This is a genomic window from Kitasatospora sp. NPDC048540 (assembly GCF_040651175.1).
Taxonomy (GTDB): Bacteria; Actinomycetota; Actinomycetes; order Streptomycetales; family Streptomycetaceae; genus Kitasatospora.
Window position 1 is genome coordinate 1 of the sequence record NZ_JBEZIR010000043.1, and the last position, 57,671, is coordinate 57,671.

Sequence of the window (57,671 nt, forward strand, 5' to 3'; positions counted from 1 at the left end):
ACCCCCGGCCCCCACACCACCACCCACACCACCCACACCTACGACGCCTACGACCGCCTCACCCACACCACCCTCCACAACGGCACCAACGACCAGGCCCCCACGGTGAAGGACACCACCTACACCATCAACGCCTCCGGAGACGTCACCCACACCACCGTCACCGACAAGGACGGAAACACCACCCAGACCACCCACACCATCGACGACGCCGGACGCCGCACCGCCGTCACCACAGGCGACACGACGACCGACCAGGTATGGGACGCAGCCGGCAACATGACGAAAGACCGGCACAACACAACTATCGAGTACAACCCCGACAACAAGCCCACCACCCTCGCCATCAGCACCCCGGAACAGGCCCAGGTGAGCATCGCCTACTGGGCCGACGGCTCACGCCGCAGCGCCACCACCAAAACCCCCGGAAACGAACAGACCACCACCTTCCACTACACCCCCGCCGGCACCCTCGCCAACGACACCACCGACGGCCTCACCGCCTCCTACCTCACCACCCCCGGCGGCCGCGAACACCGCGCCCTCACCCACAACGGCGCCCCCGTCACCGACAACACCACCGGCACCGGCTACCTCACCACCGACCGCCGCGGCAACACCACCACCCTCGTCAACCACCAGGCCACCACCACCAACACCTACTACTACGACGACTACGGCACCCCCACCGACCACCACGGCACCCCCCAAACCCCCAACCCCCACACCGACCGCGCCCACACCAACCCCCACACCTTCGGCGGCGAATACACCAACACCTGGGACAACACCCAATACACCCCCGCCCGCACCTACACCACCGACGGCCACTGGACCACCAAAGACACCTACCAACTCCACAACCGCTACAACGCCTTCGACGCCGACCCCATCAACTACGTAGACCCCAGCGGCCACATCGCTCTCTCCTACCTGTTCGCCGAGGCACACCAACTCAAGGCCTTCACGGGCGGAGGAAGCGTCAAGGGCAGAGTCGACGCACTGGACAGGGCGGCCGCAAGCGCCAACGCTCCGGGCGACCTCAGTGACATGCCAGAATTCAAGATGGGCAAAAACGGCCGAGTCAAGTACGACATGACCACGGGTGACGCCACCCTGGAGCAGACCAAATATGCCACCCGATTCAATTTTGCACAGCGGAAAATTTTCCACGGAACGAGCGCGAGTAACGCACAAGAAATCAGCCGAACCGGGATGAAAAAGGCCACCCGGGTTGCCATGGGAGAGGGGGCATACTTCACCCCGATGTACGATGCAGCCCTTGGCTACGCCCAGACGTCACGCGGCACCGGGAAAGCAATTATCGAGGGAAGGTACATAGGCAAAAAGCCCGTCCTGAAAGTATGGGGACACTCCTATGCACATGCCAGCGGAAAGCCAGAAGCGACGCGAACCTATAACACCATGAAGATCAACGGTGGAATGGGGATGCCGACCCTGAATGACGAGGCACCCTCCTCCGTGAGGCGGACAGTAAATCCAGACTACAATAAGGATGAAACGCTCAGCCTGACCGGCGGCCAGAGACACACACCCCCATTCATTGAGCAGAATGTATTCGACCAGTCAGGCCTGAGCAAATACGCAGAGGCGAATGGATATGGCGCGGCCTATCATTCTATGAACTACCATGAAAGCGTGCACTCCTGGTCTAAGATTCAGTATCTCCTAATACTCGACCCGAAGGACTTCAAGATGACCGGAGTCAAATACTTGAATTCCGACAAGTGACGCTCCCGAACCCTTCGGCCTGACCTCCCTGGTCAGACCGGAAAAATCCCCGCCCTGCTACCTGACGATTCCTCAATTACGCTAGGTACGCCAGAGCGGGGCCGCCGTGCTCTTCTTGCGGGAACAGACCCCCTCCGGCATCTCGAACCGCCATCAGCCCACGTCAGGGCGGGCGGGAGCCCGCCTCCTGCGCGAACCAGCACTTGGTTCGCCGACATTGCTTGGGCAGCGCAGGAGCAGGCACCGCCGACGCTGGAGACGCTCCCCTCGCGGCGCTCCACATCATCCGCCCGGCCCCCGGCCACTGCTGTCACTGACTGTCGCCGGCGCACTCGGCGTACAGGCCCGCGAGGTAGGACCCAGCCTCGGCCAGAGGGGGGCACTTGCAGCGGCGATTCGATGTTCTCCGATGACGTGGTGCCTTCTACTCCCCGTGACTTGGTCTGCGACATGCCACCTTCGGCGCAATCAAGGGTGGCTGTGCGTTCGGCGGTCACCCTGTGCCTGTTGACCACGGTCGAGGCAGGGAGCCAGGGTGCACCAGTCGCGTGCGACGCTGTCCGGGATGGTGCGGCGGGCCCAGCCTGGGCTGGGACCGCCGTGGCGGGAGACTCTGTCCCGGCCCGAAGGACGACGGCTTGCGTCACGACAGGTCCTGAAGCGTCCGATCGCTGACGGTCCAATCCTCCCAACCCTCAGGTCCGGGACACTTGGACCGGCACCAGGTCCTGCTCACTGCGAACAGCCGGGAACGCGTGCGCGGTCAGGGCAGATCGATGGGTAGTCGCGCTGGAGACATCCTGCGCACCGAGGGACCGACCGCCGCACGGATCGTGGTGACCTCTGCCGTGGCTTGGCAGGTAGCCGAGTGGCTGGGAGCGGACCAGCCGCCGGTCTATGCGGCCGTCGTACCACTCGTCGCCCTGCGCGGCGACCCGGTCACCGCGTTGGCGACCGCCCTTCAACGTGTGCTGGGTGTTATCGCGGGTGTCGCGATCGGCATCATCGTCCTCAACGTCCTGCACCCCTCCACCATCGCACTCGCTCTCGTCGTAGCGTTGGGCCTGGGAACCGGGATGGTCCTCCGCGCCGGCGGCCCGCTGAACGTCCAGGTCGCAGTCTCCTCCCTGCTGGTCTTCGCCAGCACCTCCCCCGACGGCTACGCGGTCCACCGTCTCTGGGAGACCGGAGCGGGAGCAGCCGTCACCATCCTGGTCTCGCCCCTGCTGTGGCCCCCCGACCCGCGCCGTACTCTCACATCGCTGTCCCACGAATCACGTATGCACCTGGTCCAGGGTCTGACCGGGACCGTTGCCGTCCTCGGCACCGACCCCATCACAGCCCGCGCCAACGTCGCCGCCGTCACCGGCCACACCGATGCGATTCATAACTGCGCCGTACGTGCCAACGAGGCCGAACGCACCATACGGTTCAATCCCTTGCGGCGAAGGCACCGCGACGCGGTGGAACGACTGGCCCACGGGATCAAAGCTGCAGGAAGACTCGCACCTCACCTGACGACCCTTGCCGCTGAGGCGGCAGCCTTCACCGGCAGGAAAGACCTCGTTCCCGTCCTCGCCGACGCTCGACGGTACCTGCCTGCGCTGGCCGCCTCCACTACCCAGGTGATCACCGGCGCACTGGGTACGGGCGAGCCAGAGCCCGCCCTATCCAGCGCTCGCGACCTCATCGCCGCATACGTCCGCGTCGATTCCCGCCCTGCCGCGGTCGCCCTGCGTCGCCCTTTCCAACAGATCCTCGACCAGCTCGACCCGCACCATCCGGCCTGACCTACAAACATCCGATAACCGGTCGAACGCGGCGCGGCTACCGGCAAGCGCTGACGCCCCCTCAAGCCCCGCCTGGCACCTGGACCCGCGGCATGGACGCGCACACCCGGTCGAAGCGGCCCGCGCCCTGAGCTGGACGGATCCCGAGAATCCGGGTGACCGGACGGCGGCTATCCGCACCTTCCGTGACGGGCACACCAGGGCCTGGTGCGCCGCCGACAGCCCGCACGAGCACTCCGACTGACCGAAAACTCCTTCGCCTCCACGGCCCGCGGCGCCGGATCGGGCAGAGCTACAAGCAGATCAAGGACGAACTCGCCCGGGCTGATTTCCAGGTTCGCCCAGATATCGCGATCCGCCGCCACCAGACCCTCGTGAACTGCGCGTTCTCTTTCTGTCGGGACGCCTGGTCCGCGGACAAGTCCCCATCGCAGCAACGAGATCAGGCCCATCCGCGCGGTCTGCGCCTGGCTCAACCCCTGGCACACCCTGCAACGCTACTGGCACACCTGGTCCAACACGTCCTCTCCGCCCGAACTCCAGGCCCCCGCCCCCGTTGGCCAGCGGACCAGCCATCGATCTCTACTTGCGGGTCCAACAAACCACCGGTACGTACCGTCGACTGCTGTGGAAGCGTGGCATCAAGCTGGTCATCGCCCGCAACATGAGCCACGGAATCAGGGGCAAAAAAGCCCAGTCCGACCTCGACCCTACGCCGAATGCGAATACCTCCTACATGTGATCTGCCCCGCGAAGCCTCAGTCCCTGTGCCGCCAGTGCACCAGATACCGACGGACCGGCAAATCCACGACGGGACCTTCCGTGCATCGCACTGTCACTCATGCAGCTGACCCGGTGAGCAACGCGGCGCAGCCTAGCAAGAATCAGTGCTGCGGATTTCATGATCTTCATCCTCGCCTCTACGGTTTACGAGTACTGCCAGTACCCAGTACACATTCGTTACGCCGTTTCAGGCCTCCTCCGATCGGCCGGGAGGAGGGATGAAGCTTGTTTCCATGGAGCCCATGCCACCTAGGGCGTCCGGTCTCTTGTAGGGAACTCCGCTGTTGAACGAGTGTTTTCCACCCCTTCGACCACCGATCGGGGGATCCATGATCAGATCAAATTCTTACATCATGTGTCCATGGACGCTGTGATCGTGGGAATAATCCTCATAGTGGCCACCTGCTGCGCAGTGGGCACTGACTACTTCCTTGAACGTTTCGGACAAAGTGGGTCCACCCGGGCACCGGAGACAGATCTGTTTCTCAAGGACCAACGGAACACGGCTGGAGATTGACGACAACGAGTCTGATCTCAAAGACGTTGCCGTTCCGATCTTGAGGGCTGTCGGTCGAACGGGAGTCCCGATCGGGTAACTGCGGCAGCTTCCGTGCATCAAAGTCGCCGACCTGTTCCACCTGTGCGAAGTGCCGCCCGGTGCCCGGCTCCCAGACGAGCAGGAATCCGTCGGCCACCGGCAGGAACGCCGTCAGCAAGGCGCCCGGCGCGCGTGGCAGCGCGATCCGGCGCAGGACCTCGTCACCAGGGCCGGTCGCCTGCAGCACGCAGGTCGTCCACACGGTGCTGTGTCCGGCGCGCGGCCGTGGACGGCGCGCGGCAGTCCCGCGGCGCGCAGAGGGTCGCTTCCCTTCCTCGGCCGACGATGCGGCACGGGGAATCCTGGATCGCCGGTATCGCGGACACGGACGGTATATGACATCACGTCAGAACTTGGGTTGCGCCGCCCATCGTGACGAGCCCCAGGTGCGGCGACCGGAGCGTACCGGTCGCCGTCGAATCGGCTGCGCTCCGCGACTCCGGCCGCCGTCCGGGGTGCGCGTGCTCCACGTCGCCCGGGTGTTCGCCGATCGGCCGGGGCGGATCTGCACCGCCGGATGTGACTCCGCACCGCACCGTGCGGCTGTCACCTGGCGGCAGTTATCGGGCCGGAGGCGGCGGTTCGAGGAACAGGTTGATGAGTTCGGTGGGCACGGGTTGCTGGCCGGGGCCGGGATGCGGCCCGCGCCTGGCCGGACGAGGGTTGCGGCCTGGCGTTTCACCGTTGTAGTCCGTCCGGAGGCCCATCCGGTGGGGCGGCAGGCCGAGCGTTTCGCGCAGAGCCGCCAGGTACTTGTGGACGGTCCGGGCCTGCCGGACGGCCAGGACGAGTTGTTCGCCGTCCATCGCCGCCAGCCGTTCCCGCCCGGAATCGGCGAGCGGCAGGTCGATGCCGCGCAGCAGCTCCTGGGCCTGGTCCCGCAGGTGGGGGGCCTGTTCGGCGAGGCGGCGTCGGCGCAGGGCGGCCTGACGGCAGGCCTGTCCGCAGTACAGGCCCGGCCTGCCGGTACGGGCCCGGCTCGGCAGCCGCCGGTCGCAGCAGGGGCCGGCGCACACGGCGGGCCCCGCCGGTCCATGATGGTCCGTCATCGCCCCACAGTGACAAAATCCGATGTTCGCCACAAGCAGACCCGCTGCAGGGGCCGGTGTCCGGTGGCAGCGACGGCCGCTCATCGCCGTCCACACCGTCGCGGGCGGGGCTCGGCCCGGTGCCGACCGACCCGCCCGGGCGGCATGGTTCCGTCCACCGGCGGCAGCGGTCGCGCGATGGCGTCCGGGGCTGACGCGCATGTGGGAACGGTCACCGACGCAGCGGACCGACCGACGAATATGTAGGGCTCATGGATCCCGATGATGCGGCGATGTGCGTTCGCTCCTGAAATACGCTTCATTCAGTGGCTCGGAATGGAAAACCTGTCTCCTCCGGGCACCTCCGCTCGGAGGTGCGTCGGCAGGCGCTGCCCTCGCCGGAGACCGGAGATGACCGCGGGCGCCGTCTGGGACAGCATGGAGGGATACGGAAGGGGTCCGATGGCGTTCTCGACGCAGGAACCCGCGGAACGGACGCTGCTGCTCGTGGAAGCCGACAGCGACACCGAGCGCGCGCTCGTACACCGCTGGGCGGCCGAGCACGGGCTGGGCACCGCCCGGACCTTCCCCCTGCACGGGGACGACCTCGCACGCGCGCTCGACGACATCGTGCGCGCCGGCACCGCGGCCGACACGACCCTGACGGCGGTGAAGGTGGCATGGCTGCCACGCGAGCGCAACGGCGTGCGCCGGGCACGCTGGAGCGACGCGCTGGCACTCCGCGACCCCCGCCGCCCCCCGCCGATCGAACAGGCACGGATCGCACGCCGCGAACCGGACCGGGCCCAGGTCGTCGTATCGGAGCCCGCGACCGTGGCCGAGCTGCGCGACCGCCTGCCCGACGGCGACGACCTCGGCCGCTTCATCTCCTCCCAGGCCCACCTCGCGCTGCGCCGGGCCGTACGAGCCGTCGTCGGCGCCCGGTACAAGGTGCCGACCCGGATCGTCGAGTCCATCGAGGCCGATCCGGCGTTCAGACGCGAGGTGGCGGCGCTCGCGCAGCGGCTCGACCTCTCCGAACACGAGGTCGCCTCCCGCATCGGCCGCGATCTGCGCGGACTGGTGGCCTCGCTGAGCCCGATGGCCACCGACCTGCTCGCGGGCGTCCTGCGCCCGCTTCACGCACGGGCCTGGGACGTCCAGGTGGACGAGTCCGGCATCGAGCGGCTGCGGGAGCTGAACAAGTCCGGGGCGCTGGTGTTCCTGCCCAGCCACCGCTCCTACGCCGACCCGATGCTGCTCGCCGACGTCCTCACCGAGCGCGACTTCCCCCGCAACCACGTCCTCAGCGGGGAGAACCTGAGGTTCTGGCCGGTCGGCCCGGTGGCGCGGCGCGCAGGCATCGTCTTCATCCGGCGCGTGTTCGGCGACGACGAGGTCTACAAGCTCGCCGTCCGCGAGTACTTCGCGTTTCTGCTGGCCAGAAGGTTCAACCTCGAGTGGTACATGGAAGGCGGCCGGTCGCGCACCGGGAAGCTGCGCGCCCCGCACTACGGGCTGCTCGCCAACGTCGCCGACGCCCTCGAACGCGAACACGTCGCCGACGTCCATCTGGTCCCGGTGTCGATCACCTACGACCAGCTGCGCGAGGTCGCCGCGATGGCCGCCGAGCAGTCCGGCGCGGCGAAGAAGGGCGAGGGCATCGCCTGGCTGGCCCGGTACGCGGCCGCGCAGCTGCGCCAGATCGGCGTCGCGCACGTCCGGTTCGCCGAGCCGATCTCGCTGCGGGACGCGTTGGCCACCGGCCCGGACCGGCGTGCGGCACTACGGCGGGTGGCGGCCGAGGTCGCAGCCGGGATCAACCGGGTCACACCCGTCACGGCCACCGCACTCGTCGCGCTCGTACTGCTGGGCGTCCGCGACCGGGCGCTGACACTGGGACAGGTGCAACGCGTGCTCGCGCCCGTCCTCGACCACCTCGACGAACGCGCGCTGCCCCACTCGGACGAGTCCCTGCGCACCCCGGCCGGGATGCGGGGCGTGCTCGCGGCGCTCACCGCGGAGAACGTCGTCACCACCTACTCCGGTGGAACGGAACCCGTGTACGCCATCGAACCCGGCCATCACCTCGTCGCCGCCTTCTACCGCAACTCCGCCGTGCACCACTTCGTCGACCGAGCCCTCGCCGAGCTGCTCGTGCTCGTCCCGGACGAGGAACGCGAGACGGAGCTGGCCGAACTGCGGGAGCTGCTCGGCGGCGAGTTCTTCCTGCCCGACCTCGCGACCCACCGCGCAGGCCTGGACACCGAGCTCGCCCGGCTCGGACCGGGCACCGGGCCCGACGTGCTCCGCCGGGCGCCGTTCCTCATGGCCCACCGCGTGCTCCGGTCATTCGTCGACGCCCAGCTGGTCGTCGCGGAACGGCTCGCCGCCCGCAACCCGCGCACGCCCGTCGTCGAGAAGGAATTCCTCGACGAATGCGGCGGGGTCGGCCAGCAGATGCTGCTGCAGGCCCGGCTGCACGGGCCCGAGTCGCTGTCCCGGGAGCTGTTCGCGGGGGCACTGAGGCTCGCACGGCAGCTGGACCTCGTCGATGCGGGCCGTGAGGAGCTCGGCGTCCGCCGCGAGGAGTTCGCCGAACGGATCCGAGCGCTGGTGCGGCGGGTGATCGCCGTCGACGACGTGGACGCCGAGAACCGACGGGACATCGTCGACGACCCGCAGTGAACGGACCGCAACGGCCCCCTCGCCCGCGTCTCCCCGGCCCGTTCCGCTGGTGGCCGCCGATCATCGCGTTCCTCCTCCCGCGGTCGCCGACGGACCGACCGGTGGAACGCATCCTCCGGGAAGTCAACACCGGCCGGCCGAGGCGCCGACTCGCCGCTCGAGGTCGAGCACGTCCACCAGCACCCGATCAATTAATTCTGCGCCCTTCTCCGACCCAACAGGTAAGCGGATCTCAAGTGCTCATCCTTCAAGATATTCTTCCGTACGGCGGGATCCTGGGACTTGCAGTACTTGTAGAATGTCTTCGGCCCCTTGGACATGAGGACGCTTGTGGCGCAGCGCAACTCCCACCAATTCTCGATGGCCTTGCTGCTTCCGAGGATGAACGCCCGGGTCTGCTCGCCGATTCCCTGCCAGTACCGATACGCCTCGTCGGAATCCTCATTGATCAGTCTGCGCATCATTCGCTTCGCATCCGCTGCGGAGAGAAGGACTTGAGGATCGGTATCCGTCGGCACATCATAGGTTGTGCCGTGTACGCCTTCGCTCGGCGCTCGACAGGCGACTATGTGCAGAACGTCGTAGTGACTGAGCTGCACGCCGATGCTACTGTCCGGGTCGAGGATCCCGCCGCAGGAGTGGCGGGATCCATCCCGGCAGTTCTCGGGCGACTCGCAGAATCGCGTATCTGAAAAACCGCTGGTGCTCAGCCAGAGGATCGGGTATGCACTGCCGCCGTCCTGCGCCACGACGGACTCCACGGAAATTTCCAGGTCCGTCATGCCACTGAAAGTGTAGTTCGGGATGAAGACCGGCGCACCGCCAGGATCACGCGAGAACTCATCATATCCGGTCTCGGGTTGGATCTGCAGGACCCTCATGCCTGCGTCTTCGGCGAGGAAGGTCCCCGCTCGGGCGTGGAACACCACCCTTTTCCCTTCCGGAAGCAGCACCTCCTCCGCATCGGATGACTCCAGCCATGCCTGGGCACTCAGATAAATACTCGACATCGAACAGCCTCATAGTCGTCGCCGAACCTAGGGCCATCGAAGTTCGGTCGCAGCATTTCGACAAGGCCCGATAGTGCACAGTGAGAGGCAGTGAACCGTTCCGACTTCTCTCGGGTCGGCTCGTGCTTCGACAACGCCGCCGCGCAGGCCTCCATCTCACTGCTCAAGGTCGAGCACGTCCGCCGGCACCGGTTCGCCACGCGCACCGCGGCCCGCATCAAGATCGCCACCTGGATCGCCGACTTCGGCAACACCAGGCGCAGGCACACCCGAGCCGACGGACTCCCACCGACCGAGTTCGAACGCATCATCCGACAGTGCCGACAACCGCCGTCCACCAGGACGAGACCGCACAGAGAGGACTTCACGAAACGAGGGGATGGACACTTGCTGCCGACCAGGAGACCGCCTGACTCCAGGTCACGTGGGCTGACCTGCTGGGAACGGGCGGCGCTCCGCCCTGGTGCTGCGGCCCGCCCCGAGCGGGGCCGCCCGTGAACTCGCCCTCCTACGCTCACCACAGGTCGGCGGCGCGGCCTCCTCCGGCCGGGCGACGGCCGCTTCGGCGGCGGCGACGGAATTCGGCGGGAGCAGGCCGGTGGTGGGTACTCGCGGCCCCGCGTCGCCAAGCCGGTAACCTCAACTGCCAACAGCCATCGCATGATCTCTACTTCTATAGTTACTGTCATGCAATTGGATTTGAATCTGCTCACCGCCCTGGACGCGCTGTTGGAAGAGGGCAGCGTGGCCGGAGCCGCGGACCGGCTTCACGTCACCGCGCCGGCGATGAGCCGCTCGCTGGGCCGTATCCGCAGAGCCACCGGCGACCAGATCCTGGTCCGCACCGGACGCCATATGACGCCCACGCCCCGCGCACTGACCATGCGCACCGAGGTCCATGCCCTGGTGCAGCAGGCTCACCAGTTGCTGTCCGCCCGTACGGATCTCGACCTGGAGGGCCTGGAGCGGGTGTTCACCGTCCGCCTGCACGACGCCCTCACCACCGCCTGCGGAACCGCCCTCGTCGCCGCGGTGCACCGCCAGGCCCCGGGGGTGAAGATACGTCTGACGGTCGAGCCCGGCCACGACACCCCCGAGCTGCGTCGCGGTGAGGTCGATGTCGCCTCCAGCGCAGGACCGTCGCCTCAGCCCGACATCCATCACCGCCTCATCGGCCAGGACAGGATCATCCTCGCCGTCCGGGCGGGCCATCCGCTCACCGAAGGACCGGTGACCGTCGAGCGGTACACGGCGGCCGACCACGTGACCGTCTCCCGCCGTGGAAGCCTGCGCGACCGGGTCGACGATGTCGTCGCCGCCCTCGGCCACGAGCGCCGTGTCACCGTCTCCGCCCCCGCGACGGACACCGCCCTGCAACTCGCCCGTGACGCCGACGTCGTGGTCACCCTCCCCGACGCGGTCACCCGCTCCGCCCGAGAGCAGCTGGGCCTGACCACCCTGCCGCTGCCGTTCGACCTGCCGCCCGTACCCCTCTATCTGCTCTGGCACAAGCGTTACGACGACGACCCCGCCCACGCCTGGCTGCTCAACCTGGCGACCCAGACCCTGCAGGACCTGTTCACCACTGCGGAGGCCTCCGGCCGGTAGCGTTCCGTCGCAGCAGTGGACCCGACCGTGCCGGATGCCGACCGGTACGGCCCGGCGCGGTCGAGGCTCTGCTCACCGACGAACTCGACTCGACTTCTCCGCACCACCGGCGGACGCGACGAACGACCTGGTGCCCGCGCTGTCCCGCGAGCGCCAGGTCGTCCTGCCCTTCAAGAGCTTGGTCGTTCTCGAAGAATCAGCCGGTGGCCGTCTCGCCTTCGGATGACAGGACGGGCTCCGGGCACCCACTCCCCGGGTCAGCCGGTCCCGGCCGGGTCGATGGGGCCGTCGTGTGCGGAGATGCCGGGTTTATGTTCAGTGGTGGCCGGTGATGGGTGGGTACAGGTTGAAGCTCCGTCGGGTGAGCGATCTGGGAGGTCGTTCACTCTGACGGAGCTTGGGTTGGTGCGGTGGCAGCCGGTGGTCTGGCCGGAGTTTTTTTACGGGATCGTTTCGGTTCTTTCCGGGTTGTGGCTTTGTTGTTCTACCAGGTCATTTGTCCTGTGTAGGCGCCGGTTCCAGTGTAGTAGGTGACGTCTACGTAGAGCGTTACATTGGCTGATCCGTTGTTCGTGTAGGTGACACTGTCCGTCTGGCCGGTCGCCTTCTCGCTGGACGCCAGCAGGGTCCCGCTGCTGTTTTTCAGGTAGAGGTCGAAGTCGGCAGTCGAGTTGGGGGTCATGGTGGCGGTCAGGGTCTTTCCTGCGGGGAGGGACACCTTGTAGTAGTCGAGGGTGTCGCTGGAGTTCATGGTGCCGGCGATCTTCGAGGGGGATGCCACACTGTTTGCCGTAGCTATGCTGTTGTTCGATTCGGTTTCATTGACGGTGGGAAGCTGGCCCGGGGCGCTGGCGGCGAGTGCTTTGGTGGCGTCGGCGATGCCTGTGCCGCATTGGCTGCAGGTGGCGGGGAATGCCCGGGCACTGGCTTTGATGGCCGCTTCGATCTGGTCGGGGGTGAGGCTGGGGTTCGCCGATTTGAGCAGGGCGGCGACGCCGGCGACGTGCGCGGAGGCATTGCTGGTGCCCTGGTAGTAGCCGTAGTTCGAGGCGCCGGGTGCCGTGGTGCCGGCGTTCAGCGTGGAGAAGATCCCGTTGCTGTTGCTGCTGCGGATGTCGCCGCCGGGGGCGGCGACGTCGACCACGGCTCCGTAGTTGGAGTAGTAGGCTCTGGCTCCGCCGCGGTCGGTAGCGGCGACGTTGATAACGCCGGAGCAGTTGCCAGGTGAGGAGTTCGCCGCGTTCTGGTTTTCGTTGCCGGCTGCGGTGACGACCGTGGCGCCGCGGCTGCGGGCGGCATTGATGGCGTTCTGCGTGGTCGTGTCGCAGGCACCGCCGCTGGAGAGGCTCAGTTCGATGATATTGGCGGGGTTGGGGTTGGCGGGCGCGCCGGAGACGGTGCCGCCGGAGGCCCAGATGATGCCGTCGGCGATGTCGGACGTCATGCCGCCGCACTTGCCGAGCACCCGCACGGGGAGGATCTTGGCGCCGTAGGCGACGCCTGCGATACCCGTGCCGTTGTTGGCGGCTGCGGCGATGGTGCCGGCTATATGCGTGCCGTGCCAGGACGAGTTCTCAGCGGGCTTGCCCGTGCCGCACTGGCCGGCGGTGACCCAGTCGCCCGGGTCGTGGGCGTCGGCGTCGCGGCCGTTGCCGTCTCCCGCAACGGTGGTGTCGGAGATGAAGTCGTAACCGGGAAGGATGTTAGCGGCGAGGTCCGGGTGGGTGGCGGTGGTGGCGGTGTAGCCGGTGTCGATGACGGCGACGGTAACGCCGGCGCCGGCGCCGGTGTTCCAGGCGGTGGGCGCGTTGATGCCGCCGGTGCTCTCGAACAGGTCCCACTGCAGGTTGTAGGAGGGGTCGGTGGGGACGGCCTGCGGTGTGAAGCGGCGGTCAGGCTCCACGTAGGCGACCCGCGGGTCGGCCTTGTACTTGGCGACGACATCGGCGACATCGGCGCTGGTGAGGCCCTTGCCGAGGCCGACGAGGGCGGCCCCGTCTGCGAAACGGTGCTGGAAGTCCACGCTCTTGCCGGCCGCCCTGCCCTTTGCGGTGGCGTCGGTCTTGGCGGCTGCGTCGGACCCGGCCTCGGCGGTGTTGGACTTGTAACCGACGATCAGGCCCTCGGCGGGGACCCCCGGGGCGGCCTCGGTGCCCGCCGACGAGCCCGCGGAGGCGTCCTGGGCCATGGCGGCCGAAGGAAGCACGGAGAGGGCCCCACACGCGAGGGCAACGACACTGATAACGGCCACCGAGGTACGGGATCTGCGGCCGTGACGGGAATACCATCTTTGTGCCGACCCGCCAGGAGGACTGCCGTCCCGGACCGCTCCCTCGGAACTGTCCCGGCCGCCGGCCGGTTGCATCGATTTCCCACTGAAGTGCATCGGAGTTCTCCGTTCACATAACCCGCGGCCGGCAGGCCGCAGGATGTCGGGAGCAATAGGGAGTCTGAAATCTGGCCTTACCCGCAGGCCGGCCAGCTTTCAGCCGATCCGCCTCTGGACGACTCCGGAAAGCGATTGGACCATCACTGTAGGCCAGGCTCCGAGCAGGCCCTGTGGGGCGGCTCACACTCACCATGCACTACCGGCCCTACTCGCACCTCGAACCATCACTAAAAAATCCATGAGCAGGAAAACAAACCAACAGGGAAAACGAAAGGAGCAGTCACATGCCCGACAGTTCGCCCGATGGTGAAATAAATCCCACTGCATCTTCGAATCCGCAGTGATTGAAGCCCTTTCGGCCGCTGCCAGCCAGCGGAGACAGAGCCTGTCTGATAATTGATCTTGTGGCAGGTCGAGATGAGCTGACGGACGCGGCGTGGGAGCGGATAGCCCCTCTGTTGCCACAGGTGGACGGGCGTGGCTGTCCCTGACGTGACCATCGGCAGGTGGTCAACGGTATGCTGTGGCGGCTGCGGACGGTGCGTCGTGGCGTCACCTGCACGAGCATTACGGCCCCTGGCAGACCGTCTACGAGCGCTTCGCCCGCGGGGCATGGCATTGCATGACCGAGAAGTGAGCTCTTTCAGCTGCGGCTCGGGAGGGTGATGCCGTGTCTACCATTGACGGCCACCCGATCAGCAGGATTACGGTCCGGCGTGCCGGCCGCTGGATGGCGTCCCATGGAGTGGCGCAGCAGGGATCTTGGAGTAACCCCTGGCCATGGGGCAGCCATCGCGCAACTCTCTGAGCAGAAAGGCGAGTTCACTCGGGAGGTACGCGATGGCCTTATCCCAGTCTGACTTACTCCGCCTCATGGAGTCACTGCTTTCGGCGGACGGAATCGAGTTGATCGAGGAACTCCCCTCCACTTCATGACTGTTGGCGCAAGACCACTACACCACGTCAAGGGACACGACCCATCCGCCGAGCGTAGAGGACCCTTCGGAGCCTGATCCACAGAGATCTCAAAACGCGGTCTCAGAGCCGCGGACGGGGGTCTGTGCCCCACCAGGAGTTTGCCACACCGGTGCCCTGCGGTATTCACCCCCTGCGCCACAACACGTGCCGCGCGGTCACAGATGAGTCGGAGCGGCTTCGCCGAACCACCTACGAAGCGGGAGCAGTGCAGCGGCGGCCATGGACCCGGACCGGTGGGTGTGGCTGCCAGGGGTCGGTTGTGCGGCGGCTTGACATGAAGCCAGGCCCATGGCAGAAGATCGGCCGGCAAGTCCACAACGTCAGAACTGTAACATCTGCATGCATTCCTGCGTGGGGGATGAGACGAAGACGAATGTCGGACAAGGGCCTCGCCGACCGACGGTGATCTCACGTATCGCGTGATTACTTCTATTCCATCGCCGCGCCGGTCAATTGCCGTTTCAGCCGTTGCTTCCGGCTTGTTCTTCCATCCACTGCCGGCGGAGTTCCTCTCGAGTTTCGGCGAAGGAATCCCATGCCGCCTGCGTGTCACCCGAAAGGCTGCTTCTCAGAGCTTCCATGGCGGACACAAGCTGCTCGCTGGCATTGTTGAAACAATCCGCGAGGGTGGCATCGAGCGCTGCCCAGTCAAAATCTGGCCGCCCCAGCACATCGTCCAAAATAATCGGCCTGAGCGGTTCCCCGTCGGCTTCCATCCGGTCCCCGTCACCTGCGGCTGCGGCTGCGGCTGGATGGTTTCCCGCCCAGGCCTCGACCCAGCTGAAAATCCACTGCGCGTAGCCCTCCGGAAGGGACGTCAGTTGCCTGAGGAAATCGGCCGAATTCCTCGCGGCTGATTTGTCGATGGCCGTCCAGAGGTAGCCTACATTGCCACTGCATTGCATGGCGTGTTCCAAAAGAACCTGGTCGACGGTTGGCGTGTAGCCGCTGTGCCCGCTCGCGAAGGTGAAGATCTCCGAGTCGAGCACACCATCCGCTTCGTATTCCCTTCCGTCATCACCTCGCAGGTGGAATACATTGTCCGGCGAGAGCCACTTTCCGATGATGGTCCAGAGATGGAGATTTGCTTTCGCCACCCCGGAGTTCGGGATGTTCCGTCCGATACTTCCGTTTAGATAGTACCAGAATGCATCGCGCCAATCCTGGGATGGCAGTGAGTCAGCGAGCGTTGCGGGCATGGGAACGTCGGGATCCCAGATGACGCGGGGAATCATTTGCCAGGCTTTTTTGGGCGTGGTCCATTGAATGGGATTCTCGACCGCTTCGAAAAATTTGGAATGGACCGTTACGAGGTCGTGCCTCCTCCCGCCGAATCCGTCTAGCGGAGCCTTCGTTCCGCTGGGCAGATTCTCGAATTCATCTGCTCCTAGGGCGCTGAATGCACGCTTTCCCAATGTTTGATGAAAATTCCAGAGTGACGGCTCGTGGCGGGTGTCATTCTCCTTGAACGTATAATTTTTGCTGCTGCCGTCCCAGTCGAGTTCCTTATCCTGGTCACTGTCATGGGGAGACTCATTGCCGAGCGGCAGCGTCGAACCGCCCCTTCGCCCCAACCTGCAGTTGATCAAGTGCAGTGATTCAATTCCCTCTTCTTCTTCGACGATTCTCTGGACTAGCTTCGACAGCTTATAGTCCTCTTCGACGATGCCCTTCACTCCCACTATTGCCTTGGTGTGCTTATTGTAGGCTTTCTCGATAATGTCGGTGCCAAGTATGTACAGCTTTCCACGGAGCTGACTGCTGGTGGCTACCGCGAGGTGCTGAGCAAGTTCATCTCCATTGAATGAGGTGAGGCCGATTTCCGTAGCTTCTTGACCCTTTTTTACTTCTTGGGTGCAGCCGACTGCCAGCATTCCTCCGGTGGACAGAACGGCAAGCCCATTCCCCCGCTTGGTCACTCTCCCCGATTCTGCATAAAAATACAAGTCGCACGGGGCTATGAACTTCTCACCGCGGTAACTCTCCCGTCCGTGGCAGACAATGTAGCCCGAGGCCATGGCCCCTCCATTCATTAAGACGGATATGCAATCGATGATCAACGTTCGTGTGGGGTGCTGAAGACCTATGCTCGCGAGAGTCGGGCGGTCGACTCGCGCCCATCAGGCCAGACCTTTGGGGGCATCGGGTGTCCTTTTGGGCAACGGCGGCCCGGTTGCCCCGGCACTGACGGGGCGAGACGTGTCGCCGCAGGATACTGACCTGGCGCGACAGAGCCCCTCGGCGGTGTCGTGATGGTCGCACTTGCCGCGACACCGCCGAGTGCGTTCTATCGCGCCACGATCCTGCGCTGCCCCGCGGTGCGGGAGGCAGTCGAGCGCGCCTCGTAGTCGACCTGCACTTGAGGGTGTTCACCCGGATCGCGATGGAAGGGGGATCGGCGGACTACGCACGAGCGTGCACAGGTTCATGAGCGACTTTGCCTGGCTCGGAAATTCGCTCTTGCGGGGACTTGGTACAGCTCATTTCGCTGATTAGCCGCTTCGGCCTTTCCGCTGGAAATCTGACCTGGCAGCGGCGCGGACATAGTAGGAGGGGCTTGAGGGTTTCAGCTCCGAGCCGGATCTCTTCGAGGATGAGAGGTAGTTTGTCGAGGCGGTTGGGCGCTACGCGCCGGATGACGAGAAGCGCGGCGGCTTGGGACAAGTGGAGGGTTGCGCGTTCGCCGGGTCGGGGAGTTCGGGCGCCGATTTGCTCGTCCCAGGAACCCCAGCCGACCCACGCCACCGGCGGCTGCGCAGCACCGGTCTAGCTCACCGGCACAGCACCACCACCGACGCGGAAACCGGCGAGGTCCTGCGGCACTACACCACGGCGACCGCCGGCCCACCCCGACGCCCGTCAGCGGGATACCACTCCTCGAAGTCGCTGTCCGTGAACAGCCTTTCCAGATGATCCCGTACCCACATCGTCGCCGTGCCCCGAAGGGCGGGGTGGCACCGGGCCCGCAGGACCCGCCGGTGTCGGATGGCACGATGTCAACCCCGCCTGCGTCGCCCGTTCTCGGCCGGCCGTGGCCTCAGGCCGCGGCCGCGGCGGAGCCGGCAGTCCGGTGCCGGACCGCCGGCCCGAGGGCCAGGCCGCCCGGTCCGGTGATCGCGATCAGCAGGAAGGCCCAGCAGAACATCGCCGCGGGCTCGCCACCGTTCTGGATCGGCCACAGGCCGTGCTCCTGGTGGACACTGAAGTAGGCGTAGGCCATCGAGCCCGAGCAGAGCAGCGCGGCGGGACGGACCACCAGTCCGAGCAGGACCAGGGCTCCCGCGGCCAGCTGGATCACGGCGGCCCACCAGCCGGGCCACTGCCCGACCTCAGGCGTCCTGCCGTGCGCCCCTCCGAGGACGCCGAAGAGGGTCGCGGCACCGTGGCATGCGAAGAGGACGGAGACCACGATGCGGAACAATCCCTGAACGACGGGGCGGCCGCGTTCGAGGTACGGCGAGAGGTCTGCGGACACTGGAACTCCTTTGGTGAGGACGAGGAGATCGGGCAGGCGCCCGAAGCGGTCGCAGGATGACCGCCGAGCCGGCCACACGCTTCGCCACGAGGCCGGATTTGACACCCGTTCATCAAGAGTGACCCCGTGTCATGTTCCTGGCCAGATCCGTGAACCTCTCAATTTCTTCTGCTTGGGTGTGGTGGCCAGCGGGGGCCGGTGACGAGGTACCGGCTCGTGCTGTCGGTCATACCCGCCAGGGTCACCTTGCTGGCCGTCGAGTCGCTCGGGCCGGCCAGCGGGCTGACCGACGCCCACGTCCCGTTGGTGTCGATGGTGCGGGTGGTGCGGGTGGTGCGGTAGAGCTTGCCATGACCGGTCCCGACGGCGCTGGCGTGGCTGGTGTTGTTCGGCATGCCCGTCAGCGCGATGCTCGAGGCGTTGACGTCGAGGCTGCTCCAGCCGCCCGGTGCCACCCAGCAGCCACTTCCGTGATCACCGCACGTACCCGACAGACACCACCGGCACCAGGCCGCCACACCCGAACGGGCGGGCGGACACCCGGCCCCCGGCCCGAGCCCCGCCGGAAGCCCGGCAGGCCATGATGCAGAAACCCCCCAGGCCGGGACGCTGGTGTCCTTACCAGTTCTTTGACGCTGGGCGTCGTGCGGATGGTCGCCAGTGCCGTAAAGGGCTCCCGCCGGGGCGATGCCTCCAGCCTGTTCGGGAGGCCCCGATGGACCTGCAATCACGCACCCCCGCCCACCGGAGACAACAGCCCCGCCGCCGAAGAGTCGCAGGCTCCGCGCGGCAGGGCGGCGCTCCACGGCTGCACTCCTCGGCGGCGTGGTACTGCCGGCGGCAAGCTTCATCGCGCTCACTGCGCTGCCCGCACACGCCGACACCTCGGCCCCCTACCAGTCATCCCCGGCCACCGACGGATCCGGATCCATCTCGGTCCTGTGCACCTACAGCTACACCGGAGCCGAGGCGGCCTTCACCGTCCCTTCCGGCATCCGATCCGTCAACGTCACCGCCACTGGCACGGCCGGCGAGAGTGGCCATGCTGCCGGCAACGTCCTCGGGGGCGGTGGCGGAGCAGGTGACACGGTGGCCGCTACCCTGGCCGTACAGCCGCAGCAGGTGCTCTACATCGAGGTCGACCACAACGGCGGGGCTGGCGGGCCCGGCGTGTACAACGGGGCCGCGGGAAGCGGAGGCGGCTCCAGCACCGTGCAGAGCTGCAGCATCAACGATCCGGCATGCACCAACTCGATCACCGGAGGCACAGGCGACCCACGAATAGTGGTCGCTGCCGGTGGTGGCGGTGGTGGCGGCGGCAATCCGTCAGAGACCGGCGGCGTTGGCGGCGGCGCCAACCACGGTGCAGCCGGTCCAGGCGGCACAGGTGTCTACGCCTCCGGTGCTGCGGGCGGGACCAGCATCGCAATGGCCTCTGACGCGCCCACCGGCGTGCATTACAGTGGAATTCATTTCTACGGAGGGTTCGGCGGAGGACTGAGTGGCGGTGGGGGAAGCTCCACCACGCTGGGCGCCAGAGGCGCCAGTGGAGGCAGAACCTCACAGGGAGACGGCCTTGGCGGCCCCGGTGGCGCTGGCTCGCTTGCCGGAGACGGGGCTCCCTCGGGCCAAACCGGCGCAGCCGGCAGCGTCGTCACCGGTGGCAGAGGCGGTGACGGGTCCGTCGCCACCGTCGGCGGTTACGGCGGTGCTGGGGGAGGGGGCGGCGGAGGGTCAAGAAACGATTCGGGCGCCGCAGGCGGCGCAGCGGGTGCCAACTTGGTCCCCGCGGGTGGTTCTGCGAGCGCGGCAACGACGGGTCAAGAGGTCATCATCGGCTATACCTTGACGCCGGCCGCCATCTCCAGCGCCGACAACAACAGCAGCAGTTCGGCGTTCACCGTCGGCACTGCGGGAGCGTTTACCGTCACGGCCACCGGCGCGCCCAGCCCGGCTCTGAAGGCGTCCGGTCTGCCGCCGTGGGCGTCGTTCGCCGACAACGGCGACGGTACCGCGACGCTGTCCGGCACCCCCACCGGCGCGGGCACGAGCACACTCACCATCACCGCGACCAACGGTGTCGGTGACCCGGTCACCCAGGCCTTCACCCTCACCGTCGACAAGATCGCGACCACGACCTCGGTGACCGCCACCCCGAACCCGGCGACCACGGACCAGCAGATCACCCTGAACGCCACCGTCGCCAACAACCCCGCCGCAGGGCCGGTGCCGCAACCTTCACCGCCCGCGCCACCGACACCGGCGGCGCCTACGCCGAACGCACCTTCACCCTGACGGTGACCGACAACAAGACCGACCTGAAGGTCACCGCCACCGGCCCCACCGGCACCCTCACCCGCGGACAGACCGTCACCTACACCGTCACCGTCACCAACACCGGCCCCGCCAAAGCCACCGCAGTCCAGGTCGGCGCGGCGTTCACCGGCCTGAACACCACGGGCGTCACCTACAACCCCACCGCGGGCCGCACCGACGGCACCCGCACCATCCCCGTCCTCGGCTCGTCCCTGAACGGCACCTGGTGGACCCTGCCCACCGCGATGAACGCCGGCGAGACCCGTACCTTCACCATCACCGGCACCATCGCCACCACCATGAAGGGCAAAGCACCCACCGTCCTCGCCGGCGCCTCCACCACCACCCCCGAAACCAACCTCCTGGCCTACCTCAACAACACCGGCCGCTGGACCGGCACCAAAGTCCAATAACCCCCCGACCACCCACCTGCCTCGCCTCCTTCGGGACGGACCACCGCCCCGCAGGAGGCAAGTGCACGACCACCTCGCTTGACGCACCGTTCGGACGCGGGGTCGGCAACATGCCCTTCTGGCAGGAGGGAACGGGCAGGAGGGGTTGGGCAGCAGGCGGTGCGCGGCGACCGCGGGTGAGGGGTGAGGGTCGGCTGTCCTGGTGGGCGAGCCACGCGGGGTCGGTGCAGTTCGGGCAGATCCGGGCGAAGGCGGGGAAGCTGCCGGTGTCCAGCACGGGCCGGGGGTGGGCGCCGTTGAGACCCCACAGCGGGGCGGTGCAGAGTGCTTCCGTCCTGGTCCTGAGCCGGTGGTAGACGGTGCCGCTGTTGCGGTGGCCCATTCGGCGGGGCCGAGAGACCGGGTGTCGACGTCGGCGAGGCGGTGCGGCTCGGTGAGGTCGAAGCCGGCGGCGTCGAGGCGCTCCGTCGCCGGCGGGCCGCCGGCCGGTGCGAAGGGTGCAGTCAGAAGTAGAAGTATCCGTCGGCGGCTTCCAGGGTTCCCGGCATTGACTTTGAATCAGCCCTGATCCTCCAGGCAACCCTCCCGACCGCAGCTTGACACCGCTGCGGCATGGGATGTCTGACAAGCTCTTCCACCCGATCGGCGGACCTTTCGGGAATCACTCCCGCACACCGAACCTCGTAAACTAATGGCCACACGCCCGGAATTCCATGGCCGGGCCCCGACGATCACCACCGCGCACGGCGAGGAAAATCCACCTGATAGACGCGCGATATGTCCCTGCGTTCATCACCCGGCCGGGAACTAGGAGAATCCATGGAAAATTGGCCCCTGATACCGTCCACCGCAGGAGAATTCGAGAATTTCTTTCGACGTGCAATCGAGGCCGCCCAGGAACATGGTGACCCCGGCGGTGGCTATGGAAATTTCGCCGCCCAGCAGCGCTACAGAGGCCCCGGCGACAACGGCTTCGAATCTTTTTCCTCAGAGATCTATTCCGAATTGATGCAGTATCGAATGAACGGCGGCTACTACGCTTCCCAGCTTCTGCACCAGGCGGCAACGGGATCCGAGTTCATATCAGCAGATTCTGCATCCTCGTGGCTTCACACTGCCTGGGATGTCCTGTTCAATGGAGGCGACTGTCTGGATTTCCCTACACCAGAGGGGGCGACACGCCTGATCCATGAGAAAAACACAGGCCCGAGGGCGAGCGAGCAGGTACTGCGCATGACCATCGCCGAGGCGGCCCACGCCGGGATCGGGAGAGAACGAGCAGAAGACCACGGGAGCGCTTCTGGGGATTCCATCTACATCATCGGTCACGGAGGGCCCGAGTACGGCTTCGTCGCCATTCCAAATGGACTCAAGGTGCATATATGGGGCGAACAGGGAAAGGGACTCCAACTGGTCAACGCGTGCAATGCCGTCAATAGCCCCAACAGCTCCCCCACCCTTACGCTCGAAGCAGACGGATCCAATCTGGACATGCCGAATCAGATACTGGAGTCGTGCACCCCGGACGAGAAGAACGACGCATACGACGTCATTTACATGTCCCCGATGCTTGACAAGGTCGTCTTCATAGACGGCCATGAGAGTATCTCCACATCCCCGATCAACGGGCCGATCGCGCTGTGCAACTCCATAGACAGATGCACCTCGGAAAAGCACTCGTGCACCGGCCTTTTCTCCAAAATCAACCCAGAGAAAGGCTACACCGATCTCCATCTCCTTGCGTGCCTGCCCACAGCCGGGGAGAGCGGACCACTGGCCATCGCCGATACCGATTACTCGCGAGACCTCCGGGACGAGGCGATAATTCTCGAGTCCCTGATCGAGGTTGACCCGGACGCGGCCCTGATGGAATGGAACAGCCTATCCAGGGAGGACCGGGCAACCTATCGGATGTACAATAAGGTGAGGCATTGGGACAACAGAAACCGGGCCATGTCATTCATTTCAAAGAATGGCCGCACCGCCTTCTATCAGCTTTTCGCAGCGATGCCCTATCCAGATCAGGATGCCTACGGAAATGAAGACATCGTGGAGGAGTGCCGCCGAGAGATCGAGTCCACGCTGTCGAATATGCCTACGGATAGGGATCGCATCGCCTATTATCTGAAGCTCGACAAGCCAACGCGCAGACTCCTCAGGCATACTTCCGGAAAGGTCATCCAGCTCCTCGCCCGAGCTGCCGAGATCAAGGCGAGGGCGAAACCGAAGCCGTCCGACACATGACCGCTGCGCCAGAAGTATCCGCCTGGATGGATTCGCCGACCGGACCCCGCTGGTGTTCGAGCGCCGCTCGTGCGGCGCGGGGTCGAAGGGCGAGCGGTACTACGACTTGGCCCCGGCCGAGGTCACCTGGCCGTCGGATGCCGGGTCCGCCCACAGCGGCTGGCAGCACCTGCTGCTCGTGCGTCGTTCGATCGCCGACCCCACCGACCTGGCGCTCTTCGCCGTCCACGCCCACCAAGGCACCATCTTGGCCGTGATCGTGCGGGTGGCGGGGATGCGGTGGGGGGTCGAGGACTGCTTCGAGACCGCGAAGTCCGACTGCGGCCTGGATCAGTACGAGGTCCGGCAGTGGGAACCGTGGCACCGCCCCATGGCCCTCGCCCTGGCCGCGTTCGCGTTCCTGTCCGTCACCTCCACCCGCACCGCAGGCAGAGCGGCAGCACACGCCCCGGACAGCGAGGCCGGACGGCAGGAAGAGGACGGGGACACGGACCCGCCATAACGTGGCCGCCGCTGCACCTGCCGCTCCCGCTCCCGCTCGACAGCGTCCTGCACTGATCCCGTACACCGCCGAGGAGATCCGCCGCCTGCTCCACCAGACCCTCTGGCACGTCACGCACACACCGGCCGTGGTCGTGGCCCCGTCGCTGTGGCGACGCGCCCACCAAGCCCTCGCCCGCCGCATCCACTACGAACAGCGAAAACGCCGATCTCTCGAACATCACCTGTAGTACCGGGCGATCTCGGTGACGTTCCGCTTGCTCACGTTGCTCTCGCCAGGGAGTTCTGGCTGCCCGATAGGGCAATTCATGCAGATCAGAAGGGAGGCAACGGCGCTCGTAAGGGTCCGCTTTGCCTCCGTTATGCCTTAATAGGCTACATGCTGTGAATACAGGCGCAATGATGTGCAGTCGGCTCCGTCCGAGCCGGCCGATGGCATCGGCAGTGCCGCTGGAAGGTGACATGGCGGCCTGGTAGGCCGAACTCTGGCTGGGATTATCGCGACGGCTGAGGGGCCGTCGCGAGAGAGAGCACTGGATACCGCTGTCCCGAACGAGGACACATCCTACGCAGAAAACAGGTGGAGAATCGTGAAACCTATGACACTACGTCGCTTCAGCGGGATATCCGTCGCAGCGGCGCTGTTGATCGGACTTCCGGGAATCTCCGCATCGGCCGAGACAGGTGACCCTCCACTGGACGTGCCGGAAGCGACAATGGCGGCGGCCTTGCAGTGTCACGATGCCCCGACTCCGGTTGCGGGGCGGGAGCCGGTACTGCTGATCCACGGGACCGCACAGGACGGTCCTGGCGCATGGGACTGGAACTACGTTCCCGCACTGAACAACGAGGGCATCAACGCGTGCACGGTAACCCTTCCGGATCATGCTCTGACCGACATTCAGACCTCCACCGAGTACGCCGTCCACGCCGTCCGAACGATGACTGATCACTATGGATCGAAGGTCGACGTCCTCGGGTTCTCCCAGGGCGCGCTCGTGGGCAGGGCAGCGATCAAGTACTGGTCCGACGTACGTGACTCGGTCGATGACATGGTCGCCCTCGGTGCGCCCTACCACGGCACTGCCTTCGCCAACACGCTTTGCGTGGCAGGGTCGTGTGTGCCGGCCATGTGGCAGATGAAGCTCGAGCATCCTCTTCTCGGGGCAGGGTCGAACTTCATTTCGGCTCTCAACGCCGGTGATGAGACCCCGGGTGCCGTCAGCTATACAAGCATCTCCACACGAACTGACGAGGCATCCATCCCGCAGCTGCCCACATCGGTGTCGTGGCAAAATGGCGGAGCAACCAACATCGCGATTCAGAGTGTCTGCCCCCTACGGGTCGTGGACCACATGCAGCTCACCTATGACGCGGTTGCGTATGCATTGGTGCTCGACGCGTTCACCCATACCGGGACATCGAGTGTTTCGCGCAGTGGCGCGGGGTCTCAGTGCAGTGGCGCCTTGATCACGCCCATGCCTGGCATAGATCTCGTGACGGCCTCTGCCATCGAGGCCGCCACCTATGCTGCGGGTGCCCCTCTCGAGGCTGGCATCGGCTACCCCACGGTCAGCGCTGAACCTTCCTTGCGCTGGTAGGCAGAGATCGATCGGTTTCGCATCCGTGTCGAGCAGCCGGGCCCGGTACTACAGGTGAGATTTGAGAGCTCGGTGCCAGACGGTCAGGTGCAGCACCCAGTCGTAGTACCGCTCGCCCTTCGACCCCGGCCCCGCACGAGCGGCGTTCGAACGTCGGCGGCACTGCCCGGGCCACGATGTCCACCCGCACCGGCCCGGTCTCCGGCGTGACCCCGGTCTCGTCGCACGGCTCCGCCTTCGTCACGGATCGCCGAGGTGCTCGACCACGAAGGCACGTGCCTCGTCGCGGAGCCCTCCCCAGCTCCAAGTCATCCGCCCTAGCAGATCCTTGACCTTGTCAGGCGTCGCCTGGCCGGCTTATGCGGCGGTCCGCCACGAGTTTTTCCGCTTCACCGGACCCAGCAGGGCCTTCAGATACGCGCGGGCCGTCCGACGGGGTTCCACCCGGAAGACACGATGCTCACCTGTAGTGCCGGTCCGACCGGACCCTCTGCAAGACCACGCCGGCCTCAGGAAAGCCCCGACTTCATCCCGTCCCCAACCCGTTGAGCGCGGTGGGGAGGTCACCGGTATAGGCAGTAACCGGGCCGTTGCCGTCGTCGGTGGTCAGGGGCTTGCCCTGCAGGGTCAGTTCGGTGCCCTTGATTTCGGCGACCTGGGAGCCGGAGAATCCGGCGTGGGATTGGGCACTGTAAGCGTAGGGAACCAGACCGGGGCTGGTGAGGCCGCCGGACTGGACAGCGTCCACGATCGACTGGCGGGTCGGGTTCTTTCCGGCCTTCTGCAGTGCCTGGGTGAAGGAGAAGGCCACCCCCATGCCGTACTGGGCCAGCGCGGACTCCGGCAGCGACGGCGCGTAATGGTCGCGGACCTTCATGAACAGATCGCTCCAGCCGCTGGAGCCGGAGAGGGGCGGCAGGAACGTATCCGTAACCATTCCCTGGATGAGTGCGTCACCCGACCCGCTGCCGCTCTGTGCGGCATAGGAGTTCAGCAGCTGGGACAAGGTGAGCGGGTCCGCGCCCGGGTAGCTCACGACCAGCTGGGCCGTGTTGCCGAGCTTGATTTGGGCGAGCCGCAGCTGGGCGGTGTAGGTGGGGATCGTGTAGGCGATGATGACGTCAGCCTTCGCATTATCGATGGCGGTCATCTGCGGAGTGATGTCGAGGTTTCCGGGCTCGTAGGTCTGACGGGTTACGACCGATGAGGCGGGAACGGTCCGATCCAGTCCCTCGACTCCGCTCTTGCCGAAATCGTCGTTTTGGGTGAAGTACGCAACCTTCTTTCCCGGGAAGGCGGAGGCCACGTACGCGCCGAGGATCTTTCCTTCGCGGATGTAGTCGAGCGGCCAGCCGAAGGTGTACGGGTGGGTGGAGGGGGCGTCCCAGCAGGGGCAGCCGGACCCGACGAACAGATCGGGGACCTTCTGGCTGTTGAGATAGTCGGTGACCTTGGTGTGAGTAGGGGTGCCCTGGCCCCCCACGATGGCGAACACTTTGTCCTGCTCGACCAGTTCGTGAACTGCGTCCACGGTTGTGCTGGGGTTGTAAGCATCGTCCCGGTACTTGTAGACGATCTTGCGACCGTGGACACCGCCATTGTCGTTGACATAGTCGAAGTAGGCTTTTACAGCCGGGGCGAAGTCGCGAAAGCCGGGCGCGGCCGGGCCGGTTAGAGCCACATGGCCGCCGATGGTGACGGTGTCCTCGGTAACACCAGGCGTCGAGGGCTTTCCTTCTCCGCCGTCCGAGCTGCCGCATCCAGCCGCTGCAAGAGCAAACGCGGCCAGCAGGGCCATCGCGCGCGCACGCAGGTTCATAGCGTCCACTCCTATCCTGTGTTCCAGGGATTATCACAATTGAGACCTTTTCCTACGTGCCCATCCTCGCGTTTCGGGCGCTGGGCTGATGTGGATCTTCTCGCCGGAGTCGGCCACCCGTCCCTCCAAGACCCCGATCCCGATCCCGGCCCCGGCCCCGAGACTGCATGCCCTGTTGGACATGGCTCCGTTGGGCATGTCTCCGTCAGCGGCGGCGATGCCGAGTGCCTTGGCGACGAGGAGAGCCCACACCGTTCACACGGACCAAGAGCGCCGGCGACAGATCCTCGACTTCCTCGCCCGATTCTGCTGACGGATCTCCGGCGCAGGACACTGGAGGTACGACGGACAGCGGAAGCCGGTGACCTGGTATGGACTCTGAGCCACGTGACGCAGCTTTCTCCGCGATGGCAGGTCCCGGGCTGCCGTCCGGTGCGCAGGGCGTGGCGCAGGAGGCGGATTTCGTGGGCCGGTTGCAGGAACTGGAGGCGATCGGACGCTGCCGGGCCGAGGCGGCGCTGGGGATGCCGTGGATGGTGGTCGTCGAGGGCGAACCGGGGATCGGGAAGACCGCGCTTGCCCAGCGTGCGCTGGCGGCGGGGCCGGACATGCTGAAGATCTGCTGGAGTGCGTGCGATCGTTCTGAGCAGGACTACCCCTACGGGGTGGTGGACCAGATACTCAGTCGGCTGCCCGGGGCAGAGTTCGGGGCCCAGAGGCCGGCCACGGCGCCGACGTCCTCCCCCTTCGCAGTGGGTACGGATCTACTGACAGCTCTGGCCGGCGCTGCCGAGTCCGGCCCGCTGGCAGTAGTGATCGACGACATCCCCTGGGCGGACGAGGAATCCCTCAAAGCACTGTCCTTCGTGCTGCGCCGTCTGTACAGCGAGCCCATCCTGACCGTGATCACCGCCCGTACCCAGGACACCAGGGCATCCGCCACCGCGGAGCCGGGGGTACCCGCCCACGGGGGCTGGCACACCGTGACCCGGGGTGCGGCCCGAGTGCTGCCGCTACGACTGATCGGGCTGAGCCGAGAGGAGACCGCGCAGATGGCTGCCGCCGGCAGCGGCGCGGCACTGAGCCAGCAGGCCGTCGGCCGCCTGTGGGAGCACACCGCCGGCCATCCACTGTATCTGCGGTCGCTGCTTGCCGAGGCCGGCCCTCAGGCGCTGGCCAACCCGGCACGCCCGCTGCCGGTACCCTCCACTCTCAACGAGCTGGTCCGCCGCACCCTGAACCGGCTGCCCGCCGAGGCCTGCCGCCTGGTCCAGGCCCTCGCCGTCCTCGACACCGCCACCCCGCTGGCCACCGCCGCTCGGCTGGCCGGCCTGACCGACGCCACCGCCGCACTGGACGCGGCCCTGGCCGGCGGGCTGCTCCAGTGGCAGCCCGAACATCCCACCACCCCTTTGCGCATCCACCACCAGCTCCAGCGCGACGCCATCTACCAGGCCATCTCCCCCACCCACCGCCACGCCCTGCACGCAGCCGCAGCTACGATGGCGGACCCTGACCGGGCCTGGGACCATCTCGTGGCCGCAGCCGTCACCACCGACCCGGAGCTGGCGGACCGGCTCTCCGCCGAAGCCACCCGCCAGACCGCCCAGGGCCGCCACCACCGCGCCGCCACCCTCCAGCTCTGGGCCGCCGACCTCTCCTCCACCCGCGACACACGCGAACACCACCTCATCACCGCCGCCACCCACCTCCTCCTTGTTCAAGCGCTCGCCCGCGCCCAGACTCTTCGCGAGGCCGTCGAAAGCTGCGCGCCCACTCTCAAGCGCGACGCCGTTCTCGGGTACATGGCCGGGTTGGCCGGCGACCTCGCCACCGCGGACAGGCTCCTGGCGCCCGCCGCCGAGACCGCCGACCCGGCCACCCGCGAGATCGCCGCCACGTGGCTGGGTTTCGTCCACATCTTGCGGACCGACGGCCGCAAGGGTGCTGCCGTGCTGTATCCCGTTGTCGGCAGGTTGCCCTCGAGCACGGCGGCTCACTATGCCCGCGGCGCCCTCGCCCTCTCGCTTGGTCTCGCCGATGGACCGTTGGCCGGGCTGGTGGTGATGGCCGAGTCAGGTCTGTCCGAGCCGACCGACCAGCTGGCCCACACGAACAGCCCGCTGCTGATGTTCCGGGGTTTGCTGCGGGTATGTGCCGGTGTTCTGGGGGCAGGGATCGACGACCTGGCAACTCTTGCCGCCCGCCAGCGGGCCGACAGCAACCTCTCCTCTTTCTCCTCGGCGCTCTTCACGCTCAGTCTGGGGCGCTATCTCACCGGCCGATGGGCGGAGGCAGCCGTCAGCGCCGACCACGCTCTGATGGTCGCCGAGACCGTAGGACAGCCCTGGGGTCTGGCCCCCAGCCACGCGGTCGCAGCCATGGCCTACACCCAACAGGGTCACCACGAGCAAGCCGCATCCCATCTTGTGGCCTCCCGCAAGTCCGCCGACTGGTTCCCCGAGTACGACGGTCTCTTTCCGGTTGTGGCTGCAGCGGTGGCGGCTCAGGCGCGCGCCGACTGGCCGGCCATGCGTGAGGCCCTCCAGCCGCTGAACGACCCCGCCTTCGCCCCCGGTATGCGCAGGCTCAGGCCGCTGTTGTGGACAGCGCTGTATGTCGAGGCGCTCACCGCCACCGATGTCCGGCCCACGCCTGACGACCTGCGGAACGCCGAGACGGCCCTGGCCGTGATCGACCGACTTGCCAGCGGCGCGCCCGCCCTGGCCGCAACACACCGATGGCTGCACGGCCGGCTCGCCGCCGCCCGGGGTGATACCGAAACCGCCCTCCAGTACTACCGAGAGGGCCTGGAAACTCCCTCCCACGACGGCGACGACATTCCCCTGCACCGCGCTTTCCTCCACCACGACCTCGCCCGTCACTTCGTGACCGTCAGCAGCCCCGACGCAGCTGCCCGTCACCTCGAACAGGCACACAACGCCTACACCGCCCTCGGCGCCGCCCCCCACGCCCAGCGCGCGGCCCATGAGCTCACTTCTCTTCGCCCCACCATCGTGCTGTCCGGCGCATCCGAGCTGGCCACTGCCCTGACCGAACGCGAGCACGCCGTAGCCCAGCTCGCCGCCGATGGCCTGACCAACAACGAGATCGCCCGCACGCTCTTCGTCAGCCCCAAGACCGTCGAATACCACCTCAGTCACGTCTACACCAAGCTCCGCCTCACCAGCCGCCGCCAACTGCGGGACGTCTCCGGGATCATGTGATTTCGGCGTGGTGAGGCACCGCAACGTGACAACACCCCTTCGTGCGTTACGAGTCCCGCCGCCACCAGCGGCTCCAGCGCCTGCACCGGGTTGCCCTCCAGCCCGGGCGACCGTACCGGCGACCGCCGGCGGCACCGGGGCGTCGAGTACGGCGAGCGCCTCGGCCATCACCGGGGCCGGGGCCGGCCGCCGGGCGGGCATCCGACGTACCGCGCCCTCCGAGGAGGCGGACACCAACACCACCGCGTCCTGGTCCTGCCGGGTGGGCCCGGCCGTCGGGGGTGCGGCCGGGCCACGGCCGGGGGCAGGATCAGCGTGGACGTCCCGTCCCCGGCTGCGACCGTACAGCACACCCTCGCTCCGGCGGGCGAAGACGCGCGGCCGAGCAGGGGGCGGGCAGGAGACGCAGCGGGCGGGCCGCCGCGTGCGCGGCATGCCCAGGGGCGGAGAGGGCAGGATTCGAACCTGCGCGGGCCCCGAAGGACCCTGCTCGGCCAGCGCTGGCCAGGCACCCGATGAACCGCTCCGGACACCTCTCCCCGTCCCGGAAGCCCGATGTCCGGCGCTCCCTGACGTGCCATCAGAATGCCCCGGGCAGCTGACCCGGTACTGACACCTGGCTGACCGGGCACCGGGTCGGACGGTGTCATCGGACTCCGGGCTCTCCCCCACCGCGGCACGGGCCGCCCGGCCGCGCGATGCCCGGACGCGGGCGACGGCGCGGATGCGGCGCGCGCTGCATCGCCAGGCCGGATCCCCCCGGCGACGGGACACGTCGCGCCCCGCGGCGACGGCCTGATGTCCACAAGCCCCATCTCGACCAGCGGTTCAGCGAAGGCCACACCATCTCCCGGCATCTGTTCGAGGAGATCCGGCAGCGCGGATTCCCCGGTCAGGAGCAGATCGTCCGCAAGTACATCCGCCGACCTCCATGAGTCGGCAGGGTTCCGGTCGTCGCACCGACGTCCGGGTCGTGACGTGGATCAACGCGCTCTTCCGTGCCACTGTCCGCCATCAACCGCTGAACCTGGTTTCCCTTCCGTGTCGCATCCCGGGGCCGGACGCCGGCCCATCTGTACACAGCGACGAGCACCCACGCATGGAAACTGAACGGCAGACAGGCTCGGGGACGCTGTCGTCCGGTTCCGTGCTCCCGGTCCGCAACACCTACGGGCACGGTCGCCACGCGAGCCCGATGCGGGTGACCGTCCAACACGAAGGATCCGACATGACCGTCCACGAATCTGATTCCGATCCTCCGGAGACATCCATACCTCTGCAGCATCTGGGGATCATCCTTGACGGAAACCGGCGCTGGGCCCGTGACCGCCGTCTTCCGGCGGCTGCCCACGGCCATCGCGCCGGCTTCTCGAAGATTCCCGAAGTGCTCACCTGGTGCATGGCGTTCGACATCAGCATCGTCACGCTGTGGATGTTGTCGGACGACAACATCACCAACCGGAGCGCAGCCGAACTCGACGACTTGTACCGCATCGACGAGGAGATCATCGCCCAGCTCACAGAGACGGGAAGCTGGCGGCTCCATCACATCGGCCGGACGGAGTTGTTGCCCGAGCGCCTCACAGGGGCCTTGCACACCGCCGAACAGGTCACCCGCGACCGCCCTGGGCCCTTGGTCAACCTGGCCATCGGCTACGGGGGCCGTAGCGACGTGCTCGCCGCCGTGCGCACACTGCTCCAACAGGTGAAGGACGGCGCTGACCCGGATGCCGCGGCGGAGCGCCTGGCCGATCACCTGTCCACCGCAGGCCAGCCCGACCCGGACCTGATCATCCGCACTTCCGGGGAGCACCGGACCTCCGGTTTCATGCTCTGGCAGGCGGCCCTGGCCGAGTGGTACTTCTCCGACCGACTCTGGCCCGACTTCTCCCGTGACGACCTGGCCGCGGTGGTCGACGCCTACCGCACCCGGCGTCGCCGTTTCGGATCCTGATACCCATCAGAAAGGCAGCGCATCGTTGGCGACTCCCCAGCAGCACAGCTTCTACATGCCCTTCCCACCCGTGGAACCCAACCCCCTGACTTCCCGGGCCGAGGCCGCCATGTGGTCGTGGATCGACGAAACGGGCTTGTGCCCGACCCCGGCCGACCGCCGACGCGTCGCCGACGCCGACGTTCCGCTCCTGATCAGTCTGCTGTACCCGTCAGCCGATGCGGACACCCTCTCCATGCTGGGCTGCTACTACGCGTTCATCTTCGTCAACGACGACCTGTTCGACGAGAACATCTCCAACACCGGGCCGCAGCGGTGCTACGAGGAACTACGCCACGTCATCGGCGTCCTCGACGGCGAACCGGCCGAGAACCCCGTGGCGAAGGCGCTGGCCGACGTCTGGCGATGGGCCTGCGAGCGCCAGGGCCCCAGCTGGCAGGAGTCCTTCCGCACCCACACCCGCGACGCCATCTGGTGCTACTACACCAGCGCCGTCAACCGGCACAGCCGCCGGCTGCCGCATCTGGAGCAGTATCTGGAATTCCGCCGCGACGACATCGGTGGGCTGCCGTTTCTGGACATGTGCGAGCCTGCCACGGGTACGGACCTGCCGGGCATGGTCCGTCGCCTCTCCTCGCACACCGAACTCACCCACGCCGCAGCGGACTGGATCGGCCTGTGCAACGACTTCCACTCGCTGCGCAAGGAACGGGAAGGCGGCTACCACAGTGATGTCTTCGCCGTGCTGCAGACCCACGAAGGGCTCTCCCTTCCGGACGCCGTCGTTCGCGCCGACGCCCTCATGACACGCTGCATCGAACGCATGCAGAGCGCCTCGGAGCAGTTGCTCGCCCAGGTGGAGACCCTGGCACTGCCCGCCGAGGTCCAGGCGGACACGGAGGCTTGCGTGCGGGCGTACCAGGACACGGTCGTGGGGTTCCTCCTCTACCACCCCCAGGCACCACGCTTCGCCGATCCCGAGCCGGCAGGCACCCATGGACGTGCGGTGAGCGATCTGTTCCGGCCGCCGGCCGGACCGGCACCGTCCACTACCACTCGTCCCGCCGATGACTCTCCGTCCTGATACGCGCGGGTGGGAAACCCCTACGGGCAACGCCCTGCTCCGCATCCTCGACGAGGAGCTCATGTCGGATGGATCTTGTGTATACGCCACCCGGCGATGACCACCGCACGGCCGCCTGCTCGACCATTGCCGAACCACCCGGACCGCTTTCGTGACACCCCCGATCGGTGGTTCACGGTACGCACCTGTGCTTCCCGGCCAGGTACTTCGCTTCCGGGAAGAGACTACTTCCCGAAAATCCCTGTTCAGACCTGAGTGGTACTCGGATACGCCTTGTCGTGCTCAGATGTGAGCCCCACATAAATGCGGCGCACCGATCAGCAAGAGGCCTTCCGTGCCTTCCGGCGGGCTTCCGGGCCATGGGGGCCGGGAGCTCCCGTCCGGTGGCTGTCCGGTGTCCCGGCCGGGGCGTGCACGAGGGGGGCAACGTGACCGGTGCGCCCGGCACGATGGAGAGCTGACATGGAACCGCTGTCCTACCCTGTACCCGGCAACTCCCCCCGCCCCGCACCACGGCCGGGCCGACGGCGGGCCCTCGGCCTGGTCACCGCCGTCTGCACCGCGGCCGCCGTCCTGCCCCTCACCCTCCTTTCTCCCAGCGTCCACGCAGCCGCTCTTCCCCCCGCGTGCGCCCCGGACCCGCACGACCCGAACGGCGTCGTCTGCACCTACGGCGCCGGCGACGGTGATCAGACGTTCGACGTCCCTGCGGGCGTGCCGCGCGTGACCGTCGACGCCACCGGCGCCCCCGGCGGTGACACCGCGCAGTGGGGGAAGGGCGGGCGTGGCGCTTCGGTCACCGGTGCGGACATCCTCATTCCCACTGGACTCACCAAGCTCTACGTCGAGGTGGGAGGCAAGGGGGGTGACGGCATCTCCACCGGCACCACCGCTGTCGGCGGATACAACGGAGGCGGCGATGCCATGAATGTCTCCGGCCACGGCGGAGGTGGGGGCGGTGCCAGCAGTGTGCAGACCGACCCGAACAGCTCCTGCGCGACGACCGGCCAGGCTGACGACTGCCGGCTGGTAGTCGCCGGCGGTGGCGGCGGTGGCGGCGGCGGTTGGGGTGGTGCCGGCGCAGGTCCCGGCGGTGCAGCGAGTAGTGAATATTCGGGCGGTGGTGGAGCCGGCGGTGACTTCGGAGTCGGTGGGGGTGGTGGTGGCGGCGGCAACAGGGATGCGGACGGCGCTCCAGGTTCCACCACTGCGGGTGGTGCCGGTGCCCCGGCGGTATACAACAACCTGAGCAATCGCGGGGGCACCGGTGGCGGCCCCGGTCCGGCCACCGCCGGTGGCGGGGGCGGGGGTAGCTACGACGGCTGGGGTGGCGGCGGGGGCGGCAACTCCGGAGGCGGCGCACCGACCGACGCATCAGGCAACCTCGTAACAGGAGCCAATCCCGGCGGACCTGGTCACGGCGGCGGCACCTCGAAGGGCGGGGGCGGCGGCGGCGGCTTCTTCGGCGGCGGTTCGGGTTACGGCGGCGGCGGTGGGGCGGGATCGTCCTACGCCCCGGAGGGCTCGGGAGCCGTGGCATCCACGGACAGCACGGGCACCGCAGGTGTCACCATCAGGTACACCGTTCCTTCCCCGGCCCCCGCGTTCAAGGCGGCACCGAAGAAGCTGCCGACGGCGACCGTGGGACAGGAGATCGAGCAGACCCCGGTGGCCGACGTCACGGGCGGCACCCTCCCCTACACCTATGCGATCGACCACATCCCCCCGGGCCTGGCCTTCGACGGCACCACCGGCGTACTGTCCGGGAGGCCGACCGCGCCCACACCCCCGGACCAGCCCGACGGCTACGCATTCACCGTCCACGTGGCCGACGGCGGTTCCCAGAGCGCCGATCTCATCTACACACTTCCCGTCGCCACGGCGCCCACCACGACGGCCGTGGTGAACGTCGCCCCCGCCAATCCCAACGACTCTGACCGACTCACGGTGGACGTCACCGTCATCAACGGCCCCGACACGTCCGGCGTGGCCGTGCCAGGCGGCGATGTCACCCTGACGGCCGACGGAGACAACGACGACCCGATCGGCACCGCACCGCTCAGCGGTGACGGCACCGTTTCGTTCACCGACCTGCCACCTCTGCCCGTCGGCTCCCACACCCTGACCGCCCACTACCCGGGCGACGCCCTGCACAGCCCGTCCGACAGTGCCGCGCAGCCGCTCACCGTCACCTATTCACCCGTCAGGACTTTCATCACCCAGCCCCCGCCGGACGGCACCGTCAACACCGGCTACGACACGGTGTTCAGCCCCATCCGCGTGAACGGCGGCAAAGCCCCCTACCACTACGACATCGCCTCCGGCGCCCTTCCCGACGGTCTCCGGCTCAACGGCGGCAACGGCGTCATCAGCGGTGTCCCCACCAAGGAAGGCACCTACACCTTCACCCTGCGCGTCAGCGACAGCCAGGACCAGCCCTCCACCGTCTCCCGCCAGCTCACCATCCGCATCAATCCCATGACCTGTGCCACCGCCCCCACCGCCGGCAAGAACGTCATCAACGGCACCACCGGCAACAACGTCATCAACGGCACCACCGGCAACGACATCATCTTCGGCAAGGGCGGCAACGACACCATCAACGGAAACGGCGGCAACGACCTCATCTGCACCACCGACGGCAACGACACCATCAACACCGGCACCGGCAACGACCGCATCGAAGCCGGCAACGGCAACAACATCATCAACACCGCCGCCGGCGACGACATCATCACCACCGGCACCGGCAACGACATCATCAACGCCGGCACCGGCCACAACACCGTCAACCCCGGCACCGGCCACAACACCGTCAACGGAGGCTGACCCGCCATCCCACCCTGACCCCGGCAACACCACACCTAGCACGGAAGGTTGGCACTGCCGGTGCGTCCGGTACCGTGCACCGCCCCGTATTCCGCCCGTTCCGCTGCCTTCGGCAGGGGACGGGCGGCACGGACGGGTGACGGTGTGAATCTTCACCTTCCTGGCGCAACAAGATCCGACATCGGGTGTGTCCGACCCGCAGGGGCCGCCTCCGCCGGTGCGACGGGTGCAGTCTTGACCCGGAGACGTCCGGGCGGAATCGGCTGTCCGCGTAGTACTGGAGGCTCTCGTGGGCGGCTATGTCCTGGAGTTGCCAGCAGATCACCCTCACCGCCACCGTCGCCGACGTCCCCGCCGGGGGCCCGGTGCCGACCGGTACCGTCACCTTCACCGACGGACCCGTCCCCTCCACCACCGCCCCCTCGGCACCGCCCCACTCAACGGCACCGGCACCGCAACCCTGGCCGTGTCACTGACCGCCGGCACCCACACCATCACCGCCCTGCCCGACGGCGCCAAAGGCCTCTCCTACGCCGCACCGGCGTTGAACGCCACCGGCGGCACCGGCACCTACCGCTGGACCAGAACCACCGGGAACCTCACCCGCGGACAGACCGTCACCTACACCGTCACCGTCACCAACACCGGCCCGGCGAAGGCGGCCGGGGTGCAGGTCGGCGCGGCGTTCACCGGCCTGAACACCACGGGCGTCACCTACAACCCCACCGCGGGCCGATCCGACGGCACCCGCACCATCCCCGTCCTCGGCTCGTCCCTGAACGGCACCTGGTGGACCCTGCCCACCGCGATGAACGCCGGCGAGACCCGTACCTTCACCATCACCGGCACCATCGCCACCACCATGAAGGGCAAAGCACCCACCGTCCTCGCCGGCGCCTCCACCACCACCCCCGAAACCAACCTCCCCGCCTACCTCAACAACACCGGCCGCTGGACCGGCACCGAGGTCCAATGACCCCTGGAGCACTGGGTCCGTTCAACGGGAGGGGGGCAGCCAGCCGTCCTGGACCGCGTGTACTCCCGCCTCGAAGCGGCTGCGGGCTTCGAGGCGCACCAGGAGCTCGGCGGCTGTGCGGCGGGCGGTTCGGGGCGAGACGGCCAGGCGTTTGGCGATGGCTTCGTCCGTGAAGCCCTGGGCGAGCATCTTGAGCACCATGCGTTCCTGCGGGGGCATCGCATCCGGATCGTGCGGCGGTGCGCTGCCCAGGGGGACTGCGGTGCTCCATACGCTCTCGAACAAGGCGCAGAGTGCTGCGACGGTGCCAGCGCCGTGGAGGACGACTGCTCCGGCGAGCGCGTCGGCGGTGTCGGCGGGCAGTACCGCACGCGAGCGGTCGACGATGATCATTCGGATGGGCAGGACGGGTGCGGTGCGGACCTGTCCGCCATGGGCGTGGAGCCAGGTGACGTGATCCAGCGTCGGTCTGTGGTTGCGGACGCTGTCCAGGTAGATGGTGCGCATCCGCACGCCGCGTTCGAGGAGGGCCTCGTTCGGGGCGCGGCTGGCCTCCAGGTCCTCGGCCGAGTGGGCGCCGCCCGGGGCGAACGTCGCGATCTCCTGCCTGGCGGCGTCGGCCAGCCGGGCCAGTCCTTCGCGGATGGCTTCAGGGCCGGTCAACCGTGCGGACTCTTCGTCCACGGCAGGGGGGCGCAGGGCGGAGCATTCGGCGATCAGCTTCGCCGCGGCGGCACGCGAGGCTTCCACCCGTTGCTGCTGTGCGGCCAGTTCTGCCTGCTGGCGGGCCAGCAGGGCTTCCATCGCGGTCTCCGGGCTGGTGGGCCGGAATCCGATGCCCTCCCGGGCCGAGGGGTGGATCAGGGCCAGTGCGCTGAGGCGGTCCAGGCCGTCGCGGACCCGTTGGTCCGGCATCTCGAGGCGGGCCGCCAACTCGCGCACCCCGTCCGGAGTGTGGCTGAGCATGGCACGGTAGATGGCTTCCGCTTCCGCGTCGAGCCCCAGGATCTCGAGCACTGCGACCCCCTCTGCTCGCCATGGCCGTGGGCGGATACTCTACGAGACCGGCGGGGCGGCCGGGTGGACTCTTTGTGCCGGGGCACAAAGAGTCCGGCTCGGACGGTGGTGGACGCTCAGGTCGGCGCCGGATCGTGGGTTCATGTACCTCATCCATGTCCGTCTCCGGGCGCCTGCCGGCGCGGTGCTGCCACCCGGTGCGGCCGGCCTCTTCGCGTCGTTCGCCGACGGCGGCGACGGCGTCGAGCACATCGCCGTCCATCGCGACGCGCCGGGCGGCCCGACGCTGGGTCTCTTCCTCAACGCCCCCGCTCTCGCTGCGGCGGAGGAAGCCGCCGAGCGGCTGGCCCGCCGGGCGGTGGCCGGACACGCGTCGTTGCGGGGCTTCGTCGTCGTGGCCGGCGAAGCATCCCTGGTACCGGGTCCGTGGTGGGACACGGGATGAGCCACCGGCGGGTGGACGCCTTATGTCACTGCATGTTCCGTCCACGCCTCGCCGGTTCCTGCGAGTGCGACGGTGGGCGAGAGTTGAGGCGTCGGCCGCACAATCGCGGCGAAGAATCCCAGGAACCCACCTCTGAAGGGGAATTCAGTGATGGTCACCCGTGCCGCAAGGATCGCTGCAGCCGTGCTCATCGCCTTCGGCGCGGTGACGACCGCAGTGGCCGCCACGACCGCCGCGCCGCATGCCGTTCGCAGTGCCGACGCCGGCAAGGCGCTGGACGACACCGCTCCGGGAGACGTCACCTGGGGCCACTGAGCCGCCCTGCCGCCCGGGGGCGCCACCTGCTCCGCGGCTGGGGGAACAAGGATCCACGAGACCACCGACGTACGTGGCGGGCCGGAGCAGCCGGCGGTGCCGGGAGGAACCCGATGAGCGGGACGAGTACGAGTGACGGCCACCACCGGCGGGGCGCCGCCGGCACCGGCGGAGACGGGAGCGGAGCCGGGGATTGCGGGCAGCGGGCCGTGCGGGAGGTGAAGCGGGTCCTCGCCCGGCCGTCCGCGACCATGTCGCTGCGGGAGTGTCTCGGGCTGCTCGCCGAGCAGGCTCCCCGGGCCCATGACCTCCTCGGCCCCACCGACACCTACGGCGACGGAGTCGTGGCGGAGGTGGAGCGGCGGGTGGCGGCCTTGCTGGGCAAGGAGGACGCGGCGTTCTTCCCGACCGGCACGATGGCCCAGCAGGTCGTGTTGCGGTGCTGGGCGGAACGCACCGGCAACCGCCACGTCGCGCTCCACGCCCTGTCCCACCCGGAGGTCTTCGAGGCCGACGCCTTCCGCCGGGTGAGCGGTCTGAGCCCGCTGCGGATCACGGGGGCACCGCGCCAGCCGACCGCCGAGGAGGTCCGGAACCTGCCGGAGCCGTTCGGCACGCTCATGCTGGAACTGCCGCTGCGCGACGCCGGCTACCTGCTGCCCGCCTGGGACGAACTGGTCGAGGTGACCCGGGCCGCACGGGAGCGGGACGCGATCGTGCACTTCGACGGCGCCAGGCTCTTCGAGTGCACCACGCACTTCGGCCGCCCGGTGGAGGAGATCGCCGCCCTGGCCGACACCGTGTACGTCTCGCTGTACAAGTCGCTCGGCGGTCTGTCGGGCGCCGTGGTGGCCGGCCCGCACCCGCTCGTCGAGGAGACGAGGATCTGGCGCCACCGCTACGGCGGGAGGATCTTCCACCAGTTCCCCGTGGCGTTGTCCGCGCTAGCCGGGCTGGACCGCGAACTGCCGCGGCTGCCCGAGTACGTGGCGCACGCCAGGACGGTCGCTCGGGCCATCGCGCAGGGGTTCGCGGATGCCGGGCTGGGGTGGTCCAGGGTGCAGCCGGAGGTGCCGCACATCCACCAGTTCCAGGTGTGGCTTCCGTTCGCCGCCGACAGGCTGAACGACGCGGCCGCCCGGCAGGCCGAGGAGAGCGGCGTCGCCGTGTTCCAGATGCCCTGGTGGGAACCCGGCCTGCCACCGGGGATCTCACTCACCGAGGTGACGGTGAGCGCGGCCGGCCTCGACTGGGATTCCGCCGAGGTGCGGGACGCGGTCGTCGACTTCGTCCGCCGCATCGGGCGGTAGACCGGTAGGAGACGTCGTTCGGCGGTTCACGGGCGGATGCTCCCGGGACGGGACGCCGCAGACGGCCCGGGCGGTGTGCGGGACAGCACCGAGAGCGGGCCGGTGAGCACCGTGGGCGTGCTCGCTCCGACCGGGAGCCGTCCCGACGCCGCCAGGCAGTAGGCCGACCAGGTGGTGACGGTGGCCGCGCAGCCCACGGCCCGGATCCCGAGGAGCAGCCGGCGGGCCTCCGCGGTGACCCGGAAAGGTGCGAGCCGGTGGGAGCGGGGCCCTTCCAGGAGGACGGCGTCCTTGACCTCCAGGACGACGGTGCCGTCGCGGTGGTCCAGGGAGCCGGCGCCCATCCGGTGGACGCGGACCACCGGTGCGCGGGCCGCCCCCAGAGCGCGGTCGAGGTCGAGGCCGCGTGCGGCCGGTGCCAGGTCGAGGTGGGTCATCCTCGGCTGGGGGATGTGCCGGGCGTCCTCGGCACGCCACGGCCCGTCCGGACGGTCCTCCAGGAGCCCCGTGAGGCGCCCGGCCGTGAGCATCGGGCGGCGGCGGGCGGCGGCCCCCAGCATCGTGTAGCGGTGGGAGCCGAAGCCCGCGTCGTGGCGGGGGTCGTCGGCGATGCTCAGCCCGGGGTGGGCGACCTGTCGTTGCCGGTACCCGGCCAGCAGGGACGGTCGTTGCCGCGAGCTCTCCAGCAGGTGGCCGCAGACCTCGTGCAGGAACGCGCCCGCGCTGCCGTCGACCAGGAGCAGCTGCATGCGGGGCGGGGCCGGCCGTTGCGGGGCGGTGGCTCGCTGCACCGCCTGCTCCGCCCGTCGGCAGAGGCCGCCGATGTCGGGCGGGACGCATCCGCTCCAGGCGAGATCGACGTCCGCCACCGGGGAGCCGTGCGCGAGGACGTCGATCACGACGGCCCCGGTGTGCACGGTCTCGCGGACGGGCACCGCACCGGCGGGGATCAGCAGACGCTCCTCGGCGGTCAGATGGGCCTGGACGGTGACGTCGAAACTGCCGCGGGGCAGCTGGTCGAGGAGCGCATCGACGAGGTCGGCCGGCACGAGGTCCTCGCGCGGCCGGGTCACCAGCGCGGTGCGGGCCGGGGCGGTGGGGGGCAGGCCCGGGATCCGGGGCGCGGGCCAGGGGCGCCCGAGCCGGTCGGAGGCGAGACGGACCGCCTCCTGCACGGCGTGAGCCGAACCGCCGCGGACGGCGGCGTACCGGGCGGCGCTCTCGCCCGGTCGGGCGGTCTCGTCGAGCAGGAGCGCGGCGGTCGTCTCCTCGGCGCGGTCGTGGCCGGGGTGGAGGCGCAGCACGGCGCCGGAGCGGGTGCCGGCCGCGGCGGTGAACCGGTGGCTGCGCACGGTCACGCAGCCGTGGCCTTCCTGTTCCTCCCGGACCGGTCCCCGGGCGTCCGGGGCGGGGAGGGCGGGGCCCGCGGTGGCAGCCGTCATGCCGGCGCCTGTACGCGTTCGGCGGCCGGTGCCGAGGGTGCAGCCGTGCCGTTCGTCCTGCGGCTGCGCAGGGCCGGCGCGAACGCCGTGGCGGCGACCAGGCCGGCAGCGATGCCCACGGTCCAGGCCGCCCTCGACGTGCCGACTGCGGCGGTTGCCGCGCCCAGGAGGGTGCCGCCCAGCGCGAAGCCACCGGTGATGGCGGACTCGACCAGCCCGTACACCGGTCCCGAGTCCGACTCCTTGATCTGGCCGGCGTAGGACGTCCAGTACGTCGGCTCGGGCAGGTTGGCCGCCGCCCCCACCAGGACGGCGCAGCCGAGGGCGAGCAGGAGGTTGGGGCTGGAGCCGAGCGCGCCGAGGGCGATGCCCATCGTGACGATGCTCCCCACGCAGAGCAGGAGCCGTCCCTGCCGTGCGATCGAGCCGCCGGCCAGGACGCCGAGTACGGAGCCGACGCCGATGGCGGTGGTCAGCCAGCCGATGGCGCCGTTGCCGGCGTGGAGGCGGCTGCCGAGCGGCGGGAGGAGCACCATCGAGCCGCCGGCGATCGTGCAGGCGGTCGCCTGGGTGATGAGGCAGGCGGCGACCACCGGCTGGTTCTTGAGCACGCGTACGACGGTCGTGATGGTTCCCGTCCGGCGTTCGGCGGTCGGTCCGGGCTGCTTCTGCTTCTGCTTCTGCTTCTGCTTCTGCTTCTGCTTCTGCAAGGGTTCGTGCGCGGCGGCCGGTGCGGCCGGGCGGATGCCGGACACGATGAACGCCGAGACGACGAAGCTGGCGGCATCGACGGCGAGGGCGCCGAGGTTGCCGATCGTGGTTGCCATCAGTGCCCCCAGTGCCGGGGCCACGACCATGACGGTGGTGGCTGTCGCACCGATCACGGCGTTGAAGTCGGGGCGCCGGTCGGCTTCGATGACGTCGCGCTGGAAGCGGCGTTCGGCCGGCGCGTGGAAGGCCGTCAGGACCGCGCAGCCCACGACGAGGGCCTCCAGCATCCACACCGGCCGGTGCGTACCCGCTGCCGCCACGGCCAGCACCAGCAGCGCGGCGCGGGCGACGTCGACGCGGATCATGAGGGTGCGCGGCACGAGTGCCATCCCCCAGCCCCCCGCCCAGGGTCCCAGGACTGCGGGGACCAGGATGCGCGCGAGGCTGAACAGTGCCAGCGCGCCGACTCCGCCGGCGTCGAAGACGAGTGCGCTCATCGCGACGAAGAGGACCCAGTCGCCGGCTTTGGAGATCGCGTCGGCGGCGAGCAGTCGTCGCGCACCGGGCAGTTGCACGACGGTCTCGAACTTCACCGGAACATTCATCGAAGGTGGCCTCGCTCGGGGTTCAGGTGGGAACGGGCGCGGTGTCGGGCGTCGGCGAGCAGGTGCAGCCGGGATGCCCGGGGAACGGTTCGACCACGGTGCCCGGGTGCCGGTAGCGCACGATCCCGCCGGCGGACGACGGCTTCGCGGCTCCCGTGAGGTGGAGCACGATCTCGGTCGTCATCAGGTGCGCGACGGTCAGCGGCCCGGCGACGAACGCGGGGTAGCGCCACGACTGCTTGGCGGCGAGCGCGTCGACGACCATGTCGTGGCGCACGCCCAGTTCCTCGCGCAGCCGTTCTTCGAAGCAGCCGAAGCATCCGGGTGCGCCGGGTCGGTACATCGGGCCGACCGAACCCGCGAAGGCGCCGAGGTAGGGCACGGCGTTCCTCTTGCAGACGGTGTCGATCCACCGGTTGAGCAGGAAGCGCGGTGCGTCCGCGCAGACGGCCACGAAGTCTGCGCCCTCGATGCCGTCCTGGACGTCCCCGGGGCTGCTGACGTACTGGCGCAGGACCCGGTACCGCGTGTACGGGGAGAACCGTTCGAGCTGCCGGGCCAGGCAGTCCGCCTTGCCGAGGCCTGCCTGGCGTGGGCTGTAGAGGATCTGGCGGGTGAGGTTGGAGACCTCCACGGTGTCGCCGTCCACCAGCGTCAGCCGGCCGATGCCGGCCGCGGCCAGGGCGAGGGCCAGCAGGCTTCCCGCCCCGCCGAGTCCGATGACGGCCACGGAGGCGTCGCGCAGCCGTGCGAAGTAGTCCCAGTGTCCGTGCGGTGTGGTGGAGAGCGTGCCGAGCCACTCGATCTGCGTCGAGAACCGTTCGGCCAGGTCGTCGTCCGCCCACTCGGGGCGCCGGTCGTCGCGCAGCGGCACGAGGATGCCGGCCTTGGCCAGGGGCAGCAGGAGGCGTTCGATGCGGCCGACCACGTCGGGGGTGGCGGTGCCGGTGATCCGGTCGGCGACGGCCTCGAGCGTCGGCCTGCTGTCCTCGATCATCCGAAGGATGCGGCGGAGGGCCTCGGGCGGTACGGAGATCGCCCGGTGGTCGGCGTAGGTGCTGTTGAAGAACAGCGATCCGTCGGCCAGTTCGAGCATTTCCCACTGGGTGCTGAACTGCCAGCGCTGTCCGGGCCGGCCCAGGACGACCGTGCGCTCGGCGTCGGCGCCTCCGCCCGCGCCGGTGCGGCGGCCCGTCGGTGCCGTCGGTGCCGTCGCGGTCATACCGGAATCCCTTCGTGCTTCGCGGACGTTCTCAGGGCCGTCCTGAGGATCCGCCCGTCCTCGGTCCACTGCGCCGATTCGTCCAGGAGCGCGAGCGCCGAGTGCAGCGACTGCAGGGCGAAGATCCGCCGTTCCTCGACGGGGTGGCCGTCCAGGGGGCCGCCGCCCCGGTGGGTGCGCTGGTAGCGGTGGAGGCCCTCGGTGATGCGCCACATGACGAACGCGGCGTGCAGGACGCCGCGCAGCGGCCGCGGGTCGGGTCGCAGCGCATGGGTGCCGACCGCGTCGGGGTTGGCGATGAAACGGGTGAACTGCTCCCGCAGTAGGAGGGCGTGATGCGCGGACTCGTGCAGGAGCAGTTCGAACATGCGGAGTGGGTCGCCCGTCTCCTGCACCTGCGCGTAGATCGTGCCGAAGGTGCTCTGCAGCGTCGCCGAGCGCATCGGGCCCCGGACGAGGACCAGGTGCTCCACGAGCGTGTTGTGTTCGCTCCACGCCTCGGGCCAGGCGGTGCGAAGGGCCTGGCGGCTCAGGTAGAGCGAGGACCAGGCCTCGGGCGGCAGGGCGGTGACGACGGTCCCGACCTGCTCGTCGCCCCAGCCGAGGGAGCGAAGGACCTCCTGCAGTCCGTCGCGGAGCCACGGCGCGTCCGGCGGGCCGGTGTAGACCGCGGCCGGCGCCGGCGATCCGGCCTCCTGCAGCTGGCGCCGGGTCTCGGCGGGGCCGGCGCCGGCGGTGTTCCGGTAGAGGGAGTGCACGACGGCGGGCGCGAGTCGCCGAACGCGGGGAACGAGGTTCTGCGCCTCCGGGCGCTGGGCCTCACCGAGTCTGCCGACCGCACGGCGGGCGAGGCTGCGGTGGTAGATCGCAGCGATCCGCGCGGTCGCGGTCACGTCGATGTCGGCCGAGCACACCTGCTCGGCAAGGTCGGCGGGTATCGCCTTCACTGTTCCTCCTGGGTGATTCGCCGTCTCCCGGTATGTCGCAGCACGCGGGGACCCGGGGCGGGACGCCGAGGTCCCGCCCCGGTGCGGCTGCCTGCCGTCGGACGACGCGTGCCGTGCGCGGCGGACGGTCGACGCCCGCCCTTCGCCGGTGTCGGCGGCCGGCGTCGGCGTGCGGCGGTCGTCCGTCGGCGCCCCGTGACCGCGGCCGTCCCGGAGCGGCTGGTCGGGCGGGCGGCTCGCCGTGGGTGACGGAGGTGTCAGTGCCCCTGCGGCTCGACCTCGGTGCCGGCGTCGAGCGCGGTGGAGCGCGGCTCACCGAAGGTGAAGGAGGTGTCCGCGGTCTCCAGCTCGATCTCGGTCGCGAGGTCGGCGTCGACGTCGACGATGTTCTCCATGGTGATCTCCTCATTTCGGGGCCCGCGGTTCGGGCCTGAAAGGATCCTGCGACATCCCCGGCGGAGGTGACGAGTCCTTGAAGTTCACGACTTGACGCAGGGTCATCCCCTGTGCATTCACGTGGATCCGCGGGGTCTCCTGGCCGGTGCAGGCGTGCGGCTGGACGGCTTATGCCACGGCATGATCCGTCCACTCGAGAGCTGTTCCGTTCCCGGGGGAGAACTGCGAGGTTGAAGAGAAATCACCGTCGCATCGGCCGCCCGGCGTGGGGACGCAGAGCCCCGCTCCGGGGATTCTCCAGGTCACACGGAGGATGGATTGGCAACAACAGTCGTCTCAGCCGTCGACCGCAACGATTCTCCGACGCAACGTGCCGCCCTGTCCCCGCGCGAACTCCAGGTGCTCCGCCACATCGCCTCGGGGCACACCAGCCGGCAGACGTCGCGCCGCCTGGGGATCAGCCCCAGCACCGTCGAGACGTATCTGAACAGGCTGCGGGTGAAGCTGGCCGCCCCCACACGGGCCCACCTCGTCAGGGCGGCGGTCCAGCTGGGACTGTAGCGGCGGGGGAATGCGGCTGGGCGAAGCCCTCCCGGAGAGGCGGCCCCACGGATCGGGCCCTCTCCGCGCCCCCGCGCCTTCAACGTCAACACCAACCCACCGCCGCCTGAGCCCGGCCCGCGAACACCCGGAATGCGGGCTGGTTCACGGACCGTGCCGGGTGGCGGCGCTCGGGTGGCCGACGAGTCAGTTCCCGGACAGGTTCACCCCCAGGCCGTCCACCGTCATCGCCCGGTCGGTCACGCGTACGTCGGTCGGCGTGAAGCGGGCGCCGTGCAGCCGCCCCTGGATCAGGGTGCGGACAGTGGGCGGGTAGGAGTCGAGGTGGTCGAGGACCGTCTGCGGGACCTCGACGGTCCCGTTGAACAGCCTCGGGTCGGAGGTGAGCCCGGCCGACCGGGGTGTCTGACGCAGCCCGTCGACCGTGTGCAGCACCAGCGTGACGCTCTCCGTGCCTGACCGGACCACCAGGGGTGTGGCCGCCACGGCGACGTCGAACCCGTCGACCTACAGGGTCAGGTCTCCGTCGTTGCCGGAGAAGTCGTAGGGCGACACCGGGGCCAGGGTGTCACGGGAGCGGTCGTCGCCCGGGTTCTCCAGAGGCGCTCCGGTCAGGGGCAGCCCGGTGGGGACGAAGGTCCAGGAAGGCGCGGTCAGGGCCTTGCTCCAGTACCCGGTCGCGCCCTGGCTGGCTCCCTCGACGCGCAGTTCTCGGGCGTCGGATCCCGGGCCCGTCTTGTGGACCGAGATCCGGTCGGTGATCTGTCCGGGGATCTTCGGCTGGTGGACCCAGTCCGGCGACGGGAGCTGGATCGCGGGGTTCCGCCACGCCGCGCTGGTCCTCGTAGGGTGAGGGAGTCGGCGCCGCGGCCTGGAGATCGCGCGGTGCCGGCCGCAGAGGGCCTCTGACGTGAGGGAGGAGATGTCGGGTACACGGTAACTGCCGGTCCCCGGCCGCTCTTGTTCGGCCCGAGGATCTGCCCGGAAGTCTTCCCCGCGGCGCAGCGTCGGCACGCCGGAGCGGCGGAGAATCATCCTTCACCATTCTTCCGCCACGCAGGCCCCGGGCCCACCACCTGTGATGGCCTTGCGTCCGGCTGCCTTTTCCACACCTCAGGGGTGACTCGTGAAAATCTTCTTCGCCCATGGCGTCACAAAAGGCAAAAACCGCGTCAAACTGCCCAAATGGCTGCGGCTCTGCGCCCTGCCCGGAGAGGAGGTTGAGAAATCTCTCGCAACCTCGATCGTGACCAATCATGATGAGCGCGTGTACTACACCTGGGAATATTTCGACGACCACTCGTGGCCAGAGCTGTCCCTCACCGGGCTGGGGCAGTACGAACGTGATGCCGTAGCAGGTATCAAGGCGCCGCCCGGGGTGACTGTGGCCTACGTAGAGGAGACGACGACTCTCACCGAATGGATCAAAGGCGCACCATCCCGGGAGGAAATAATTCTCGTATGCTGTTCGGTCTGGGACCGAAAGTCCAGTCGGAATCCTGGAATCGTAAGCGGGAAGTCCAAGACGAAGAAGGCAAGGTTCAACGATCAGAGGGTCACCGACATGCTGACCCTGGCAGACAACACCATCACCAATGACACCGTCTGGCAACGGCGCAAGGTGTCCGTCGCCGACGGACTGGACGCCGTGAAAAATCCTGAATCTCTCTCACTGCTGAAGCTCGAAGACCAATTCCTCGCACTCGCGCTGGAGCTCGAGTCGTGGCGCCTTGCCAAGCCCACCGAGGACCGAAGCACGTGGCTGCCGCTCCTCCGACTTGCCGTCGATTCCAATTACCCCGTGGATGCCGTTCGAGCAGTGCTTGCAGCCGCCGAGCCGCCGCACTGGGGCGTCCAGCTGAAGGAGCTCGAGAAGCAGCTCGACCATCCCGCGCTCCTCATGGACATCGGCTGGGAGCTGCTGAAGGATGAGTGGGTGACCCCGGCACGACATTTCATAGGAATATCGAAGACCCTGGACAGGTCCTGGAAAATGGTCCAGCAGAAGGTTAAAGCAATCGGCGACGCAGCAAATGCGTTGCCTAATTCAAAGTTCCAAGACCTGGAGGCGTGGGAAAAGTTCCTCGAGCTCCTCTACGAAGATCGCGATCACAACCTGGGGCAGCTGCTGCGAATATGCCCGGATTGGGGCGGGACAGTGGGGAGCCTTCCGCTGGTCGCAGTGGACTGGAGGGAAAACTTCCCGGCCCGCTACCGGGAATCCGAGAACTACCGGCTGGCGTTCTGGGTGCTGAACGATGCTGCCAATCACATCCCGGCCCTGAAAGACCTCATCGCAAGGGCCGGGAAGCCTGCCGCGGCTGTATCGAAATATGATGAGGCGGTCGGCCTCCTCAAAGAGCAGCACATCCGGGGAAATTCCGTCATCTGGCTGGGAAACGTTCAGCACGATGTCGCCATCGTCTGGGAAGGATGGACCTTCTCCCCGGTGTGGAACGACGCGCTGCAGGCATGGACGGGCCTTCAGGTGCCCGTCACCGACTGGGACACGGCGGAGAGCCCGGCGACCATGCTGAGCTGCAATCTCAGGTTTGACGGCGGTTGGTATCTCGAAGAACTTCCCATAACGTGATCTGCCGTACCGGGCTCTTGTTCTGCGGCCCGGACCGCTCGCACCGACTCCGTCACCGCCGCAGGGCTCTTGCAAGGTCCGCGTGATCTTGTAAATCTGCTGGTTGCCGCAGGTGTGACCGGATGGACCGAAGGCCCCTCAGCCTGATCGATGCGACGCCGCCGCTCCAGTAGCGCCCGATGATGGGAGGGCGACGGCTCCGGCCTGCTCATAGGTCATTCGGATGCTTTTGCGGCCTGCGCGAGCAGCCCTGCACGGGTCTCGACAAACCTGTCCCACGTGCTCTGCATCGCGTCGGCGACGTGGTACCAGAGAGGCCCCAGGGCAGCGCGCTCCTCTTCCTTCAGCAGGTTCACCATCCCTTTGGCCCAGTGGGGCAGATCCTGGTCCGGGAACTGGTGCTCCCTACCGCTCAGATACTCGGTCAAGTGATCCTTGTCCATACTCGAGAGGTCGACCTTCATCTGCTCCTCGCCGACGACGTCCTCTTCCATGGGGTCGCCCTCGACTACTGCCTCCTCAGCCTCGAGAGCCTTCTCGAAAATCTGGAGGACAACAGCCCTGTCATCCGCTTCAAGATTCATGATGCGCACAGCAAGAAAGGGATCTAGGACCCACTGTGAATATGCGAAATATTCCAGCCCAGCCCTCCTGTGGTCGATATTTTCCGCCCTTTCGTAGAGACTCTCGGGAATGCTTGGCTTATCCTTCGATTCTCCCCCCTTGAATACCCCGGTCCTGGCGAAGTGGATGATCTCCGTATCGAGAACATTGTGCGCCTGGAGCATTTCGCCGCCATACTGGAAGTTTACTACATTTCTCCCGTCGCTGAGAAATTCGTCCACGAGGAAGAAAAGCTCAAGATCGGGCTTCGTCTCTCCGATTGAAAATGCCTGGTGATAGAGCCAGAACGCTTCCCTCCAATACGATTGCTCGAGCCCGTCCCTGGCAAGGGCCGGGAGTTCGATCTCAGGATTCCAGAGCTCCCTCGGCATGAACCCCCATGCTTTTCTCACCTCACCCCACTGGTTGGGGTCCGCCATCTTGGACCACGGACTGCTTAGATCGGAGGCGCTTCCCTGGCTATCCAGTGTGAACCCCACCACCGGGGCCTTAACACCCTGTGGTCGGCCTTCCCAGTCCCGCAGGCCATGAGTTGTCCAAGATTCACTTTGGACCTTGTCCGCCTTTCTTAGGACTTCCGCCACGAAGCGCTCGTCGTTCTTGAATCCGTACCTGTCGACAGCGGCCCTCCTGTTGAGATCCTCGTGGAAATGAGGCTCCACGCTTCCGAGCGCCATTGTCAGGCCTTGGCTTCCGAAGGTGTAGTCGACCTGGCAGGCGAGGAGGTGGATCGAATCAAGCCCCGGATTCTCGCGCGTTACGTGGTTGACAAGCTGCTCCAGGGTGCACTCGGGAACTCCGTCGATGGTGATCTTCCCGGACCTGTTTCGCACCGGCCCTTTTTCGAATACAATTTTTCCGCTTTCATCCTTCCCGATATTACCGTCCTTGTCCCTCACAGGGTTTTCGAATTCCCAGCCAACCATGTAGAGAGGGCCCTTCATATTACTGTTCTCCGCCACGGCCATATGCTGGGCGGCTTCACTGTTGTAAAATCCGGTAAGGGTCAGATTCGGCGTCTCGGTCCCCGGGGGAACCACCCTCATCGCTCCTATGGAGTCGAAGCCTCCGGTCGACAGGACGGCAATCCCCACCGATCGGTGCGTGGCACTTCCCAGTACGCTGTAGAAGTACAGGGTAATCCCCGCCGGTGTGACATAGGGCGTTCGACTGAAGTTCGCACCGTGTGACGCCACATGGACAGTTCCCATTTGCGCATCCTTCGATTCGACATAACCCACCTGAAAGTCGAGCAATCATAGCTCGAACGCTCTTGGATTCTGTGCACTTTTAAATATCCAGAAAGGTGCCTCTCGGTGCCCGGCGCACTGCCCGACGAGGAACCGCAGCTCGACCGGCAGGCCTGTGAAGGCCTGGGCCAGGGGGTCTGCAGGCGTTCACCACCGCTCGGAGAGCACGACCCACGAGTGCCTCCGCGCGCGGGGCACGGAGGCACTCGTGATCACGGGGTGGTCCGGCTTGCGGACGGTTTCCAGGAGGTGGCCGGCTGCGGCGGGCCGTGCACCGGCCCGTGGCCGGGACTCAGGCGTGGCGGCGGTACTCCTCGACCGGCACGCCACCGATTCCCCAGTCCTCCAGCGCCACTTCGTCGAGCACCACGAAGGTGGTGGCCGGGCTCTTGCCGAGGACCTTCACCAGCACATCGGTGACGCCGGCGATGACCTGGGCCTTCTGCTCGGGGGTGGCGCCCTCCCGAGTGATCTTCACGTTGACGTACGGCACGGTTCAGCTCTCCGTTTCGAAGTGTTCGAAGTGGAAGACCTTGGAGACGATCTGCCAGCGGCCCTCCACCTGCACCATGGTCAGGAAGTCGCTGTAACGGCGGGGTCCCATCGCGCACTCGACACGGGCCAGCGCTGTCACCGGGCCGGCGAATTCGACCGACACGATGCGGTCACGGCGCTCCTCCCGCCGAGCAGCCGGCGGCTCCCGGCGGGCGACCATCGGCAGGTACTCCGGCATGTGCAGCAGCAGGAGCGGACCCTCGGTCGCGGTCGCGTACACGGCCTGCGGGTGGAACACCCCTTCCAGAGCCTCGCGGTCCCCTTGGTACAGGCCGTCGAAGTACGCCCCGAGAACCGCACGGACCGCGGTCTCGGCGTCCGCCCGGCCGCTCACAGGGCACGGCCGATGACGTGGCCGCCGTCCACCCGCAGGGCGTGGCCGGTGACGAATTCGGCGCCCGCCAGGTACAGCACGGCCTGGGAGATCTCGGAGACCTCGGCGACCCGGTTGAGCAGGTGGAGCCCGCCGAAGGAGTCCACGTCGGCGCCGGCGTGCAGCGGGCTGCGGACCACGCCGGGGGCGACCAGGTTGACCCGGATGCCGTCGGCGGCGAGCTCGGCCGCGAGGCTGGTGGTCAGCGTGTGCACACCGCCCTTGCTCACCACGGGGGCGGAGGCGGGGAACCCGGCGATGGCGTGGTCCACCAGGACCGTGCCGATGTTGACGATCGCCCCGCCGCGCCCCTGGGCCCGCAGCTGACGCACCACGGCCTGAGTCGTCAGGTAGGTGCCCCGCAGGTTGCCGTACAGGTAGCCGTCGAGCTCCTCCTCCGTGACCTCGGTGAACGGCTTGGGGGCGAAGGTGCCGGCGTTGTTGACGAGCACGTCGACCCCGCCGAAGCGCTCGACGGCGGCGGCCACCAGGGCCCGCCCGGTGGCCGCCTCCCCGATGCCGCCCGGCACGGCGACCACTCGCTCCGGGTGCCCGAGCGCGGCGGCGGCCTTCGCGAGGCGCTCCGATTCCCGGCCGTTCAGGACCACATTGCCCCCCTCCGCCAGGAAGGCCCGCGCGATATCCAGGCCGATCCCGCTGGACGATCCGGTGACGACGGCGGTGTTGGTGCGTGACATGGCTGTTTCCTCTGTGCAGGTGATTACTCGGCTGCCCGCGGCGGGGCCCCGGAGCCCCCGTTCCCGCCGGCACGAACGAACCTAGGAGGGCGGCACACATAACACCAGGACGAATTTTCAAGTATGTGATAATCCCTCGTTATGAACGTGGATCTGCGTGACCTGGAGCTCCTGTCCGCCACCGCGGACGCCGGAACCCTCACGGGCGCCGCCGAACGCCTCTTCGTCAGCCAGCCCGCCCTGAGCCAGCGCCTCGGCCGGCTGGAGGACCGCCTCGGCCAGCCGCTGTTCGACCGCCGCGGCCGCCGGCTGGTCCCCAACGAGGCGGGCAGACGCATGCTGGTGGCAGCCCGTCAGGTGCTCGGCGAACTGGAGTCGGCCGCCCGCGACCTGCGCGAGATGCGCGACGGCCACGCCCGCCACGTGAGATTCACCGCCCAGTGCAGCACCACCTTCCAGTGGCTGCCCCCGGTCGTCCGGGCGTTCCGCGAACGGCACCCCGAGGCGGAGATCCGGATCGCCGCCGTGCCCGACGACGCTCCCGTCCCCGCCCTGCTGGCCGGTCTGGTGGACGTGGCCCTCGTGACGAAACCCGACCGCGAGATGGACCGGGTCAGTCTGACCAGGGCGTTCGAGGACGAGATGGTGGCGGTCGTCCCGGCCGGGCACCCCTGGTCCGGCCGTGCCCACGTCACGGCCGAGGACTTCGCCGGGACCCACCTGGTGCTCTACGACGGCTACGACCAGAACCGCATCCCGTCCACCCCGCTGCCGATCCCGCACGGTGCCAGACCCGGGCGCATCACCGTCATGCCCGTGATCACCGACCTCCTCATCGAGATGGTCGCCGCAGGCCAGGGCATCACGGTGCTCCCCAACTGGGTCGCCGCCCCCTACCTCGTCTCCCACGGCCTGAGCACCGTCCGGCTCGGCCCCGAAGGACTCCCCCGCACCTGGTACATCGCCACCCGCAGAGAGCCTCGATCCGCCCACCTGGAAGCCTTCGTGGAGGAACTGACCACCCGGCTCCACATCCGCTGAACCCGCCGACCGGGTGGCCCCGACCACAGCGCCGACGGGCCGGGGCCACCGGGGCGGGCGGTGGAGACGGTCGTCCCCGTCACCGTCCGGGGTGCCGACTCCCGCCCGAACGGACTCCCCTCGGGGCATCGATCGTGGATCCGACCGGATGAAGCTGCACAGAAGGCTCCCTCGGTCGACCGCCGGATACGGGATCCGAAGTGACGGCCAGAGCCCACAGGAATATCTATCCTGTGACTCGTTCAGATTCCAGCCGGGGGTCTCCCGATGTCCTCACCATCAGATTTCGATCACTTCACCCCGAAGCAGATACCTCTGTACTGCCCGATTTCACCCGCCTATCACCCCGGAGAGTCGGCGGCGCAGACGCAGGCCATCGAATGGATGGATCGGCGTCGACTTTTCGACAATACCGGAATCGATCGGGAGAGGGTTTTGGCCACGGGCAGTGCGAGAGCTGCCGGAAGCATGATCCCGGCAGCCCCTGAGGAACTTCTGCTACTACATGCGTCCTATCTATATTTGGGGTTCTCCATTGATGACCTCTTTGATCGCGGACCACTCGGGCAGCGCAGGAGATCCTATCGGAAAATTTCCCCGAAGCTGGCACACCTGCTTGAATCACCTCTGGCGGAACATGACGAGGAAGACCCCCTGCTGAGCTCTTTCGCAACGCTTCGCCAGCAGATTGCCATGAATTCCACCGGGACCCAGATTCGCCTCTGGAGTTCCGCCTTCGAGGCATGGCTGCTCGGTGTCGCCTGGGAGCTAGATTTCACCCATAGATCCTCTGATTTCTCACTCGATGACTATCTGATTCAGCGCCTGTACAGCGGAGCAGCTCGCGCAGCCATCGTATCGGTGGAGATCTGCGGAGGGGGAGGTGAACTGCCGGCAGAGGAAAGAGAGATGCCCTCCGTTGCAGCCATGGGCCAGGCAGCCGGACTGCTCATCAACCTTCATGCGGATCTCTTCTCGTACGCCGGCGAGAAGTCACACAACATCGTCAACGTCCTCACGCGCTCCGAAGGCGGATTGCAGCCCGGTATCAACCGGTCCATCGAACTGTGCAATCGCATCATGGGCCTCTTCGTCCGGCTCCACGAACAGACCGCAGCCGATGTCAGCCCCCCGACACAGAAGTATCTCAAGAATCTAGGACACATGATCAGTGGAAACCTTCAATGGTGCTACGAATCCGCCCGGTACAGGCGTTCTCCGGCTCGGGCACCGCTGCTGTGCCGGGACCGGGTCGGCGATGAATTCCTTGCAGCATCTCCGTGTCCGAGTATCGCCTGGTGGTGGGAGGTCGGACGGCGGGACTGATCCCGGGGGCGCACCGAGCGGGCTCGCCGAGGTGGTAGGCGGACCCTCGGCCCAGGTCCTGCCCGATGGACGGCACGAAAAGGAGGGACGTCCCCCGGGCTACGGCACAGGATGTTCGGAAGCCACCACGCCCGTTTCTCTTCGAAGGCTGCGACCGCGGTGCTCTTCGGCGTCAGGGTGTGCGCAACACGCCGACCGCACGGCAGGGCTGCACCATCGTCGGCGCTCGGGGAAGGGCGGTACAGGATGACCGCAGGTGTCACCGCACACGTGCAGGACGTCGTCGTCGTCGGGGCTGGACTGGCCGGTCTGTCCGCCGCGGTACACCTGGCCGCGGCCGGACGCGACGTCACCGTCGTCGAACAGGGCAGCGCCCCCGGCGGCAAGGCGGGGCTGGTCGAACGGGACGGGTACCGGTTCGACACGGGCCCCACCGTGCTGACGATGCCGGAGCTGATCGAGCAGACGTTCCGGGCGGTGGATGAGGAGATGGACGACCACCTCACCCTGCACCGGCTCTCCCCCGCCTACCGTGCCCATTACCCGGACGGCAGTACGCTGCGCGCCTACGCCGACCGCGACGCGATGGCCGATGAGATCGGCCGCGTCTGCGGTGCCGGCGAGGCTGACGGCTACCGGCGGTTGGCCGCGTACCTGCAGCGGCTCTACCGCGCCGAATACGCGCACTTCATCGATCGCAACGTCGACGGCCCGCTCGATCTGAACGTGGCCGCGCTGGCCCGGCTCGCCGCTCTCGGTGCGTTCGGCGGCCTGGAGGCCAGGATCCGCCGCTACCTCCACGACCCCCGCACCATCCGGCTCTTCTCGTTCCAGGCGCTGTACGCCGGTGTCGCCCCGCACCGGGCCCGCGCCCTGTACGCCGTCATCTCCTACATGGACACGGTCGCCGGGGTGTTCTTCCCCCACGGAGGCATGCACCGCCTGCCGCAGGCACTGGCCGATCTGGCCGAACGGCACGGCGTCACCTTCAGGTACGGGCAGCGGGTCGAGCGGGTGGAGACCACGTTCGGCGGCCGTGCCCGCGCGGTCGTCACGCAGGACGGGGACCGGCTGCCCGCCGACGCGGTCGTCATCACCGCGGACCCGTTCCTGGCCTTCCCCCAGCTGCTGAACCGGTCGCCCAGGAGGCTTCGCTCACTGCGTTTCTCGCCGTCCTGTTTCCTGCTGCTCGCCGGCGCCCCGCGCGGCGCCGCGGACCGGGACCATCATGCGATCCACTTCGGCAGGTCGTGGCGCGGCGGGTTCGAGGAGATCACCCGCCAGGGTCGGCTGATGTCCGATCCGTCGTTCCTCGTGAGCACCCCGACCGTCACCGATCCGGGCCTCGCCCCGCCGGGTCATCACAGCCACTACGTGCTCTTCCCGACACCGAATCTCGCCGACGGCCACGTCGACTGGGACATCCACCGCGGCCCCTACCTCGATCTGGTCCGCCGGACCCTCACCGGTCACGGCTATCCCGAGCTCGCCGAGGACCCGCAGGCGGCCACGGTCACCACACCCGTCGACTGGCAGCGCCGGGACTGTCCGGCCGGGACTCCGTTCAGCGCGGCGCACACGCTCGGGCAGACCGGCCCGTTCCGGACGCCGAACCTGGCCGGCGAGAACATCGTGCTGGCCGGCGCGGGCACCCATCCCGGTGTCGGCATCCCCATGGCGCTGATCAGCGGGCGGCTGGCAGCCGAGCGGATCACCGGTCCCGCACGACGCGGCGCGCCGCCCGGGCGCCCCGGGCCGGTCCGCCTGCAGGCGAGCGGGGGCGGACGGTGAGCGACCGCCGTCGGGCGCTGAGCAGGGCGGGCATCGACGATCCCCGGCTCCAGGACGCCTACCTCTACTGCCGGCACCTCGCCGCGAGCCATGGACGCACCTACTACCTGGCCACCCGGCTGCTCCCGGCGGCCAAGCGGCCGCACGTTCACGCGCTCTACGGCTTCGCCCGCTTCGCGGACGAGATCGTCGACAACGAACCGGAGGCGACCCGAGCCGCTCACTTCGATGCGTGGTCCGCCGAGGTCACCTCGCAGCTGCGGGCCGGCCGGGCCGATCAGCCGGTCGCCCGGGCCCTGCTGAACACCATGCGGCAGTGGGAGATCCCGATCGGCCACGTCGATGCCTTCCTCGCCTCGATGCGTGCCGACCTCACGGTGACCCGCTACCGCACGTTCGAAGACCTCAGCGGCTACGTCTACGGTTCGGCCGCGGTGATCGGCCTCCAGTTGATCCCCATCCTGGAACCGCTGGCCCCGGAGGCGGCGGACCGCGCCCGGGTGATGGGAGAGGCGTTCCAGCTCAGCAACTTCCTGCGGGACGTGGCCGAGGACTACGACCGCGGCCGGATCTACCTTCCGCAGGAGGACCTGGAGCGTTTCGCCGTCAGTGAGGCCGAGCTCGGCAGGACGCGGGTGTCGCGCAACCTGCGGGACCTGCTGCGGTACGAGATCGACCGCAACCGCCGTCAGTACGCTTACGCGGTGGGCGGCATCCCCATGCTGGCGCCCAGTAGCCGTCCGTGCATAGAGACGGCGTTCACCCTGTACGGGGGCATCCTCGAGGCGATCGAGAGCGCCGACTACCAGATCCTCGACCGCCGGGTGTCGGTTCCGCCGCGCACCCGGGTGCGCGTCGCCGCCCGTGCCTGGCGGCAGGCCGGTGCGCTTCGACGGAGCGCGGTGCCATGACCTACCTCGGCTTCCTGGGGTTGTTCCTCGCCCCCGCACTCCTGCTGGCCGCGGTGCTGACCGCTCTCGTGAGCCGGCGGCACCCGGGTCCCGCGCAGCGCGGGCGACTGCGGATGGCGGCCTGGATCACCGCGCTGCTCGTCGTCGCCGCCTTGGTGTGGACGCCTCCGTGGGACAGCTGGATCATTCGGCACGGCGTCTGGAGCTACCCACCGGACGGGGTGCTGGCCACCTGGGGGCGTGTTCCGTTCGAGGAGTACCTCTTCATGGCGGGCCAGACGGTGCTGATCGGCCTGTGGTCGATCGTCTGTCTGCTGGAGGCGGCTCCACCCCGGGTCTTCATCATCGGGTCGCGCGCCGGGCCCCGGCTCCCGGACGGCGGAGGCCCTCCTCTGTACATCCGGCGGCTCGGGGGCGTTCTGCACGGTGCCCGTACCATCCGCGGCCCCGGGCGCCGAACGGTGTTCTGCGCTCT

The 57,671-nt window shown here is 67.9% G+C and carries 44 protein-coding genes, 1 tRNA gene and 2 pseudogenes (1 of these 47 running past the window's edge); 26 read left to right on the forward strand and 21 right to left on the reverse strand.

Going from position 1 to position 57,671, the window contains the following annotated elements; all coding sequences use genetic code 11:
- Both AB0D08_RS18645 and AB0D08_RS18650 read left to right on the forward strand, forming a co-directional pair.
- A pseudogene (locus AB0D08_RS18645) lies at window positions 1-1,752 on the forward strand (hypothetical protein); the annotation flags it as partial.
- Between the two features lie 836 nt (window positions 1,753-2,588).
- Window positions 2,589-3,542, forward strand: coding sequence for an FUSC family protein (locus AB0D08_RS18650; protein ID WP_033822444.1), 954 nt, complete (start codon window positions 2,589-2,591; stop codon window positions 3,540-3,542).
- Between the two features lie 1,268 nt (window positions 3,543-4,810).
- Here AB0D08_RS18650 and AB0D08_RS18655 read toward each other — a convergent pair.
- The gene (locus tag AB0D08_RS18655; RefSeq protein WP_149038351.1) at window positions 4,811-5,110 is read right to left on the reverse strand and encodes a hypothetical protein; all 300 of its coding nucleotides are present in this window, start codon (window positions 5,108-5,110) and stop codon (window positions 4,811-4,813) included.
- A gap of 373 nt (window positions 5,111-5,483) precedes the next feature.
- On the reverse strand, window positions 5,484-5,972 hold the full coding sequence (locus tag AB0D08_RS18660) for a hypothetical protein (RefSeq protein WP_149038352.1): 489 nt from the start codon (window positions 5,970-5,972) through the stop codon (window positions 5,484-5,486).
- A 441-nt stretch (window positions 5,973-6,413) separates the two neighbouring features.
- On the opposite strand from AB0D08_RS18660, the gene AB0D08_RS18665 reads away from it, so the two are divergent.
- On the forward strand, window positions 6,414-8,639 hold the full coding sequence (locus AB0D08_RS18665; RefSeq protein ID WP_359889977.1) for a glycerol-3-phosphate 1-O-acyltransferase: 2,226 nt from the start codon (window positions 6,414-6,416) through the stop codon (window positions 8,637-8,639).
- A gap of 191 nt (window positions 8,640-8,830) precedes the next feature.
- Here the strand turns inward: AB0D08_RS18665 and AB0D08_RS18670 are convergent, their stop codons facing one another.
- Complete coding sequence (locus AB0D08_RS18670; RefSeq protein ID WP_359889980.1) at window positions 8,831-9,649, reverse strand: hypothetical protein; 819 nt, start codon at window positions 9,647-9,649, stop codon at window positions 8,831-8,833.
- Between the two features lie 90 nt (window positions 9,650-9,739).
- On the opposite strand from AB0D08_RS18670, the gene AB0D08_RS18675 reads away from it, so the two are divergent.
- Together AB0D08_RS18675 and AB0D08_RS18680 are read left to right on the forward strand one after the other, a co-directional pair.
- The gene (locus tag AB0D08_RS18675; protein WP_082526804.1) at window positions 9,740-10,147 is read left to right on the forward strand and encodes an integrase core domain-containing protein; all 408 of its coding nucleotides are present in this window, start codon (window positions 9,740-9,742) and stop codon (window positions 10,145-10,147) included.
- A gap of 189 nt (window positions 10,148-10,336) precedes the next feature.
- Window positions 10,337-11,257: a LysR family transcriptional regulator gene (locus tag AB0D08_RS18680; RefSeq protein WP_359889982.1), complete on the forward strand. Its 921-nt coding sequence runs from the start codon at window positions 10,337-10,339 to the stop codon at window positions 11,255-11,257.
- A gap of 484 nt (window positions 11,258-11,741) precedes the next feature.
- Here AB0D08_RS18680 and AB0D08_RS18685 read toward each other — a convergent pair whose 3' ends face one another.
- On the reverse strand, window positions 11,742-13,445 hold the full coding sequence (locus tag AB0D08_RS18685) for a S8 family peptidase (RefSeq protein ID WP_199520330.1): 1,704 nt from the start codon (window positions 13,443-13,445) through the stop codon (window positions 11,742-11,744).
- Between the two features lie 605 nt (window positions 13,446-14,050).
- Between AB0D08_RS18685 and AB0D08_RS18690 the strand changes: the two are divergent.
- Window positions 14,051-14,253: pseudogene (locus tag AB0D08_RS18690) on the forward strand (transposase); the annotation flags it as partial.
- 832 nt (window positions 14,254-15,085) lie between these two features.
- Here AB0D08_RS18690 and AB0D08_RS18695 read toward each other — a convergent pair.
- The 3 genes from AB0D08_RS18695 to AB0D08_RS18705 all read right to left on the reverse strand — a co-directional run bounded on the left by AB0D08_RS18695 (window position 15,086) and on the right by AB0D08_RS18705 (window position 18,554).
- Window positions 15,086-16,642 (reverse strand): hypothetical protein, encoded by a 1,557-nt coding sequence (locus tag AB0D08_RS18695; RefSeq protein ID WP_359889985.1) that lies wholly within the window; start codon window positions 16,640-16,642, stop codon window positions 15,086-15,088.
- Between the two features lie 1,019 nt (window positions 16,643-17,661).
- Entirely contained in the window at window positions 17,662-18,099 is a 438-nt protein-coding gene (locus tag AB0D08_RS18700; RefSeq protein ID WP_033820569.1) for a DoxX family protein, read from the reverse strand.
- A 158-nt stretch (window positions 18,100-18,257) separates the two neighbouring features.
- Complete coding sequence (locus AB0D08_RS18705) at window positions 18,258-18,554, reverse strand: hypothetical protein (protein ID WP_033820570.1); 297 nt, start codon at window positions 18,552-18,554, stop codon at window positions 18,258-18,260.
- Window positions 18,555-18,924: 370 nt separating this feature from the next.
- Between AB0D08_RS18705 and AB0D08_RS18710 the strand changes: the two genes are divergently transcribed.
- The 5 genes from AB0D08_RS18710 to AB0D08_RS18730 all read left to right on the forward strand — a co-directional run bounded on the left by AB0D08_RS18710 (window position 18,925) and on the right by AB0D08_RS18730 (window position 25,174).
- Window positions 18,925-20,394: a hypothetical protein gene (locus tag AB0D08_RS18710; protein WP_359889988.1), complete on the forward strand. Its 1,470-nt coding sequence runs from the start codon at window positions 18,925-18,927 to the stop codon at window positions 20,392-20,394.
- 2 nt (window positions 20,395-20,396) lie between these two features.
- The gene (locus tag AB0D08_RS18715; protein ID WP_359889990.1) at window positions 20,397-20,828 is read left to right on the forward strand and encodes a CARDB domain-containing protein; all 432 of its coding nucleotides are present in this window, start codon (window positions 20,397-20,399) and stop codon (window positions 20,826-20,828) included.
- 819 nt (window positions 20,829-21,647) lie between these two features.
- Window positions 21,648-23,072 carry a hypothetical protein gene (locus AB0D08_RS18720; protein ID WP_359889992.1) on the forward strand — a complete coding sequence of 475 codons (1,425 nt, stop codon included), beginning with the start codon at window positions 21,648-21,650 and terminating at the stop codon, window positions 23,070-23,072.
- 52 nt (window positions 23,073-23,124) lie between these two features.
- Window positions 23,125-23,574, forward strand: coding sequence for a hypothetical protein (locus AB0D08_RS18725; RefSeq protein WP_359889995.1), 450 nt, complete (start codon window positions 23,125-23,127; stop codon window positions 23,572-23,574).
- A gap of 598 nt (window positions 23,575-24,172) precedes the next feature.
- Window positions 24,173-25,174: an alpha/beta fold hydrolase gene (locus AB0D08_RS18730; protein ID WP_082526689.1), complete on the forward strand. Its 1,002-nt coding sequence runs from the start codon at window positions 24,173-24,175 to the stop codon at window positions 25,172-25,174.
- Window positions 25,175-25,700: 526 nt separating this feature from the next.
- Here the strand turns inward: AB0D08_RS18730 and AB0D08_RS18735 are convergent.
- Window positions 25,701-26,993, reverse strand: a complete 1,293-nt coding sequence (locus tag AB0D08_RS18735; protein WP_359889998.1) for an ABC transporter substrate-binding protein — start codon at window positions 26,991-26,993, stop codon at window positions 25,701-25,703.
- A 443-nt stretch (window positions 26,994-27,436) separates the two neighbouring features.
- Here AB0D08_RS18735 and AB0D08_RS18740 point away from each other — a divergent pair, with 443 nt between their 5' ends.
- The gene (locus AB0D08_RS18740) at window positions 27,437-30,220 is read left to right on the forward strand and encodes a LuxR C-terminal-related transcriptional regulator (protein WP_359890001.1); all 2,784 of its coding nucleotides are present in this window, start codon (window positions 27,437-27,439) and stop codon (window positions 30,218-30,220) included.
- Between the two features lie 444 nt (window positions 30,221-30,664).
- Here AB0D08_RS18740 and AB0D08_RS18745 read toward each other — a convergent pair.
- Window positions 30,665-30,759, reverse strand: a tRNA-OTHER gene (locus tag AB0D08_RS18745).
- Between the two features lie 689 nt (window positions 30,760-31,448).
- Between AB0D08_RS18745 and uppS the strand changes: the two genes are divergently transcribed.
- The 4 genes from uppS to AB0D08_RS18765 all read left to right on the forward strand — a co-directional run bounded on the left by uppS (window position 31,449) and on the right by AB0D08_RS18765 (window position 37,063).
- Window positions 31,449-32,174 carry a polyprenyl diphosphate synthase gene (gene uppS, locus AB0D08_RS18750; protein WP_033822260.1) on the forward strand — a complete coding sequence of 242 codons (726 nt, stop codon included), beginning with the start codon at window positions 31,449-31,451 and terminating at the stop codon, window positions 32,172-32,174.
- Between the two features lie 70 nt (window positions 32,175-32,244).
- On the forward strand, window positions 32,245-33,258 hold the full coding sequence (locus AB0D08_RS18755; protein ID WP_149038335.1) for a terpene synthase family protein: 1,014 nt from the start codon (window positions 32,245-32,247) through the stop codon (window positions 33,256-33,258).
- A gap of 462 nt (window positions 33,259-33,720) precedes the next feature.
- Window positions 33,721-36,087 carry a putative Ig domain-containing protein gene (locus AB0D08_RS18760; protein WP_359890004.1) on the forward strand — a complete coding sequence of 789 codons (2,367 nt, stop codon included), beginning with the start codon at window positions 33,721-33,723 and terminating at the stop codon, window positions 36,085-36,087.
- Between the two features lie 466 nt (window positions 36,088-36,553).
- Complete coding sequence (locus AB0D08_RS18765) at window positions 36,554-37,063, forward strand: hypothetical protein (protein WP_359890007.1); 510 nt, start codon at window positions 36,554-36,556, stop codon at window positions 37,061-37,063.
- Window positions 37,064-37,084: 21 nt separating this feature from the next.
- On the opposite strand, the gene AB0D08_RS18770 is transcribed toward AB0D08_RS18765, so the two are convergent.
- Window positions 37,085-38,080 carry a LuxR C-terminal-related transcriptional regulator gene (locus AB0D08_RS18770; RefSeq protein WP_033819687.1) on the reverse strand — a complete coding sequence of 332 codons (996 nt, stop codon included), beginning with the start codon at window positions 38,078-38,080 and terminating at the stop codon, window positions 37,085-37,087.
- A 142-nt stretch (window positions 38,081-38,222) separates the two neighbouring features.
- On the opposite strand from AB0D08_RS18770, the gene AB0D08_RS18775 reads away from it, so the two are divergent.
- From AB0D08_RS18775 to AB0D08_RS18785, 3 genes are all read left to right on the forward strand, one after another.
- Complete coding sequence (locus AB0D08_RS18775; RefSeq protein ID WP_359890010.1) at window positions 38,223-38,525, forward strand: hypothetical protein; 303 nt, start codon at window positions 38,223-38,225, stop codon at window positions 38,523-38,525.
- A 183-nt stretch (window positions 38,526-38,708) separates the two neighbouring features.
- Window positions 38,709-38,840: a hypothetical protein gene (locus AB0D08_RS18780; RefSeq protein ID WP_255369508.1), complete on the forward strand. Its 132-nt coding sequence runs from the start codon at window positions 38,709-38,711 to the stop codon at window positions 38,838-38,840.
- 113 nt (window positions 38,841-38,953) lie between these two features.
- On the forward strand, window positions 38,954-40,150 hold the full coding sequence (locus tag AB0D08_RS18785) for a beta-eliminating lyase-related protein (protein ID WP_359890013.1): 1,197 nt from the start codon (window positions 38,954-38,956) through the stop codon (window positions 40,148-40,150).
- A 26-nt stretch (window positions 40,151-40,176) separates the two neighbouring features.
- On the opposite strand, the gene AB0D08_RS18790 is transcribed toward AB0D08_RS18785, so the two are convergent.
- From AB0D08_RS18790 to AB0D08_RS18810, 5 genes are all read right to left on the reverse strand, one after another.
- Window positions 40,177-41,592 (reverse strand): metallopeptidase TldD-related protein, encoded by a 1,416-nt coding sequence (locus tag AB0D08_RS18790; protein WP_033819688.1) that lies wholly within the window; start codon window positions 41,590-41,592, stop codon window positions 40,177-40,179.
- On the reverse strand, window positions 41,589-42,896 hold the full coding sequence (locus AB0D08_RS18795; RefSeq protein ID WP_359890015.1) for an MFS transporter: 1,308 nt from the start codon (window positions 42,894-42,896) through the stop codon (window positions 41,589-41,591). Before AB0D08_RS18795 ends, AB0D08_RS18790 begins: the two co-directional genes overlap by 4 nt.
- A gap of 34 nt (window positions 42,897-42,930) precedes the next feature.
- The gene (locus tag AB0D08_RS18800) at window positions 42,931-44,130 is read right to left on the reverse strand and encodes a ThiF family adenylyltransferase (RefSeq protein WP_359890018.1); all 1,200 of its coding nucleotides are present in this window, start codon (window positions 44,128-44,130) and stop codon (window positions 42,931-42,933) included.
- Entirely contained in the window at window positions 44,127-45,077 is a 951-nt protein-coding gene (locus AB0D08_RS18805; RefSeq protein WP_359890020.1) for an HEXXH motif-containing putative peptide modification protein, read from the reverse strand. Before AB0D08_RS18805 ends, AB0D08_RS18800 begins: the two co-directional genes overlap by 4 nt.
- 257 nt (window positions 45,078-45,334) lie before the next feature.
- On the reverse strand, window positions 45,335-45,472 hold the full coding sequence (locus AB0D08_RS18810; RefSeq protein ID WP_158515477.1) for a hypothetical protein: 138 nt from the start codon (window positions 45,470-45,472) through the stop codon (window positions 45,335-45,337).
- A gap of 319 nt (window positions 45,473-45,791) precedes the next feature.
- Here AB0D08_RS18810 and AB0D08_RS18815 point away from each other — a divergent pair, with 319 nt between their 5' ends.
- Window positions 45,792-46,034, forward strand: coding sequence for a helix-turn-helix transcriptional regulator (locus AB0D08_RS18815; RefSeq protein WP_051812113.1), 243 nt, complete (start codon window positions 45,792-45,794; stop codon window positions 46,032-46,034).
- Between the two features lie 186 nt (window positions 46,035-46,220).
- Here the strand turns inward: AB0D08_RS18815 and AB0D08_RS18820 are convergent, their stop codons facing one another.
- Both AB0D08_RS18820 and AB0D08_RS18825 read right to left on the reverse strand, forming a co-directional pair.
- Window positions 46,221-46,520, reverse strand: a complete 300-nt coding sequence (locus AB0D08_RS18820) for a hypothetical protein (RefSeq protein ID WP_359890022.1) — start codon at window positions 46,518-46,520, stop codon at window positions 46,221-46,223.
- A 21-nt stretch (window positions 46,521-46,541) separates the two neighbouring features.
- The gene (locus AB0D08_RS18825) at window positions 46,542-47,069 is read right to left on the reverse strand and encodes a hypothetical protein (protein WP_359890025.1); all 528 of its coding nucleotides are present in this window, start codon (window positions 47,067-47,069) and stop codon (window positions 46,542-46,544) included.
- 91 nt (window positions 47,070-47,160) lie between these two features.
- Between AB0D08_RS18825 and AB0D08_RS18830 the strand changes: the two genes are divergently transcribed.
- On the forward strand, window positions 47,161-48,627 hold the full coding sequence (locus tag AB0D08_RS18830) for a hypothetical protein (RefSeq protein WP_149038066.1): 1,467 nt from the start codon (window positions 47,161-47,163) through the stop codon (window positions 48,625-48,627).
- A gap of 215 nt (window positions 48,628-48,842) precedes the next feature.
- Here AB0D08_RS18830 and AB0D08_RS18835 read toward each other — a convergent pair whose 3' ends face one another.
- From AB0D08_RS18835 to AB0D08_RS18850, 4 genes are all read right to left on the reverse strand, one after another.
- Complete coding sequence (locus AB0D08_RS18835) at window positions 48,843-50,462, reverse strand: putative adhesin (protein WP_359890028.1); 1,620 nt, start codon at window positions 50,460-50,462, stop codon at window positions 48,843-48,845.
- Between the two features lie 331 nt (window positions 50,463-50,793).
- Window positions 50,794-50,994, reverse strand: coding sequence for a 4-oxalocrotonate tautomerase family protein (locus AB0D08_RS18840; RefSeq protein ID WP_033819694.1), 201 nt, complete (start codon window positions 50,992-50,994; stop codon window positions 50,794-50,796).
- 3 nt (window positions 50,995-50,997) lie between these two features.
- Window positions 50,998-51,390: a nuclear transport factor 2 family protein gene (locus tag AB0D08_RS18845; RefSeq protein WP_033819695.1), complete on the reverse strand. Its 393-nt coding sequence runs from the start codon at window positions 51,388-51,390 to the stop codon at window positions 50,998-51,000.
- Complete coding sequence (locus AB0D08_RS18850) at window positions 51,387-52,127, reverse strand: SDR family oxidoreductase (RefSeq protein WP_033819696.1); 741 nt, start codon at window positions 52,125-52,127, stop codon at window positions 51,387-51,389. The genes AB0D08_RS18845 and AB0D08_RS18850 overlap by 4 nt, the downstream gene beginning before the upstream one ends.
- A 141-nt stretch (window positions 52,128-52,268) precedes the next feature.
- Between AB0D08_RS18850 and AB0D08_RS18855 the strand changes: the two genes are divergently transcribed.
- The 5 genes from AB0D08_RS18855 to AB0D08_RS18875 form a co-directional block, all read left to right on the forward strand.
- A complete protein-coding gene (locus AB0D08_RS18855) occupies window positions 52,269-53,168 on the forward strand; it encodes a LysR family transcriptional regulator (RefSeq protein ID WP_359890031.1) in 900 nt (299 codons plus the stop codon).
- A gap of 267 nt (window positions 53,169-53,435) precedes the next feature.
- The gene (locus tag AB0D08_RS18860; RefSeq protein WP_149038068.1) at window positions 53,436-54,494 is read left to right on the forward strand and encodes a hypothetical protein; all 1,059 of its coding nucleotides are present in this window, start codon (window positions 53,436-53,438) and stop codon (window positions 54,492-54,494) included.
- 246 nt (window positions 54,495-54,740) lie between these two features.
- Complete coding sequence (gene crtI, locus AB0D08_RS18865; RefSeq protein WP_033819697.1) at window positions 54,741-56,285, forward strand: phytoene desaturase family protein; 1,545 nt, start codon at window positions 54,741-54,743, stop codon at window positions 56,283-56,285.
- Window positions 56,282-57,196 (forward strand): phytoene/squalene synthase family protein, encoded by a 915-nt coding sequence (locus AB0D08_RS18870; protein WP_033819698.1) that lies wholly within the window; start codon window positions 56,282-56,284, stop codon window positions 57,194-57,196. Before crtI ends, AB0D08_RS18870 begins: the two co-directional genes overlap by 4 nt.
- Window positions 57,193-57,671: the 5' portion of a lycopene cyclase domain-containing protein gene (locus AB0D08_RS18875; protein ID WP_051812116.1), read on the forward strand. The gene runs 445 nt beyond the window's last position; 479 of the gene's 924 nt are visible here — the first part of the coding sequence; it begins with the start codon at window positions 57,193-57,195; its stop codon lies off the right edge, out of view. The genes AB0D08_RS18870 and AB0D08_RS18875 overlap by 4 nt, the downstream gene beginning before the upstream one ends.

Bases quoted from the DNA above. Each gene is read 5' to 3' on its own strand.
- AB0D08_RS18660 (WP_149038352.1), bottom strand. From the start codon at position 5,972: ATGACGGACCATCATGGACCGGCGGGGCCCGCCGTGTGCGCCGGCCCC.
- AB0D08_RS18665 (WP_359889977.1), top strand. From the start codon at position 6,414: ATGGCGTTCTCGACGCAGGAACCCGCGGAACGGACGCTGCTGCTCGTG.
- AB0D08_RS18670 (WP_359889980.1), bottom strand. From the start codon at position 9,649: ATGTCGAGTATTTATCTGAGTGCCCAGGCATGGCTGGAGTCATCCGAT.
- AB0D08_RS18680 (WP_359889982.1), top strand. From the start codon at position 10,337: ATGCAATTGGATTTGAATCTGCTCACCGCCCTGGACGCGCTGTTGGAA.
- AB0D08_RS18685 (WP_199520330.1), bottom strand. From the start codon at position 13,445: ATGGCCCAGGACGCCTCCGCGGGCTCGTCGGCGGGCACCGAGGCCGCC.
- AB0D08_RS18695 (WP_359889985.1), bottom strand. From the start codon at position 16,642: ATGGCCTCGGGCTACATTGTCTGCCACGGACGGGAGAGTTACCGCGGT.
- AB0D08_RS18720 (WP_359889992.1), top strand. From the start codon at position 21,648: ATGGAAAATTGGCCCCTGATACCGTCCACCGCAGGAGAATTCGAGAAT.
- AB0D08_RS18730 (WP_082526689.1), top strand. From the start codon at position 24,173: ATGACACTACGTCGCTTCAGCGGGATATCCGTCGCAGCGGCGCTGTTG.
- AB0D08_RS18735 (WP_359889998.1), bottom strand. From the start codon at position 26,993: ATGAACCTGCGTGCGCGCGCGATGGCCCTGCTGGCCGCGTTTGCTCTT.
- uppS (WP_033822260.1), top strand. From the start codon at position 31,449: ATGACCGTCCACGAATCTGATTCCGATCCTCCGGAGACATCCATACCT.
- AB0D08_RS18760 (WP_359890004.1), top strand. From the start codon at position 33,721: ATGGAACCGCTGTCCTACCCTGTACCCGGCAACTCCCCCCGCCCCGCA.
- AB0D08_RS18775 (WP_359890010.1), top strand. From the start codon at position 38,223: ATGTACCTCATCCATGTCCGTCTCCGGGCGCCTGCCGGCGCGGTGCTG.
- AB0D08_RS18785 (WP_359890013.1), top strand. From the start codon at position 38,954: ATGAGCGGGACGAGTACGAGTGACGGCCACCACCGGCGGGGCGCCGCC.
- AB0D08_RS18790 (WP_033819688.1), bottom strand. From the start codon at position 41,592: ATGACGGCTGCCACCGCGGGCCCCGCCCTCCCCGCCCCGGACGCCCGG.
- AB0D08_RS18800 (WP_359890018.1), bottom strand. From the start codon at position 44,130: ATGACCGCGACGGCACCGACGGCACCGACGGGCCGCCGCACCGGCGCG.
- AB0D08_RS18810 (WP_158515477.1), bottom strand. From the start codon at position 45,472: ATGGAGAACATCGTCGACGTCGACGCCGACCTCGCGACCGAGATCGAG.
- AB0D08_RS18825 (WP_359890025.1), bottom strand. From the start codon at position 47,069: ATGATTCTCCGCCGCTCCGGCGTGCCGACGCTGCGCCGCGGGGAAGAC.
- AB0D08_RS18835 (WP_359890028.1), bottom strand. From the start codon at position 50,462: ATGGGAACTGTCCATGTGGCGTCACACGGTGCGAACTTCAGTCGAACG.
- AB0D08_RS18850 (WP_033819696.1), bottom strand. From the start codon at position 52,127: ATGTCACGCACCAACACCGCCGTCGTCACCGGATCGTCCAGCGGGATC.
- AB0D08_RS18855 (WP_359890031.1), top strand. From the start codon at position 52,269: ATGAACGTGGATCTGCGTGACCTGGAGCTCCTGTCCGCCACCGCGGAC.
- AB0D08_RS18860 (WP_149038068.1), top strand. From the start codon at position 53,436: ATGTCCTCACCATCAGATTTCGATCACTTCACCCCGAAGCAGATACCT.
- crtI (WP_033819697.1), top strand. From the start codon at position 54,741: ATGACCGCAGGTGTCACCGCACACGTGCAGGACGTCGTCGTCGTCGGG.